Source organism: Bradyrhizobium sp. 26S5 (assembly GCF_036923295.1).
Lineage (GTDB): Bacteria > Pseudomonadota > Alphaproteobacteria > Rhizobiales > Xanthobacteraceae > Bradyrhizobium > Bradyrhizobium septentrionale.
Genome location: NZ_CP145948.1, coordinates 5822631 through 5877785 on the forward strand (window position 1 = coordinate 5822631; position 55155 = coordinate 5877785).

The following is a 55155-nucleotide window of genomic DNA, read 5'->3' on the forward strand; positions in this document are numbered from 1 at the left end:
TCCTGGCCCTTGGCGTCGACGTCGCGATCGACGAACTCGATCACGGCCATCGCCGCGTTATCGCCGTAGCGGAAGCCGGCCTTGATGATGCGGGTGTAGCCGCCCTGGCGGTCCTTGTAGCGGGTCGCCAGCGTGTCGAACAGCTTCCTGACCTGGTCGACGTCGCGCAGCTCCGAGATCGCTTGACGGCGCAGGGCCAGCCCGCCCTTCTTGCCGAGGGTGACGAGCTTCTCGACGATCGGCCGCAGCTCCTTGGCCTTCGGCAGCGTGGTGACGATCTGCTCGTGCTTGATCAGCGCGGCCGCCATGTTGGCGAACATCGCACGCCGGTGCTCGGCGGTGCGGTTGAGCTTCCGATGAACCTTGCCGTGACGCATAGTCTATTCCTTACTTTGTAATCTGCCGCGACGGTTCGTCGGACATGTTGCTCAGGTGGGCTGCCTGCGTTCGCCCGCGAAAACGCCATCAGGCGTTTTCGCCTTCTTGTTCAAGCGTGATGCTCAGTAGTGATCCTCGAAGCGCTTGGCGAGCTCGTCGATGTTCTCCGGCGGCCAGCCCGGCACTTCCATGCCGAGATGCAGACCCATCTGGGCCAGCACTTCCTTGATCTCGTTCAGCGACTTGCGGCCGAAGTTCGGGGTGCGGAGCATTTCCGCTTCCGACTTCTGCACGAGGTCGCCGATGTAGACGATGTTGTCGTTCTTCAGGCAGTTTGCCGAACGCACCGACAGCTCAAGCTCGTCGACCTTCTTGAGGAACGCCGGGTTGAACGCGAGATCGGGGATGATCTCCTGCGTGACTTCCTTGCGCGGCTCTTCGAAGTTGACGAACACGTTGAGCTGATCCTGCAAGATGCGCGCAGCGTAGGCCACCGCGTCATCCGGCGTGATCGCGCCGTTGGTCTCGATCGTCATGGTCAGCTTGTCGTAGTCGAGGATCTGGCCCTCACGGGTGTTCTCGACCTTGTAGGAGACCTTGCGGACCGGCGAGAACAGGCTGTCGACCGGGATCAGGCCGATCGGGGCATCCTCGGGACGGTTGCGTTCGGCGGCGACATAGCCCTTGCCGGTCGCGACCGTGAATTCCATGCGGATCTCGGCGCCGTCGTCCAGCGTGCAGATCTGCAGGTCCGGATTGAGCACCACGACGTCGCCGACGGTCTGGATGTCGCCAGCGGTGACGGCGCCCGGGCCCTGCTTCTTGACGACCATGCGCTTGGGGCCTTCGCCCTGCATCTTGATCGCGATGTCCTTGATGTTGAGCACGATGTCGGTGACGTCTTCACGCACACCGGCGATCGAGGAGAACTCGTGCAGCACGCCGTCGATATGCACCGACTGCACTGCCGCGCCCTGCAGCGAGGACAGCAGGATGCGGCGCAGCGCGTTGCCGAGCGTCTGGCCGAAGCCACGCTCGAGCGGTTCGGCGACGACGGTGGCGAACCGGCTCGCGTCCGAGCCCGGCGTCACCTGCAGCTTGTTCGGTCGAATGAGTTCTTGCCAATTTTTCTGGATCGTCACTTTTTTCACCCTTTGCCAGTCGCAGGGCCAGTCGAATGGCCGAACCTGGCGTTGGAGATCGCGGGACAGTCCGCGCGGTCAATTCCAAAAACCATCGCAGGGCGGCAGACCGCCGCCCGCGACTTACAGATCAAACGCGCCGACGCTTGCGCGGACGGCAGCCATTGTGCGGGATCGTGGTCACGTCGCGGATCGAGGTGACGGTGAAGCCCGCGGCCTGCAGCGCGCGCAGCGCCGACTCACGGCCCGAACCCGGGCCGGCCACTTCAACCTCCAGCGTGCGCATGCCGTGTTCCTGCGCCTTCTTGGAGACGTCTTCGGCCGCGACCTGCGCGGCATAGGGGGTCGACTTGCGCGAGCCCTTGAAGCCCATCGTGCCGGCCGACGACCAGGCGATGGTGTTGCCTTGCGCGTCGGTGATGGTGATGGTCGTGTTGTTGAACGACGAATTCACGTGCGCGATGCCAGAGGCGATGTTCTTGCGTTCGCGGCGGCGTACGCGGGTGGCTTCCTTGCCCATTTCAAACCTTTCCTGTGATCTCAAGCGCCGCCGTAGTGCCAGCGGCTACACCTCAAAACGCAAATGGCGAGTAGCGAACTTCAATTCGCTACTCCCCACCTGCAATTCGCAAAACTTACTTCTTCTTGCCGGCGATCGCCTTGGCCGGCCCCTTGCGCGTACGCGCATTGGTGTGGGTGCGCTGACCGCGCACCGGCAGACCGCGGCGATGACGCAGGCCGCGATAGCAGCCGAGGTCCATCAGCCGCTTGATGTTGATGCCGACTTCGCGCCGGAGGTCGCCCTCGACCAGATAGTCGCGGTCGATGACTTCGCGGATCTGCAGGACCTCCTGGTCGGTCAACTGATTGACGCGACGGTCGACCGGAATCTTGGTCTTCTCCATGATGTCGGCCGCGTTCTTCTGGCCGATGCCATGGATGTACTGAAGCGCGATCAGGACGCGCTTGTTGGTCGGAATGTTGACGCCGGCAATACGGGCCACGGACTTCTCTCCTGTCGCCGATCCATCACGGATACGGGCTGCTCAAGTTCTTGTTCTTCGGGCTCGTGTCCACAAACGCGAACACGACGCCCTCCCCTCGTGTCCTTCGGGGCCCGGCATCGTCATAAAACTATCCAACTTGGATGCGGGGCTTATTAAAGGATTCATGTCGGTTTCGTCAACCGCTCCTAGCGTTTAGCTCGCTTTTTCGTGAGCTTTTTTGCCGCCTTTTTGACGGCTTTTGCCCCCTTCCGGGCATTCGCGGCACGAGAGGCCTGCTTTGCCCCCTTCTTGGCGGGTTTCTTCGCAGCCTTTTTGGCGCCCTTGTTGGTACCTTTGGCTTTGGCGATCGCCTTTGAGGCCCCCTTGGCGGCCTTCCGGGCCGGCTTGGCCGACTTAACTGCCGGCTTGGCCGGCTTCTTTTTGGTCGTCTTCTTGGCCGTCTTGGTGGCCTTCGAAGCGCTCTTGGCCGGCTTCTTGGCCGGCTCGTCGGCCTTCGATTCGAGGGCGCCGATCGCCGCCAGGATCCGGTTGATGTCGCGGGTGACGTGCTCGATGGTCATCATGCCATCGACCGTCAGGAGCTTCCGCCGCTCGGAATAGTAGTGAATCAGCGGTTCCGTCATCGACCGGTACTGCGCCAGGCGCTTGGTCAGCACTTCCGGCGTGTCGTCGAGTCGCACTTCCTCGCCGCGCGCGCGGGTCTCTTCGGCGCGCTTCTCAACACGCGCGAGCAGCGCGCTTTCGTTGACGCGCAGCTCGACAACGGCGTCGAGCTTGAGATGTCTTTTCCTGAGGAGCTCGTCCAGGGCCTCCGCCTGCGGCACGGTGCGCGGGAAGCCATCCAGGATGAAGCCCTTCTTGGCGTCGGGCTCCTCGATCCGGTCGGCGATGATTCCCACCACGACCTCGTCGGGAACCAGGCCGCCATTGGCCATGATCTCCTTGGCCTGCAAGCCGACCGGCGTGCCCGCGGCAGCCGCTGCGCGCAGCATCTCGCCGGTCGAGAGCTGAACGATGCCGTGCTTGTGCACCAGCCGCTGCGCCTGGGTTCCCTTGCCCGAGCCCGGCGGCCCCAAAAGGATCAATCTCATATCTGTTTCGCCCCCCGGCTAGGTGGGCGAAGTCCGCACACCTGAGTTTTGAGTTTGAAGCCGCGCCGTGATCAGCGGCGGCGGCCTCCCCTGAGCTTCGACTTCCTGATCAGCCCCTCATACTGATGAGCGAGCAGATAGCCCTGCACCTGCGACACCGTATCCATCGTCACGCTAACGACGATCAGGAGCGAGGTGCCGCCAAAGTAGAACGGGACCGAGGCGTAGGAAATCAGAATTTCAGGAATCAGGCAGACGATCGCGAGATAGATCGCACCGAGCACTGTGATGCGCGACAGCACGTAGTCGATATATTCGGCGGTGCGCTCGCCGGGACGGATTCCCGGGATGAAGCCGCCATGCTTCTTCAGATTGTCCGCGGTCTCGGTCGGGTTGAACACGATCGCGGTGTAGAAGAACGCGAAGAACACGATCAGCGCGAGATACATGAACAGGAACAGCGGCCGGCCGTGGCTGAGCTGGGTGGTGATCCACTGGAACCACTCCGGGCCCTTGCCGGCGTTGAAGTTCGCAACCGTGGTCGGCAGCAGCAGCAGCGACGAGGCGAAGATCGGCGGGATCACGCCCGAGGTGTTGAGCTTGAGCGGCAGATGCGAGGACTGGCCCTCGAACATCTTGTTGCCGACCTGACGCTTCGGATACTGGATCAGCAGCCGGCGCTGCGCGCGCTCCATGAACACGATGAACGCGATCACGGCGACCGCCATCACGATGACGATCAGGATCAGGCCGGTCGACATCGCGCCCTGGCGGCCGAGTTCCAGCATGTTGGCGAGCGCCGACGGCAGCTCGGCGACAATGCCGGACAGGATGATCAGCGAAATACCGTTGCCGATGCCGCGCGAGGTGATCTGCTCGCCGAGCCACATCAGGAACATGGTGCCGCCGGTCAGCGTGATCGCGGTTGACAGGCGGAAGAACATGCCGGGGTCGCTGACGACATTGCCGGCGCCTTCGAGGCCGATCGCGATACCGTAGGACTGGAACGCGGCCAAGATCACCGTCAAATAGCGGGTGTACTGGTTCAGCGTCTTGCGGCCCGCCTCGCCTTCCTTCTTGAGCGCCTCGAGCTGCGGCGACACGGTGGTCAATAGCTGCACGATGATCGATGCCGAAATGTACGGCATGATGTTCAGCGCGAAGATCGCCATGCGGTGGATGCCGCCGCCGGCGAACATGTTGAACATGCCGAGGATGCCGCCCGACTGGCTGCGGAACACCTGCTCCCAGATGTTGGGATCGATGCCCGGCAGCGGGATGTAGGTGCCCAGCCGATAAACAAGCAGCGCACCCAGGGTGAACCAGATGCGCTTCTTGAGCTCGTCGGCTTTCGCCAGCTGTCCGAAATTGAGGTTGGCGGCAAGTTGTTCGGCTGCTGAGACCATTTTCGGCTTTCTCCCGGAGCCCCCTTCGCCGACGCCCCCTTTGGGGAGTCGGCAGACACCGGACATTATCTGGTGCTCGGCCTCGATAAGTCCATCATTCGAGTTGCGGATTGCCCGCGCCGCGCGCGGGCAATGACGCAGATGTTACGCCGCCTCGCCTTCTTCCTTGGCGGGGGCCAGGATCTTGACCGAGCCGCCGGCCTTTTCGACCGCGGCAATGGCCGACTTGGAGGCGCCGTGCACCTCGATCGTCAGCTTGGTCTTGATCTCACCACGGCCGAGCAGCCGCAGGCCGTCCTTGGCGCGGCGCAGCACGCCGGCCTTCACCAGCGATTCGACGTTCACCGTGGCGGACGCGTCCACCAGCTTGTTGTCGATCGCTTCCTGCAGACGGTCGAGATTGATCTCGGCGAAGTCGAGCCGGAAGATGTTGTTGAAGCCGCGCTTCGGCAGACGGCGATGCATCGGCATCTGGCCGCCTTCGAAACCCTTGATGCGGACGCCCGAACGCGCGGTCTGGCCCTTGCCACCGCGGCCCGAGGTCTTGCCCTTGCCGGAACCGATGCCACGGCCGACACGCATGCGCTTCTTGCGCGAGCCGGCGTTGTCGGCGATATCGCTGAGCTTCATCGCCCTTCTCCTTATCTCTGCTTACTCGCCGACGACGCGGACGAGATGCTGGACTTTGCTGATCATGCCGCGAACTTCAGGGGTATCCTGCAGTTCGGCGGTGCGGCCGATCTTGTTGAGCTTGAGGCCGATCAGCGTCGAACGCTGCGAGTGATGGCGGCGGATTGCGCTGCCGATCTGCTCGACCTTGATGGTCTTGCTGGCCTTGGCCATGACAGTAACTCCAAATAGCGCGCTGGCTGGTCGCGCGGGGTTATTCCGCCACCACTTCGGCGTCGCCGCCGACGCGGCGCGACTGCAGGGTGGAGACCTTGATGTTGCGGCGGGCCGCCACCGAGCGCGGCGAATCCTGATGCTTCAGCGCGTCGAAGGTTGCGCGAACCATGTTGTAGGGGTTCGACGAGCCGATCGACTTCGCCACCACGTCCTGGATGCCGAGCGTCTCGAACACCGCGCGCATCGGGCCGCCGGCGATGATGCCGGTACCGGCCGGAGCGGCACGCAGGTAGACGCGGCCGGCGCCGTGACGGCCGGCGATGTCGTGATGCAGCGTGCGGCCTTCACGAAGCGCGACGCGCGTCAGATTGCGCTTCGCCGATTCGGTCGCCTTGCGGATCGCCTCCGGCACTTCGCGCGCCTTGCCGTGGCCGAACCCGACCCGGCCCTTCTGATCGCCGATCACGACCAGCGCCGCAAAGCCGAAGCGCTTGCCGCCCTTGACGACCTTCGCCACGCGATTGATGTGGACGAGCTTGTCGACGAACTCGCTGTCGCGCTCTTCGCGATCCCTGCTCCGTTCGCGTCCGCCGCGTTCGCGTTCACCTGCCATGGTGTTTTCCAATCTCTAGGAGGCCCAAGCCTCTTTCCTTGTAATCGATCAATTCGCTTAGAAGCTCAATCCGCCTTCGCGCGCCGCATCCGCGAGCGCCTTGACGCGCCCGTGATAGATGTAGGCGCCGCGATCGAACACGACTTCCTTGACACCCTTCTGCGCCGCGCGCTCGGCGAGCAGCTTGCCGACCGCCTTCGCAGCATCGATGTCGGCGCCGGTCTTGCCGGCGTCGCGCAGATTCTTCTCCAGCGACGAGGCGGAAGCGAGCGTCTCGCCCTTCTGGTCGTCGATGACCTGGGCGTAGATGTGCTTGGACGAGCGGAACACCGACAGCCGCGGACGGCCGCCTGCCGAGCGGCGAAGCGCAAGGCGCACGCGCTGCTTGCGCCGGGCATTCGTAACCTTGAGTGACATGACCGGCTCCGTTACTTCTTCTTGCCTTCCTTGCGGAAGATGAATTCGTTGGCGTACTTCACGCCCTTGCCCTTGTAGGGCTCCGGCGGGCGGTAGGCGCGGATCTCGGCGGCGACCTGGCCGACGCGCTGCGGATCGTTGCCGGTGATCGTGATCTCGGTCGGCTTCGGCACCGCGATGGTGATGCCTTCCGGGATCGCGTAGACCACGTCGTGGCTGTAGCCGAGCGCGAGCTGCAGGTTCTTGCCCTGCATCGCGGCGCGGTAGCCGACGCCGGTGATCTCGAGCTTCCTCTCGAAGCCCTTGGTGACGCCCTCGACGAGGTTGGCGACCTGCGCGCGCGCGGTGCCGTACATCGCCTGCGCACGGTTGGTCTTGACGCGCGGAGCGACCTTGACCTGGCCGTTCTCGAACTTCACCTCGACGTCGTCATGCACCACGAACTGAAGCTGGCCCTTCGGCCCCTTCACCTTGACGGTCTGGCCTTCGACGGTCGCCGTCACACCCGACGGGATCGCCACCGGCCTTTTGCCGATACGTGACATCGTAAAATCCTTCCTCAGAACACCGTGAAGAGAACTTCGCCGCCCACGTTGGCGTCGCGCGCCTCGTGGTCAGCCATGATTCCCTTCGGCGTCGACAACACCGAAATGCCGAGACCGTTGTTCACGCGCGGCAGGTTCTTCACCGAGGCGTAAACGCGGCGGCCCGGCTTCGACACCCGCTCGATTTCGCGGATGACGGGCTCGCCGTCGAAATACTTCAGCTCGATCTCGAGCTCGCTGCGGCCCGAGGCATGCTCGACGCTGGCGTAGCCGCGGATGTAACCCTCGGACTTCAGCACTTCGAGCACGTTGGCGCGCATCTTCGAGCCCGGGGTCGAAACCTTGGACTTGGAGCGCATCTGCGCGTTGCGGATGCGGGTGATGAGATCGCTGATCGGATCGTGCGTAGACATGGTTCCGACCCTCCTTACCAGCTCGACTTCACGAGCCCGGGAACCAGGCCCTTGGAGCCGAGTTCACGCAGCGCGATGCGCGAGAGCTTGTTCTTGCGATAGTTCGAGCGCGGACGCCCGGTCAGCTCGCAGCGGTTGCGGATGCGCGTCGGCGACGAGTTGCGCGGCATCTCGGCGAGCTTCAGCGTCGCCGCGAAGCGCTCTTCCATCGGCTTGGTCTTGTCGGCGATGATCGCCTTCAGCTTCTCACGCTGCGGGGCAGCATTCTTCGCCATCCGCTTGCGCCGGTTATTCTTCTCGATCGAACTCTTCTTTGCCATGCTTGGCTCCTGGGTATCCGCGTTTGAGTGGCTTTGGCTCAGCTACTCACTGCCGGAACGGGAAATTGAAAGCGGCCAACAAGGCACGCGCCTCGTCGTCGGTCTTGGCGGTGGTGCACACCGTGATGTCCATGCCACGCGCTTCCGAGACCTTGTCGAAGTCGATCTCGGGGAAAATGATGTGCTCCTTGATGCCGAGCGAATAATTGCCGCGGCCATCGAAGCTCTTCGGGTTCAGGCCGCGGAAGTCGCGGACGCGGGGCAGCGCCACGTTCACCAGGCGGTCGATGAACTCGTACATATGGGTCTTGCGCAGCGTAACCTTGCAGCCGATCGGCTGGTTCTCGCGCAGCTTGAAGGTCGCGATCGCGATCCGCGAATAGGTCACGATCGCCTTCTGGCCGGCGATCAGGCTCAATTCGGCAGCGGCGGTCTCGGCCTTCTTGCGGTCGTTGACGGAATCGCCGACGCCCATGTTGAGCACGACCTTGTCGAGGCGCGGCACCTGCATCACGTTGGCATAGCCGAACTTCTCGGTCATCATGCCGCGGATCTTCTTGTCATACTCCGCGCGCAGGCGCGGCGTGTAAGCTGTATCAGCCATCGATCTCTGCTCCCGAGCTCTTGGCAACACGAACCTTCTTGCCATCGGCCTGAATCTTGAACCCAATGCGGGTCGGCTTGCCGTCCTTGCCGACATACGCAACGTTGGACAGGTGGATCGGCATCTCCTTGGAGATGATGCCGCCTTCCTGGGTCTGGCTCTGCTTCTGGTGACGCTTCACCATGTTGATGCCGCGCACGAGAGCCTTGTTCTCGTCCGGACGCACCTCGAACACCTCGCCGGTGCGACCCTTGTCGCGGCCGGTGAGCACCATGACCTTGTCGCCCTTGCGGATCTTGGCAGCCATCACAGCACCTCCGGCGCGAGCGAAATGATCTTCATGTGGTTCTTGGCGCGCAGCTCGCGCGGCACCGGCCCGAAGATACGGGTGCCGACCGGCTCGGACTGATTGTTGATCAGCACGGCGGCGTTGCGGTCGAAACGGATGACCGAACCGTCGGCGCGGCGGATGTCCTTGCGGACCCGGACCACGACGGCCTTCATCACGTCGCCCTTCTTCACCTTGCCACGCGGAATGGCTTCCTTGATCGACACAACGATAACGTCGCCCACGGTGGCATAGCGGCGCTTGGAACCTCCAAGAACCTTGATGCACATGACACGGCGTGCGCCTGAATTATCGGCCACGTCGAGGTTGGTCTGCATCTGAATCATTGATGCACCTCGTCCTCTTTCTGCGCTTTAGCGCGCCCAAAATTTCCCTGAATTCCTCGGCCAGGCCGAAGTAATCAGGCCGTTTTCTTGTGTTCGCCCCGGACCACGGTCCAGCGCTTCAGCTTCGAGATCGGCTTCGATTCCTCGATCCAGACCATGTCGCCCGGCTTGAACTGGTTGTTCTCGTCGTGCGCGTGGTAGTTCTTGGAACGGCGGATCGTCTTCTTGTAGATCGGGTGGGTGAAGCGGCGATCGACGCGCACCACGATGGTCTTGGCTTGCTTGTCGCTGACGACCACGCCCTGCAGAGTACGTTTCGGCATAGGCTTCCCTTACTTCTTCTTCGCGCGCAGCTGCGCGGCGATGGTCTTGATACGAGCGATATCGCGGCGGGCTTCCCGCATCCGCGAGGTGTTCTCCAGCTGCCCGGTGGCGCGCTGGAAACGCAGGTTGAAGCGTTCCTTCTTCAGGTTAAGGACCGCGTCTTCCCGCTGGTCGTCGCTCATCGCGCGAATGTCTTCAACTTTCATCTCGGCCATGGCGATTACTCCGCAATGCGCGCAACGAAGCGCGTCTTGATCGGCAGCTTGGCGGCGGCGAGCGACAGCGCCTCCTTGGCGGTCTGCACCGGCACGCCGTCGATCTCAAACATCACGCGGCCCGGCTTGATCCGGACCACCCACAATTCCGGCGCACCCTTGCCGGAGCCCATGCGGACTTCGGCGGGCTTCTTCGACACCGGCACGTCCGGGAACACGCGGATCCAGACGCGGCCGGCGCGCTTCATGTGACGGGTCAGCGCGCGGCGAGCGGCTTCGATCTGACGGGCGGTGACGCGCTCAGGCTCCATCGCCTTCAGGCCGAACTGGCCGAACGCCAACGTCGCGCCAGAGGTCGCAACGCCGTGGATACGGCCCTTATGCGCCTTCCGGAACTTCGTTTTCTTAGGTTGCATCATGGCTTTAAGCCCTCAAATTCCTGCTTTGCCTCAAGCGGCGTCGCGGCGCGAACGCGGGGTATTGTCGCCCTCGGCCATCTTCTTGTCCTGGGCCATCGGATCGTGCTCGAGGATCTCGCCCTTGAAGATCCAGACCTTGACGCCGCAGGTGCCGAAGGTCGTGAACGCGGTGGCAACGCCGTAGTCGACGTCGGCGCGCAGCGTGTGCAGCGGCACGCGGCCTTCGCGGTACCACTCCATGCGCGCGATTTCGGCGCCGCCGAGACGGCCCGAGCAGTTGATGCGGATGCCCTCGGCGCCGAGACGCATCGCCGACTGCACGGCGCGCTTCATGGCGCGGCGGAACGCAACGCGGCGCTCGAGCTGCTGGGCGATCGATTCAGCGACCAGGGTCGCGTCGAGCTCCGGCTTGCGGATCTCGACGATGTTGATCACGACATCCGACGAGGTGATGTCGGCGACCTTCTTGCGCAGCTTGTCGATGTCGGCGCCTTTCTTGCCGATCACGACGCCCGGACGGGCCGAGTGGATCGTCACGCGGCACTTCTTGTGCGGACGCTCGATCACGATGCGGGCGACGGCCGCCTGCTTGAGCTCCTTGTGCAGGATCTCGCGGATCTTGACGTCCTCGTGCAGGAGCTTGCCGTATTCCTGCTTGCCGGCGAACCAACGGGAGTCCCAGGTCCGGTTGATGCCGAGACGCAGCCCGATTGGATTGATCTTTTGACCCATCGTCTTCTCCTGCGCCCTTCTTAGGCGCTTGCCTCGGCCTCGACCTGACGAACCACGATGGTCAGGTGCGAGAACGGTTTGAACACACGGCCCGAACGGCCACGGCCGCGCGGAGCAAAACGCTTCATCACGATGCCGTTGCCGACATGCGCCTCGGCAACGACGAGATCGTCGACATCGAGGTCATGATTGTTCTCGGCGTTGGCGATCGCCGATTCCAGGCACTTCTTGACGTCGACCGCGATCCGCTTGCGCGAGAACTGCAGGTCGGCGAGCGCAGCCGAAGCCTTGCGGCCGCGGATCAGCTGCGCCACCAGGTTCAGCTTCTGCGGGCTGACGCGCAGCATGCGGGCGACGGCCTTGGCCTCATTGTCCGCGAGGCTACGTTCGCGCTTTGGTTTGCTCATCGTCTATTCCTCAAGCCTTCTTGGCTTTCTTGTCGCCCGAGTGGCCGTGGAAGGTCCGGGTCGGCGAGAACTCGCCGAACTTGTGACCCACCATTTCCTCGTTGATCGCCACCGGCACATGCTTCTGGCCGTTGTAGACACCGAAGGTCAGGCCGACGAACTGCGGCAGGATGGTGGAGCGGCGGCTCCAGATCTTGATGACGTCGTGACGGCCGGACGCGCGCGCGGCATCTGCCTTCTTGAGCAGAGAACCCTCGACGAACGGGCCTTTCCAGACTGAACGAACCATGTCCGGCGTTCCTTACTTCTTCCGCTTGTGGCGGCTGAGGAGAATGAATTTGTTGGTCGACTTGTTGGTGCGGGTCTTCTTGCCCTTGGTCGGCTTGCCCCACGGAGTAACCGGGTGGCGACCGCCCGAGGTACGACCTTCACCACCGCCGTGCGGATGGTCGATCGGGTTCATGACGACGCCGCGGTTATGCGGACGCCAGCCGAGCCAGCGGGTACGACCGGCCTTGCCGATCGAGATGTTCATGTGATCGGGGTTCGAGACCGCGCCGATCGTGCCGCGGCAACGGCCGTGCACGAGACGCTGCTCACCCGAGTTCAGGCGGACGATCACGTAGTCCTGGTCGCGGCCGACGATCTGGGCGTAGGTGCCGGCGGAGCGCGCCAGCTGGCCGCCCTTGCCGATCTTCAGCTCGATGTTGTGCACGATCGTGCCGACCGGCATGTTGCCGAGCGGCATGACGTTGCCCGGCTTGACGTCGACATAGTTGCCGGCGACGACGGTGTCGCCCGCCGCCAGACGCTGCGGCGCCAGGATGTAGGCCAGCTCACCGTCCTGATACTTGATCAGCGCGATGAACGCGGTGCGGTTCGGATCGTACTCGAGCCGCTCCACGACCGCCGGCATGTCCACCTTGTCGCGGCGGAAGTCGACGGTGCGGTAGGCCTTCTTGTGGCCGCCGCCGCGGAAGCGCACGGTGATGCGGCCGGTGTTGTTGCGGCCGCCATTGCCGAGCTTGCCCTCGGTCAGCGCCTTTACCGGCTTGCCCTTGTAGAGCGCCGAACGATCGACCATCACCAGCTGGCGCTGGCCCGGCGTCGTGGGATTGTAGGTTTTCAATGCCATCGTCGTTGCGCCTTATAGTCCGGTAGTCACGTCGATACGGTGGCCCTCTTCAAGGGTCACGATCGCGCGCTTGGAGTCCGACTGCGAGCCGAGATTGCCGCGGAACACCTTGGTCTTGCCCTTGCGGACGAGGGTGTTGACGCTCTTCACCTTGACGTCGAACAGCTTCTCGACCGCTTCCTTGATCTGCGGCTTGGTCGCCTTGCCGGCGACCTTGAACAGCACCTTGTTGTGCTCGGAGGCGAGCGTCGCCTTTTCCGTCACGACAGGAGAGATGATGACGTCGTAGTGGCGCGGATCGATGTTCTTCATTTGAAGCGCGCCTCCAGCGCATCAACCGCAGCCTTGGTCAGCACCAGCTTGTGGCGGCGGAGAATGTCGTAGACGTTGATGCCCTGGATCGGCAGCACGTCGATGTTCGGGATGTTGCGGGCCGCGATCGCGAAACCGTTGTTCAGCTCCGCGCCGTCGATGATCAGCGCATTGGTCAGGCCGAGACCCGAGAAGTGCCCGATCAGAGCCTTGGTCTTGGCGGCCTCGAGCTGCGCATTGTCGATCACGATCAGCCCGCCGTCCTTGGCCTTGGCCGACAGCGCATGCTTCAGCGCGAGCGCGCGCACCTTCTTCGGCAGGTCGGTCGCATGGGAGCGAACCACCGGACCGAACGCACGGCCACCGCCGCGGAACTGCGGCACGCGGGCCGAGCCGTGACGGGCGCCGCCGGTGCCCTTCTGCTTGTACATCTTCTTGCCGGTGCGCCAGACGTCGGCGCGGCCCTGGGTCTTGTGCGTGCCGGCCTGACGCTTGTTCAGCTGCCACTGCACGCAGCGCTGAATGATGTCCTTGCGCGGCTCGAGACCGAAGATCTCGTCCGACAGCTGAACCGAGCCAGCGTCCTTGCCTTCAAGGGTGGTGACTTTCAGTTCCATCTCACACGCCCTCCTTCTCGGCCACAGCCTCGGCAGCTTCGCCACCGGCAACCTTGAACTTGCCGGGCTTCGGAGCTTCCTTCGGCAGCGGCTTCTTGACGGCGTCGCGCACCGAGATCCAGCCGCCCTTGGAGCCGGGAACGGCGCCTTCGACGAGGATCAGGCCGCGCTCGACGTCGGTCGAAACCACACGCAGGTTGAGCGTGGTGATGCGGTCGACGCCCATGTGACCGGGCATCTTCTTGTTCTTGAAGGTCTTGCCGGGGTCCTGACGGCCACCGGTCGAACCGATCGAGCGGTGCGAGACCGACACACCGTGGGTGGCGCGCAGACCGCCGAAATTCCAGCGCTTCATGCCGCCGGCGAAGCCCTTACCGATCGAGGTACCGGTCACGTCGACGAACTGGCCGACCACGAAATGGTCCGCCTGGATTTCCGCGCCGACCGGGATCAGCGCGTCCTCGGACACGCGGAATTCGGCGACCTTGCGCTTCGGCTCGACCTTGGCGACCGCGAACTGGCCGCGTTCGGCCTTCGGCATGTACACCGTCTTGCGGGCGCCGGAGCCGAGCTGAAGGGCGACATAGCCGTTCTTCTCGGTCGTGCGGTGGCCCAGCACCTGGCAGTTGCCCAACTTCAGCACGGTCACAGGGATATGCTCGCCGGTCTCCGTAAAGACCCGCGTCATCCCGACCTTCTGTGCGATCACTCCGGAGCGCATCGGCGTGCTTCCTGTCTTTCTGTCCGCAAGCGGCGGACGTAAAAATCCAAAACCTTAGAGCTTGATCTCGACGTCGACACCGGCGGCCAGGTCGAGCTTCATCAGCGCATCGACGGTCTGCGGGGTCGGGTCGACAATGTCGAGGAGGCGCTTGTGGGTGCGCATCTCGAATTGCTCGCGGCTCTTCTTGTCAACGTGCGGCGAACGGTTGACGGTGAACTTCTCGATGCGGGTCGGCAGCGGAATCGGTCCGCGAACCTGCGCACCGGTGCGCTTCGCCGTGTTCACGATCTCACGGGTCGACGTATCGAGGATTCGATGGTCGAACGCCTTGAGACGGATGCGAATGTTTTGGCCGTTCATTGCCGTATTCTTTCTTTAGTGAGTGGCGAGTAGCGAATAGCGAATGGATCGATCCACCCGCTACTCGCCATTCCCTATTCGCGTACTTACTCGATGATGGCGGCGACGACGCCGGCGCCGACGGTGCGGCCGCCTTCGCGGATCGCGAAACGCAGCTTCTCTTCCATCGCGATCGGCACGATCAGGTGCACTTCCATCGCGATGTTGTCGCCCGGCATCACCATCTCGGTGCCTTCCGGCAGGTGCACGACACCGGTCACGTCGGTGGTGCGGAAGTAGAACTGCGGACGGTAGTTGGTGAAGAACGGGGTGTGACGACCGCCCTCTTCCTTGGTGAGGATGTAAGCCTCAGCCTTGAACTTGGTGTGCGGCTTGACCGAACCGGGCTTGCACAGCACCTGGCCACGCTCGACTTCCTCGCGCTTGGTGCCGCGGAGCAGCGCACCGATGTTGTCGCCGGCCTGGCCCTGATCGAGCAGCTTGCGGAACATTTCGACGCCGGTGACGATGGTCTTCTGGGTGTCGCGGATACCGACGATCTCGATTTCCTCGCCGACCTTGATGATGCCGCGCTCGACACGGCCGGTGACGACGGTGCCGCGGCCCGAGATCGAGAACACGTCTTCAACCGGCATCAGGAACGGCTGGTCGATCGGACGCTCCGGCTGCGGGATGTACTCGTCGACGTTCTTCATCAGCTCAAGGATGGCGTCGTGGCCGAGCGTCTTGTCCTTGTCTTCGAGGGCGGCGAGCGCCGAGCCCTTGATGATCGGGATCTTGTCGCCCGGGAATTCGTACTTCGAGAGCAGCTCGCGGACCTCGAGCTCGACGAGCTCGAGCAGCTCCGGATCGTCGACCATGTCGCACTTGTTGAGGAACACGACGAGCGCGGGCACGCCGACCTGGCGGGCGAGCAGGATGTGCTCGCGGGTCTGCGGCATCGGGCCGTCAGCAGCCGACACGACCAGGATCGCGCCGTCCATCTGGGCGGCACCGGTGATCATGTTCTTGACGTAGTCGGCGTGGCCGGGGCAGTCGACGTGGGCATAGTGGCGGTTCTTCGTCTCGTACTCGACGTGAGCGGTCGAGATCGTGATGCCGCGCGCCTTCTCTTCCGGCGCCTTGTCGATCTGGTCGTAGGCGGTGAACGTCGCGCCGCCGGTCTCTGCAAGCACCTTGGTGATCGCTGCGGTCAGCGAGGTCTTGCCATGGTCGACGTGACCGATGGTGCCGATGTTGCAGTGGGGCTTGTTACGCTCGAATTTTGCTTTGGCCATTTGACTCTCCGTTCAGTCGTTAGTTGCTAACCAACGACAATCAAGCAAACTTTTTCTGGACTTCAGCCGACACGTTCGCCGGTGCTTCGGCGTAGTGATCGAACTGCATGGTGAAGGTCGCGCGACCCTGGCTCATCGAGCGCAGGTTGTTCACGTAACCGAACATGTTCATGAGCGGCACCATCGCGTTGATGACGTTGGCGTTGCCGCGCATGTCTTGGCCCTGGATCTGGCCGCGCCGGGAATTCAGGTCGCCGATGACCGAACCGGTGTAGTCTTCCGGGGTCACCACCTCGACCTTCATGATCGGCTCGAGCAGGACGGACTTGCCCTTCGTCAGCGCCTCGCGGAACGCGGCACGCGACGCGATTTCGAAGGCCAGCGCCGACGAGTCGACGTCGTGATACTTGCCGTCGACCAGCTGCACCTTGACGTCCACCACCGGGAAGCCGGCAACGACACCGGAGCCCATCACGCTGTTGAGGCCCTTTTCGACGCCGGGGATGTATTCCTTCGGCACCGCGCCGCCGACGATCTTCGATTCGAACTCGTAGCCCTTGCCGGGCTCGTTCGGCTCGACGACGATCGACACTTCGGCGAACTGACCGGTACCGCCGGTCTGCTTCTTGTGCGTGTACTTGACTTCGGCCTTTTTGGTCACGCGCTCACGGAACGCCACCTGCGGCGCGCCGATGTTGGCATCGACCTTGTAGGTGCGCTTGAGAATGTCGACCTTGATGTCGAGATGCAGTTCGCCCATGCCCTTGAGAATGGTCTGGCCGGACTCCTGGTCGGTCGACACGCGGAACGACGGATCCTCCGCGGCGAGCTTGGCCAGCGCGACGCCGAGCTTTTCCTGGTCGGCCTTCGACTTCGGCTCGATCGCGATTTCGATCACCGGCTCCGGGAATTCCATCTTTTCGAGGATCACCGGCTTGTCGGGATCGCACAGCGTGTCGCCGGTGCGCGCTTCCTTCAGGCCCGCCAGCGCGACGATGTCGCCGGCATAGGCTTCCTTGATGTCTTCGCGGTTGTTCGCATGCATCAACAGCATCCGCCCAATCCGCTCCTTCTTGTCGCGGGTCGAGTTCACCACGCCGGTGCCCGACTGCAGGACGCCGGAGTAGATGCGGCAGAAGGTGATGGTGCCGACGAACGGATCGTCCATGATCTTGAACGCGAGCAGCGCCAGCGGCTCCTTGTCGTCCGCCTTGCGCACGACCTCGTTGCCGTCGTCATCGATACCTTTGATCGCGGGCACGTCGATCGGCGACGGCAGATAGTCGACGACAGCGTCGAGCAGCGGCTGCACGCCCTTGTTCTTGAACGCGGAGCCGCACAGCACCGGATAGAATGCACCGGTGAGCACCGCCTTGCGGATCAGGCGCTTCAGGGTCGCCTCGTCCGGCTCCTTGCCGTCGAGGAAAGCGGCCAATGCGTCGTCGTCGAGCTCGACGGCGGCTTCCACCATCTTCTCGCGATATTCCTTGGCCTGCTCGATCATGTCTTCCGGAATGTCGACATAGTCGAACTTCGCGCCGAGCGATTCATCGTTCCAGATGATGCCCTTCATGACGACGAGGTCGACGAGACCCTTGAAGTTGTTCTCGGCACCGATCGGAAGCTGAATCGCGATCGGCTTGGCGCCGAGGCGGTCGACGATGTCGGCCAGGCACTTGAAGAAGTCGGCACCGGTCTTGTCCATCTTGTTGGCGAAGACGATGCGCGGAACCTTGTACTTGTCGCCCTGGCGCCAGACGGTCTCGGTCTGCGGCTCGACGCCCTGGTTGGAGTCGAGCACGCAAACGGCGCCGTCGAGCACGCGCAGCGAACGTTCGACCTCAATGGTGAAGTCGACGTGGCCGGGGGTGTCGATGATGTTCAGGCGCTTGCCGTTCCAGAACGCGGTGGTCGCAGCCGAGGTGATCGTGATGCCACGCTCCTGCTCCTGCTCCATCCAGTCCATCGTCGCGGCACCTTCGTGCACTTCGCCGATCTTGTGGCTCTTGCCGGTGTAATAGAGGATGCGCTCGGTGGTCGTGGTCTTACCGGCGTCGATATGCGCCATGATACCGAAGTTGCGGTAGTTCTCTATGGCATGAACGCGAGGCATAGGCTGTTCCTTAAATTCCGTGTTTCGCCGTTACCAGCGATAGTGCGAGAAGGCGCGGTTGGCTTCCGCCATCCGGTGCACGTCTTCACGCTTCTTGACGGCGTTGCCGCGATTGTTCGACGCGTCGAGCAGTTCAGCCGAGAGGCGCTCCGTCATGGTCTTCTCGTTGCGCTCGCGGGCGGCCGAGATCAGCCAGCGGATGCCGAGCGCCTGGCGGCGCACCGAACGGACTTCGACCGGGACCTGGTAGGTCGCGCCGCCGACGCGGCGGGAACGAACTTCGATGGTCGGCATCACGTTCTCGAGCGCCTGCTCGAACACGCCGAGCGGCGGCTGCTTGGTCTTGGCCTCGATCATGCCGAGCGCACCGTAGACGATGTTTTCGGCAACCGACTTCTTCCCGGCGTACATCACCGAGTTCATGAACTTCGTAATGATGATGTTCCCGAACTTCGGGTCCGGAAGAACTTCACGCTTCTCAGCAGAATGGCGACGCGACATCTGATCGTTTCCCGCTTACTTAGGACGCTTCGCGCCGTACTTCGAACGACGCTGCTTACGGTTCTTGACGCCCTGGGTATCCAGCACGCCGCGGAGGATGTGGTAGCGCACGCCGGGCAAGTCCTTGACGCGACCGCCGCGGATCATGACCACCGAGTGCTCCTGCAGGTTATGGCCTTCACCCGGGATGTAGCCGATCACCTCGAAGCCGTTGGTCAGGCGCACCTTGGCGACCTTACGAAGCGCCGAGTTCGGCTTCTTCGGGGTCGTGGTGTATACGCGCGTGCAAACGCCGCGCTTCTGCGGCGACTGCTGCAGCGCCGGCACCTTCTTGCGCGACTTCTGCACTTCACGTGGTTTTGCGATCAGCTGGTTGATCGTCGGCATGCAGCCTTCACCCTTTAGTTCGCGCGAAAGCCTTGAATGGCTCCGCAAATTTCTTCTCAGGACTAGCCGTCCCGTACGGCCCGCTCGACGCGGAACAAGCAACCGCGCAAAGCGAAATCGCGCCAACCACTCATCGCTGAGCGGAAAGCGCATCGACGCCACAGAGGACCGCGATCCCGGACCGTTCAGCGTTCGCTGTTCGGTCCGCCACCGAGGTCATGCATCCGAATTCACTCTCATGAGGACGTGCTCAAGAGAACTAAAATCGTCCTGGCATTGCCTAGCTATCATCGACAGCGTTTGAGCGGCATTCGTCGAGGTTGGTGCCCGTCCGGCTCCTCAAAAAAGGGCCTTCGGGTGTTCCGTTCCGACGCTGGCGTAGCTCACCGCCTGTCGTTAAGTGGCCGCCTTGTATAATCGAGAGATAGTGAAGTCAAGCAAAACGACAGGCAAAGAAACGCCTCTGGCGCTTGCAGATTTTGCATTTCGCCGCGGCACGGTGCGCGACGGAATATGACGACCTGCGCACCTCCCCTCGCCCTTTGACCGAGTCGCGGGCCACCCGGCAGAATCATATTATACCCGGATAAAACAAGAATAGAAACAACTCTCCCCAACTTAGACCTGAAGGCAAACTTCGAAACTAAGCCTTTATTTGCCATTCGCGGCGCAAAAGTCGGGGTCTACGGCTACGGAACTCACTCATGCGGTACACCGACATCGCGATCATCGGCGGCGGCCTTGCGGGCTCGATCGCGGCCGCCATGCTCGGCCGTGCCGGGACACCGAGCATCCTGATCGACCCACATCAGGTCTATCCGTTCGATTTCCGCGTCGAAAAGATCGCCGGCGACCTCCAGCTCGAGCGATTCGCCAGGACCGGCCTTGCCGAATCTGTGCTCCGTTCGGCGACGCTGGACGGCGAGAACTGGATCGCGCGATTCGGCTATCTGCTCGACCGGCAGCCGAGCCGGCAATACGGCATCATGTACGACGCGCTGATCGCGGCGATCCGGAACGAAATCGCGCGGCCGGCGGAATTCATCTGCGACAAGGTCGCCAATGTCGCGACCAGTTCCGAGCGGCAGAAGGTCGTGCTCTCCAGCGGCGAGGAGATCTCGGCGCGGCTCGTGGTGCTCGCCAACGGCCTCAACGTCGGGCTGCGCCGGATGCTCGGCATCGAGCGGCTAGTCACGAGCCACAGCCACTCGATCTCGCTCGGCTTCGATTGCGTCCCGGTCGGCCGCCCCGCCTTCCCGTTCGCGGCGATGACCTATTTCTCGGAGCGGCCGAGCGACCGCATCCCCTACATCACGCTGTTTCCGGTCGGGAACCGGATGCGCGCCAACCTCTTCACCTACCGTCAGGCCGACGATCCCTGGCTGCGCGCGATGCGGCGCAATCCGGTCGAGACGCTGAACGCCGCGCTGCCGCGGTTGCGCCGGCTCACCGGCGAGTTCGACGTCGCCGGCGACATCAAGATCAGGCCCGCCGACGTCTATGTCAGCACCGGCTATCGGCAGGCCGGCGTCGTGCTGGTCGGCGATGCCTTCGCCAGCACCTGCCCGGTCACCGGCACCGGGACCGACAAGGTGTTCACTGACGTCGCCCAGCTCTGCAACGTCCATATCCCGGCCTGGCTTGCGACCGACGGCATGGGCGAGGAGAAGATCACCGCGTTCTACGACGATCCGGTCAAGACGGAATGCGACGCCTGGTCGAACGGCAAGGCATTCAGCTTCCGCGAGGTCTCGATCGGTACCGGGCCCTACTGGCAAGCCCAGCGCTGGGCGCGCTTCTTCTTCTATCTCGGCCGGAGCTGGCTGCGCCGGCTGCACAGCCCACAGGCGGCATCGTCAGCGGCCCGGCCGGCCAATCGCTTCCGGCAGCGTCCGCACGCAGCCGACAGGGCGTAAGGGCCGGATCGGCGGAAGCTCGCTTCCGGACATCCACCGGCAAGGCGGCGCGGCGCAGGCGTCACGCCTCCTCGTCTTCGCCCTCATCCTCCTCGTCGTCATCGTCATCATCGTCCGCGTCGTCGGCATCCTCGTCGTCTGTGCCGTGATGTCCCTGGTCGTCCCACAGCTTGCGGTAGACGCCGTTCTTGGCCAGCAGCTCCTCGTGCGAGCCGCGCTCGATCGCCCTGCCGCCTGATATCACGATGATCTCGTCCATCTCGACCACGGAAGTGAGGCGGTGCGTCGACCAGATCATGGTGCGGCCCTCAGCGACCTTGAGCAGCGTGCGGTTGATCGCCGCTTCCGTGGTCTGGTCGAGCGCCGAGGTCGCCTCGTCGAGCAGCAGCACGGACGGGTTGCGGATGATCGCGCGCGCGATCGCGATGCGCTGGCGCTGGCCGCCCGACAACGTGTCGCCGCGCTCGCCGACCGGCGTGTCGTAGCGCTGCGGCAGGCTCATGATGTAGCGATGGATCTCGGCCTTCTTCGCGGCATCCTCGACCTCGGCGTCATCAGCGCCTTCCTTGCCGAGCCGGATGTTCTCGCGGATCGACATGTTGAACAGCATGTTCTCCTGGAACACGACCGCCATGCTCGCCCGCAGCGACTCGCGCGTCACCCGGCGGATGTCGACGCCGTCGATGGCGACACGGCCCTCGTCCGGCACGTAGAGCCGCAGGATCAGGTTGATCAGTGTGCTCTTGCCGGAGCCGCTGGGACCCACGATCGCGATGCTCTTGCCGGCATTGAGCTTGAGGCTGAGATTGTCGAGCACCGGCGTCTGCGCCCCCTCATACTGGAAGGTGACGCGGTCGAAGGAGATGTCGTTGGTGATCCGCGGCAGATCCGGCGCGCCGGGACGATCGGCGCCGCGGGTCGGCTCGTCGAGCAGCTCCTGGATGTGCCGCACCGCCGCCGCCGACGAGATCGACACCGGGATGAAGTGCATCAGATGGGCGATGTTGTACGACACCTCCCAGAACGCGCTCTCGAAGGTCACGAAGGTGCCGACCGTGATCTGCCCCTTGGTCGCCAGATAGGCGCCGATCGCCAGCACCACGAGGTGAAGCAGCAGCACCGAGATGGTGACGGTGCGCTCCACCATGGTCGACAGGAACATGGCCGAGGCGGCCTTGGCGCGGACGTCGCGGTTGCGCATCGTGAACCAGCCGAGCGCCCGGCGCTGCAGGTTGAACGCCTTGACCACCGCCTGGGCGGCGACGTTCTCCTGCACCATTCCGAGCAGCGCCGCCTCGTTCTGCTTCTGCTCATAATTGGCCAGCACCGCCTTCGGCGTCAGGATGCGCGGCCCGATCAGCGTGATCGGAAACACCAGCAAGGCGACCGCGGCGAGCTGCCAGTTCAGGAACAGCATCAGGATGATGCCGGCGACCAGTTCGAGGCCCGGCAGCGCGGCGCTGTTGGCAAAGGTCTTGATCGAGCCCTCGAAGGCCGACAGATCGATCGAGAAGCGCGACAGGATCTCGCCGCGCTTGGTGCGCGCGAAATAGGCCGACGGCAGGTTCTGGACGTGGTCGAAGATACGGGTCCGCACATCGGCGATGATGCCGGCGGCAAGCCGCGCATCCCAGCGCTCGTACCAGACCGCGATGATCGAGGTGACGATGCCGGCCACCGCGAGCACGCCGAGAATCTTGTAGAGGGCCTGGAAATCCTCCTCGCCGAGCGCGTCGTCGATCAGGAATTTCAGGCTGAGCGGCATGATGACGTTGAACAACGTCTCGACCAGCACGCCGATGGCGACGCAGGCGAGCGGCTTTCTGTAGTTCGCCAGGATCGGCCTGACGAAGCCGAAGATCGTGGAGAGCGCGCCGGCGGCTTCCTTGGCGGTGAAGACGACGAGGTCCTCGTCGTCATCGAGCTCAAGCTCGTCGTCCTCATCCTCCTCGTCATCATCATCCGGCGCCGCGGCCGCTTTCGCGGAAGCCGCCGCAGGCGGACCGGTCATGATGACGGGCTTCTTCTTCAGCTCGGGATCGCCGGCATCGGCCCGACTGGGATCGTCTGATGCAGGAGGTTTAGGCGCCATGAAACCAACCGATGCTCCACGGCCGGCATGACCGCAAATCGAAACCGCAGCGGCGAACGCTGCGGCGGCAATCCTATGCGATCAGGATGAATTCGGCAAAGCGTTTGCGGCGATCGCTGTGCGTGGGCGCGGCCCGATCGATTCGGATTGGAGCCATGCCGTCATTTGACAGGTGGTTGACGCAAGGCCGATCGCCTTGCGCCAAATGCCATCAGTCGCTGTCGCTAGTCGTCGAGGTCGGCCTCGACCTTGTCGAAGAACGAATAGCGCAGGCTGTCGGAGTCGGCGTACCACTGCCCCGGCCCCTTGTTGGCGGCCAGCGTCAGCGCCCACAGCTGATCGGTGCAGTCGCGGCGGTGCATCGACAGGTCGAAGCCGTTGCCGAAGAACAATTCCGACCACTCCCACCAGGTGCCGAGCTTCTTCACCCCGCGCAGCAGGTCGTAGCGATCGATCACCGCCGGCGCCATGTCCGAGGTCACCGACGCGAACACCAGGCCGGTCTTGACCACGCGGTTCAACTCGCGCACCGCGCGCACCACCTGCTTCTCGCCGAGATGGCACAGCGATGTCTCGAATGCGAAGTCGAACTCGTTGGCCTTGAACGGCAGGTCGGCGATCGAGCCGAGCTTGTTGTACTTCTTCAACGCCTTCGGCGTCTTGCCGTGGATGTAGCGGTTGTTCTCGACACCCCAGGCATCGATGCCGCGCTCGCGCAGCGCGCCGACCAGCTCGCCGCTGGCGGAGCCGGCGATCAGGAGCTTGTAGCCCTTCGCCCTGCCCCACACCGTCTTGATCAGGTCGGTCAGATAGGCCGGGTCAGTGAAGTTGCGCCAGGCTTCGCTGTAGGGACCGGCGCCGCGATAATTGTCGAAATAGCCGCGGTCGATCTTGTCGGAGACCTCGGCGCTTTCCTGGGCACGGGCGCGGCGCAATCGCATCATCTCGGTGACGACGATGTCGGTCGCGGCATCGGAGGAATCGAGCAGCCCGTTCAGCGTCGAATCGAACAGATAGTCGCCGACGACCACGATGCCGGGATGCTCCTTCGGCTCGGGACGGTGGTTGGTCATGACGTCGCGCACCGGCAGGCCGCCCGGCAGCGCGTTGACCGACGACAGCCAGCGATGGATCTTGCCTTCGAGGAAATGCGCGCGGGCATCGCCGAGCGAGGCCGGCAGCGACTTCAGCGCGGCATCGAACAGTTCCTGGTCGCTGAGATTGGCAAAGGCGAGCGCGTCGGAGCCCGCGATCAGCCAGTTCAGCACGCCGTGCTTGCCGACGTCGTGGCGCGCGCCCTCATTGTAGACGCAGCAGCCGCCGAACGCTTCCGACATGAACCAGGCGCCCGGGACCTTCTCGCCCCAGAACGGCTCGTCGAACAGGATCGAGACGCGCAGATAGTGCGCGGGCCGGTCGAAATAGGCGACGTGCTTGACCATCGACTTGCGCAGCTGCTCGCCGTCCCAGCGCATGGTCGCAAGCCAGGAGTGCGGCAGGCAGACCAGCACGAGGTCGAAGTCGCGCGTCTCCGGCCCCTTGCCGTTCATCATGTTGAGCTGGTAGCGGCCGCTTGCGGTCTTGCCGACCTTGAGAACGCGATGGTTGAGCTGGATGTCGGCGTTGACCTCCGAGCGCAGGCAATCGATCAGCTGCTCGTTGCCGTTCTGGATCGAATACAGGCCGATATAGCCGTCGACGTCCATCACGTAGTTCTTCAGCGCGTTGAGGCCATTCGTATTGTGGCTCTCGGTCGCGATGTCGGAGCGCGCCATCACCTTGAAGAAGCGCCTGGCGGTCGCGTCGTCGACCTCCTCGTCGAGGATCTGCTCGGCAGTCTTGTAGGCCCAGGGGTGCTCGTTGTCGTGGGCACCGATCCCCTCGTAATATTCGTGCGGCGACACCATGTCGCTGCAGCGCTTGCGGAACGCCTCGATCGCGGCCGCGGTCTTCGCGCCGTATTTGCGGCGCATGCCCGGCACGTCGGCGAGCAGTTCGCCGTCGAGCTGGACCTGCTCGGCATCCATCGGGATCGTCTGCAGGCCGAAATGCTGGATCAGCTCGCGCAGCGGGTCGGGTCCCGTCATCGAGTAATCGTAAATCTCGGCAACGCCGGCCTCATACATCGCAGGCGCGGAGTCGAATTTGCGCGTGACGATCTTGCCGCCGAGTCGGTTCGACGCCTCGAAGATGGTGACGCGGCAGAGGTCGCCGAGTTTGCGTTTCAAATACCAGGCGCTCATCAGCCCCCCGGGGCCGCCGCCTACGATAGCCAAGTCGAGCATATGGATTCCGTCGTCTCCGGCACGAGCCAAACAGCCGGTCTAAGTCACCTTAGCAAAAGCACTTTTTTGCCTGAAGGAAAGATGAACAAACTGCGTCCCTGCACCGCAGCAAGGAAAGAAAGCAGCAAAAAGGCCGGCAAAACGCCGGCCTTCTCGCCATTACCGTAGTCTTGCGGATGCCTATTCCGCGGGCGGCAGCGCCAGCGGCTCCGCTTCCGGAGCCGTCGGCACGATCGCCGCCTGCTGCTTCTCGCGCTCGTCGAGGATCAGCTTGTCGCGCTTGACCGCGACTTCGCGGATCCGCGCCATCGAGGCGCCGGTGCCGGCCGGGATCAGGCGGCCGACAATGACGTTCTCCTTGAGGCCTTCGAGCGGGTCCACCTTGCCGTTGACGGCAGCTTCGGTGAGCACGCGCGTGGTCTCCTGGAACGACGCCGCCGAGAAGAACGAGCGGGTCTGCAAGCTCGCCTTGGTGATGCCGAGCAGAACCGGCGTACCCGTGGCGGGCTTCTTGCCCTCCTCCTTGGCCTTGGTGTTGAGCGCGTCGAACTCGATCTTGTCGACCTGCTCGCCCGAGATCATGTCGGTGTCGCCCTGGTCGGTGACTTCGACCTTCTGCAGCATCTGACGGACAATCACCTCGATGTGCTTGTCGTTGATGAGCACGCCCTGCAACCGGTAGACCTCCTGGATTTCGTTGACCAGATAGGCAGCGAGTTCCTCGATGCCCTTGATCGCCAGGATGTCGTGCGGCGCCGGATTGCCTTCGACGATGAAATCGCCCTTTTCGACGATGTCGCCGTCCTGAAGGTGGATGTGCTTGCCCTTCGGGATCAGGTACTCGCGCGGCTCCTCGGTCTTGTCCATCGGCTCGATCGAGATACGGCGCTTGTTCTTGTAGTCGCGGCCAAAGCGGATCGTTCCCGCCGTTTCCGCGATGATCGCCGCGTCCTTTGGCTTGCGAGCCTCGAACAGTTCCGCCACCCGCGGCAGACCGCCGGTGATGTCACGCGTCTTGGCGCTCTCGGTCGAGATACGCGCCAGGATGTCGCCGGGCATGATCTTCGCGCCGATGTCGACCGACAGAATGGCGTCGACCGACAGCATGTAGCGGGCATCGCCGCCACGCGCGAGCTTCAGCACCTTGCCGTCCTTGCCCTTGACCACGATGGCCGGGCGCAGGTCCGAACCGCCGCGCGTCGTGCGCCAGTCGATGACCACGCGCTTGGCGATACCGGTGGACTCGTCGAGCGTTTCCGAGATCGACTGGCCTTCGACCAGATCCTCGAAACCGATCGTACCCTCGACTTCACTCAGCACCGGGCGGGTATAGGGATCCCACTCGGCGATGCGCTGGCCGCGCTTGACCGTGTCGCCTTCGTCGACGTGCATCTTCGAACCGTACTGAATACGGTGGGTTGCACGCTCGGTGCCGTCGGCATCAACGATCGCAACGACCATGTTGCGCACCATCGCGACCAGATTGCCTTCGCTGTTGCGGGCGATGGCCTTGTTCCGGATCACGATCTTGCCGTCGAAGTTCGATTCGACGAACGACTGCTCGTTGAGCTGCGCCGCGCCGCCGATGTGGAACGTGCGCATCGTCAGCTGCGTACCGGGCTCACCGATCGACTGCGCCGCGATGACGCCGACGGCCTCACCGTGGTTGACCGGGGTGCCGCGGGCCAGATCGCGGCCGTAGCACTTGGCGCAGATGCCGTTGATCAGCTCGCAGGTCAGCGCCGAGCGGATCTTCACTTCCTGGATGCCGGCCTGCTGGATCGCGTCGACATGGGTCTCCTCCATCAACGTGTCACGCTTGATGACGATTTCGTTGGTGGCGGGATCACGCACGTCATCGCAGGCCGTGCGGCCCAGGATGCGCGAGCCGAGCGAGGCGACCACGGTGCCGGCGTCGACGATGGCGCGCATCTTGATGCCGAGCTTGGTGCCGCAATCGGTCTGCGTGATGATGCAGTCCTGCGCGACGTCGACCAGACGGCGGGTCAAATAGCCCGAGTTCGCGGTCTTCAACGCGGTATCCGCGAGGCCCTTGCGGGCGCCGTGGGTCGAGTTGAAGTATTCGAGCACCGACAGACCTTCCTTGAAGTTGGAAATGATCGGCGTCTCGATGATCTCGCCCGACGGCTTGGCCATCAGGCCGCGCATGCCGGCGAGCTGGCGCATCTGCGCCGGCGAACCACGCGCACCGGAGTGCGCCATCATGTAGATCGAGTTGATGTCGGCATCCGCCCCCGCCGCCGTCTTTTTGGTGGAGGAGATCTCCTTCATCATCGCCTTGGCGACTTCTTCACCGGCCTTCGACCAGGCGTCGACGACTTTGTTGTACTTCTCGCCATGGGTGATCAGGCCGTCATTGTACTGCTGCTCGAAATCCTTCGCCAGCGTACGGGTCTGGTCCACGATCTTCCACTTCGACGCCGGCACGACCATGTCGTCCTTGCCGAACGAGATGCCCGCCTTGAAGGCGTTGTAGAAGCCGAGCGCCATGATGCGGTCGCAGAAGATCACCGTCTCCTTCTGACCGCAGTGACGGTAGACCTGGTCGATCACGCCGGAGATCTCGCGCTTGGTCATCAGCTTGTTGATGATGTCGTACGAGATCTTGGTGCTCTTCGGCAGCAGATTGCCGAGCATGACGCGGCCGGCGGTGGTCTCGATCCAGCGCTTGGACAGCTTGCCCTCCTCGTCGAGGCCTTCCCACCGGTACTTGATCTTGGTGTGGAGGTGGATGACCTTCGAATGCAGGGCGTGCTCGAGCTCGGCCATGTCGCCGAAGATCTTGCCCTCGCCGGGCAGGCCTTCGCGCATGATCGAGACGTAATAGAGGCCGAGCACGATGTCCTGCGACGGCACGATGATCGGCTGGCCGTTCGCCGGATGCAGGATGTTGTTGGTCGACATCATCAGGACGCGCGCTTCCAGCTGCGCTTCGAGCGACAGCGGAACGTGCACGGCCATCTGGTCGCCGTCGAAGTCGGCGTTGAAGGCGGCGCAGACCAGCGGATGCAGCTGGATCGCCTTGCCTTCGATCAGCACCGGTTCGAACGCCTGGATGCCCAGGCGATGCAGCGTCGGCGCGCGGTTGAGCAGCACCGGATGCTCGCGGATCACCTCATCGAGGATATCCCAGACCTCCGGACGCTCCTTCTCGACCAGCTTCTTGGCCTGCTTCACCGTGGTGGACAGGCCCTTGGCGTCGAGCCGCGAATAGATGAACGGCTTGAACAGCTCGAGCGCCATCTTCTTCGGCAGGCCGCACTGATGCAGGCGCAGCTCGGGACCGACCACGATCACCGAACGGCCCGAATAGTCGACGCGCTTGCCGAGCAGGTTCTGGCGGAACCGGCCCTGCTTGCCCTTCAGCATGTCGGCGAGCGACTTCAGCGGGCGCTTGTTGGCACCCGTGATGACGCGGCCGCGGCGGCCGTTGTCGAACAGCGCGTCGACGGCCTCCTGCAGCATGCGCTTTTCGTTGCGGATGATGATGTCAGGCGCACGCAGCTCCATCAGCCGCTTCAAGCGGTTGTTGCGGTTGATGACGCGGCGATACAGGTCGTTGAGGTCGGAGGTCGCGAACCGGCCGCCGTCGAGCGGCACCAGCGGACGCAGGTCCGGCGGAATCACCGGCACGACCGTCATGATCATCCATTCCGGCTTGTTGCCGGAGACGCGGAAGGCCTCGACGATCTTCAGACGCTTGGCGAGCTTCTTGTGCTTGATGTCCGAGTCGGTCTCGGCCATGTCGGCGCGCAGCGTCGCCTCGAGCTTCTCGAGCTCGAGACCCTTGAGCAGCTCGCGGATCGCCTCGGCACCGATCATGGCGGTGAAGCTGTCCTGGCCGTACTCGTCCTGCGCCTTCAGATACTCGTCTTCCGACAGCAGCTGACGGTCCTTCAGCGCGGTCAGGCCGGGCTCGAGAACCACGTAATATTCGAAGTAGAGGATCCGCTCGAGATCCTTCAGCGTCATGTCGAGCAAGAGGCCGATGCGCGACGGCAGCGACTTCAGGAACCAGATGTGGGCGACCGGCGCCGCCAGCTCGATGTGGCCCATGCGCTCGCGCCGGACGCGCGACAGCGTCACCTCGACCGAGCACTTCTCGCAGATGATGCCCTTGTACTTCATCCGCTTGTACTTGCCGCACAGGCACTCGTAGTCCTTGATCGGCCCGAAGATGCGCGCGCAGAACAGGCCGTCACGCTCCGGCTTGAAGGTGCGGTAGTTGATGGTCTCCGGCTTCTTGATCTCGCCGTACGACCAGGACAGAATCTTCTCTGGAGACGCGATCGAAATCCGGATCTGGTCGAAGACCTGAGCCGGCGTCGTCGGATTGAAAAGATTCATAATCTCTTGATTCATGGTCTTCTCCTCGCGTGCCGATCGTCACCGGCAGCAAATTCGAAATTTTATTCAGCGCGCGCCCCGCCCAACGTCCGAGCGGAGTGCGAAGGCCCGGCGCTTCTCGCGCCGGGCATGATCACTGCGTTACTCGGCCGCTTCCGACGTCGACGCCGGTCCCACCTTGGAATTGTGCAGGTCGACGTTGAGGCCGAGCGAGCGCATTTCCTTGACCAGCACGTTGAACGATTCCGGAATACCGGCCTCGAAGGTGTCGTCGCCGCGCACGATCGCCTCGTACACCTTGGTACGGCCGGCGACGTCGTCCGACTTCACGGTCAGCATCTCCTGCAGCGTGTAGGCGGCGCCGTAGGCTTCCAGCGCCCAGACCTCCATTTCGCCGAAGCGCTGGCCGCCGAACTGCGCCTTGCCGCCCAGCGGCTGCTGGGTGACGAGCGAGTACGGACCGATCGAACGCGCGTGGATCTTGTCGTCCACGAGATGGTGCAGCTTGAGCATGTAGATGTAGCCCATCGTCACCTTGCGATCGAACGCATCGCCGGTGCGGCCGTCATAGACGGTCGACTGGCCGGAGGCGTCGAAGCCCGCGAGCTTCAGCATCTCCTCGATGTCGGCTTCCTTGGCGCCGTCGAACACCGGCGTTGCGATCGGCACGCCGTGGCTCAGATTGCGGCCGAGTTCGACCAACTCGTTGTCGTTCAGCGACTTGATGGTTTCATCTTCGCCGTAGATCTTCTTCAGGGTCTCGCGCAGCGGCTTGAGGTCCTGCTTCTGATAGTAGGCGTCAATGGTCTGGCCGATGCGCTTGCCGAGGCCGGCGCAGGCCCAACCGAGATGGGTCTCAAGGATCTGACCGACGTTCATGCGCGAAGGCACGCCGAGCGGATTGAGCACGATGTCGGCATGCGTGCCGTCCTCGAGGAACGGCATGTCCTCGATCGGCACGATCTTCGACACCACGCCCTTGTTGCCGTGACGGCCGGCCATCTTGTCGCCGGGCTGGATCTTGCGCTTCACCGCGACGAAGACCTTGACCATCTTCATCACGCCGGGCGGCAGCTCGTCGCCACGCTGCAGCTTCTCGACCTTGTCGAGGAAGCGCTGCTCGAGGCCCTTCTTCGATTCGTCGTACTGCTTCCGCATGGCCTCGATCTCGGCCATCAGCTTGTCGTTCGGCGAGGCGAACAGCCACCACTGCGACTTCGGATACTCGTCGAGCACCGCACGGGTGATCTTGGTATCCTTCTTGAAGCCCTTCGGACCGGCGATGCCCTGGCGGTTCTCCAGCAGCTCGGCGAGGCGGTTGTAGACGTTGCGGTCCAGAATCGCCTGCTCGTCGTCGCGGTCCTTGGCCAGACGCTCGATCTCTTCCCGCTCGATCGCCAGCGCACGCTCGTCCTTGTCGACGCCGTGGCGGTTGAACACGCGGACTTCCACGATGGTGCCCTGCACGCCCGGAGGCACGCGCAGCGAGGTATCGCGGACGTCGGAGGCCTTCTCGCCGAAGATGGCGCGCAACAGCTTCTCTTCCGGCGTCATCGGGCTCTCGCCCTTCGGCGTGATCTTGCCGACCAGGATGTCGCCGGCGCGGACCTCCGCACCGATGTAGACGATACCGGCTTCGTCGAGGTTCTTCAGCGCTTCTTCCGAGACGTTCGGAATGTCGCGGGTGATTTCCTCAGGCCCGAGCTTGGTGTCGCGGGCCATCACTTCGAATTCTTCGATATGAATCGACGTAAACACGTCGTCCTTCACGATCCGCTCGGAGAGCAGGATCGAGTCTTCGAAGTTGTAGCCGTTCCACGGCATGAACGCGACCAGCACGTTGCGGCCGAGCGCGAGCTCGCCGAGATCGGTCGACGGACCGTCAGCGATGATGTCGCCCTTCTTGACGATGTCGCCGACCTTCACCAGCGGACGCTGGTTGATGCAGGTCGACTGGTTGGAGCGCTGGTACTTCATCAGCCGGTAGATATCGACGCCCGACTTGGTCGGATCGAGATCCTCGGTGGCGCGGATCACGACGCGGGTGGCGTCGATCTGGTCGATCACGCCCGAGCGGCGCGCGGCAATCGCCGCGCCCGAGTCACGGGCGACCACGCCTTCCATGCCGGTGCCGACGAACGGCGCCTCGGCGCGAACCAGCGGCACCGCCTGGCGCTGCATGTTCGAGCCCATCAGCGCGCGGTTGGCGTCGTCGTTCTCGAGGAACGGGATCAGCGCCGCGGCCACCGAAACCAGCTGCTTCGGCGACACGTCCATGTAGTCGACCTTGTCCGGCGTCACCGGCAGCACTTCGCCGGCATGGCGGCAGACCACCAGATCGTCGGTGAAGCGGCCCTTGGCATCGAGCGGCACGTTGGCCTGCGCGACGCGGTAGCGGCCCTCTTCCATCGCCGACAGATAGACCACCTCGTCGGTGACCCGGCCGTCCTTGATCTTGCGATAGGGCGTCTCGACGAAGCCGTACTTGTTGACGCGCGCGAACGTCGCCAGCGAGTTGATCAGGCCGATGTTCGGACCTTCCGGCGTTTCGATCGGGCAGATGCGGCCGTAATGCGTCGGATGCACGTCGCGGACTTCGAAGCCGGCGCGCTCGCGGGTCAGACCGCCCGGACCAAGCGCCGACAGACGCCGCTTGTGGGTGATCTCCGACAGCGGGTTGGTCTGGTCCATGAACTGCGACAGCTGCGAGGAGCCGAAGAACTCGCGCACCGCGGCAGCCGCGGGCTTGGCGTTGATCAGGTCCTGCGGCATCACGGTGTCGATATCGACGCTCGACATGCGCTCCTTGATCGCACGCTCCATGCGGAGCAGGCCGATCCGGTACTGGTTCTCCATGAGCTCGCCGACCGAGCGCACCCGGCGGTTGCCGAGGTGGTCGATGTCGTCGATCTCGCCCTTGCCGTCGCGCAGGTCGACCAGCGTCTTGATCACCGCCAGGATGTCTTCCTTGCGCAGCGTGCGATGGGTATCGGGCGCATCGAGCTCGAGGCGCATGTTCATCTTGACGCGGCCGACCGCGGACAAGTCGTAGCGCTCGGCATCGAAGAACAGCGACTGGAACATCGCCTGCGCGGAATCCAGCGTCGGCGGCTCGCCCGGACGCATCACGCGGTAGATGTCGAACAGCGCGTCCTCACGCGTCATGTTCTTGTCGGCCGAGAGCGTGTTGCGGATGTAGGCGCCGACATTGACGTGGTCGATGTCGAGCAGCGGCAGGTCCTTGTAGCCCTGCTCGTTGAGCACCTTGAGCGACTTCTCGGTGATCTCCTCGCCGGCTTCGGCGTAGATTTCACCGGTCTTCGGGTTGACGAGGTCCTCGGCGAGATAGTTGCCGACGAGCTCCTCGTCCGACATCCGCAGCGCCTTGAGGCCCTTTTCCTGCATCTGGCGCGCGCTGCGCACGGTCAGCTTCTTGCCGGCCTCGAGCACCACCTTGCCGGTGTCGGCGTCGATCAGGTCGTTGATGGTGCTGTAACCGCGGAAGCGGTTGGCGTCGAACGGAACGCGCCAACCTTCCTTGGTCCGCTTGTAGGTGATCTTCTTGTAGAAGGTCGACAGGATCTGCTCGCCGTCGAGACCGAGCGCGTACATCAGCGAGGTCACGGGCAGCTTGCGGCGGCGGTCGATGCGCGCGAACACGATGTCCTTGGCGTCGAACTCGATGTCGAGCCAGGAACCGCGATACGGAATCACGCGCGCGGCAAACAACAGCTTGCCGGACGAATGGGTCTTGCCCTTGTCGTGGTCGAAGAACACGCCGGGCGAACGGTGCATCTGCGAGACGATGACGCGCTCGGTGCCGTTGACCACGAAGGTGCCGTTCATTGTCATGAGCGGGATATCGCCCATGTAGACGTCCTGCTCCTTGATGTCCTTGACCGACTTGGCGCCGGTTTCCTCGTCGATATCGAACACGATGAGGCGCAGCGTCACCTTGAGCGGCGCAGCGAAGGTCATGCCGCGCTGGCGGCACTCGTCGACGTCATATTTCGGCTGTTCGAACTCGTAGCGGACGAATTCGAGCATCGAGGTGCCCGAGAAGTCCGAGATCGGGAACACCGAGCGGAACACCGCCTGCAGGCCCTCGTCGAGGCGACCGCCGGCCGGCTCGTCAACCATCAGGAATTGGTCATAGGACGCCTTCTGAACCTCGATGAGGTTCGGCATCTCGGCGACTTCCTTGATGTGACCGAAAAACTTGCGTACGCGTTTGCGACCGGTAAATGTCTGCTGCGCCATCGTGGCCTCTCATTTTCGTCGCCTTTGTGGGGCGAACCTTCCGGGAGCGACTGCCATCGGCCCCGGGTTGAATTTTCGAATCGTCCCGAAGGAACGAAGCGCAGGGTCAGGAATTAAATCCCCAGCCCCGGCCCCAATTTCCTCCAAAACGCAAAACGACGCGCGGGGCGCATCACTGCACCCGCTCGTCCAAACGCTCCGCTTTACGGACTGAAAAAGCCCGAAATCTGACTGTCTCCCAACGGCTTACGCCGGGTGCCCTGCCGCCCCCGCCGCCTACCGTGTTTTTTCGCTGCCAACCCGATATGGGAAGGCAATAAAGGAGATTCGAGGGTTAAGTCCACGGATCCCCACACTTTTTTGTGTCCAGCGCGCTACGCGACAACCCGTCGCACGCCGTTTGCATGGTCCGGGAGCGCCCTGCGGCGCTCCCGGATCGCGCATTACTTGAGCTCGACCTTGGCGCCAGCCTTCTCGAGCTGGGCCTTGACCTTCTCGGCTTCGTCCTTGTTGACGCCTTCCTTGACGGGCTTCGGAGCGCCTTCGACGAGGTCTTTGGCTTCCTTCAGGCCCAGGCCGGTGATGGCGCGGACTTCCTTGATGACTTCGATCTTCTTGTCGCCGGCAGCAGCCAGCACGACGGTGAACTCGGTCTTCTCTTCAGCCGGTGCAGCGGCAGCACCGCCACCGGCCGGGCCGGCCACCGCGACGGCGGCAGCGGCGGAGACGCCCCACTTTTCTTCGAGGAGCTTGGCGAGTTCGGCGGCTTCGAGCACGGTGAGGCTCGAGAGGTCGTCGACGATTTTCTGCAAGTCAGCCATTGATCTGTTTCCTTAAACGTTTGGTTCGAACCAGGTTTTGAGATTAGCGAAGGGTCAGGCCGCTTCGCTCTTTGAGGCATGAGCCTGAATGACGCGTGCGAGCTTGGCCGCGGGCGCGTTCGACAGCTGAGCGAGCTTGGTCGCCGGCGCCACGAGGAGGCCCACGATCTTGCTGCGCAGTTCGTCAAGCGACGGCAGTGAGGCAAGCGCCTTCACGCTGTCGACATTCAGGACGGTTTTACCCATCGAGCCGCCAAGGATGACGAACTTTTCGTTCGCCTTGGCGAATTCGACGGCAACCTTTGGCGCCGCGACCGGATCGTTTGAAGTAGCGATCACAGTCGGCCCCTTCAGCAGGGAACCGATGGCAGCGACGTCAGTGCCTTCAAGAGCAATTTTGGCGAGACGGTTCTTCGAGACCTTCACCGACGCACCCGCCTGCTTCATCTGCATGCGCAGCTTCTGCATCTGGGCTACGGTGAGGCCGGAATAGTGAGCGACGATCGCAACGCTCGTGGCCTTGAAGGCCTCGTTGAGCTGTCCGACCGCCTCTTTTTTTGCCGCTCGTTCCACAGCAAGCTCTTTCCGGTTGGCGGCCTTATCCGCGAAGGCAGGACCGCCGGGTTGCACCCATCGTCCCACCCAAAACCTGATCCTTAGGGCGCAAGACCCTTCGGACATGCCGGGCAAGACGACATCTAGAAGCCTGCCCTCCCAAAGCCTTGCGGCCATGGGTTGTCGAGGTTCGAACCAAACCAGCCTCCCAGCCGCGAACGACGTGGAGCACAAAATCCGGTCTTCACCCGTCTATGCAGGCCATGCGATTAAGCCGTTGAAAACACGAAGTTCTCGCGGGCGCCTGCAGTCTTGGACAGGATCGGGCTATCGGCCGAGGCCGAACGCCCTGCTCTTATTCCGTTGGAGGCGACGGGTTTCCTTCCTTTCGAGCATCCTTGCGGGCATGCGGAAAGGAATGATCTCCTATCACCTCAGGTTTTCGGAATGCGAGCACGGACCTGCCAGCAAGTGCCAGCACGCCCGGAAGGCGCTATGTAGCCGGTCCTGCCCTGCTTGCCAAGAGCAAAATTCAGACCAGTTCACCGATCCGCCTCGGCCCAGCGAAAATTTCTCCGACGCGACGTCACACGACGGCGGTGTCGCTCGTCTGGGCGCTGGAGGCTCGCATGAAACGATGGATTGCAGGAATTCTCGCCCTCTTCAACCTCGGCAATGGGCTGGTGATGCTGTCAGCCGGTTCCGTCTGATGGTCGCTGGTTCCCGGCGCCGCCGATACCGGCCCCTTCAACCCCCATTTGGTTCAGGACGTCGGCATCGCCTTCATTGCAGCCGGGCTCGGTCTCGCCGCGCGAGCCTGGCGGCCGGCCTGGTGGCCCGCGGCGGTCGCGGGCGCCGCGTTCCTGGTGGGCCATGGCCTGCTGCATCTTGCGATGATCGCCGGCGGCCATGACCGCCATGCCGCGTCCGACCTGATCGCGGTGATCCTGCCCGCGGCCCTCGCACTCTATTCCGCCCTGCCAAGCCCAAGAGAACATCAGGAGAACACCATGCGTAGTTTCATCGCGCGCCGTATGCTGCGCGCTTATTCCAAGCGCTACGGTTACGACACCAGCTATCTTGAGATGATGCTGAAGCAATCGCCGACGTCATTCTTCAAGTTCGCCGGCGCGATGAAGGCCGCCGCCTGCCGCGAGGTTGCGCCGGTCGAAGCCTGCTTCGCCGCCAAGCTCACCGGCGCGCTGGCCGAAGATTGCGGTCCCTGCGCGCAGCTGGTCGCCGACATGGCGATCGAGGCCGGGATGGCGGAGCAGCAGGTCACGGCCGTGCTCAGGCGCGACGTTGACGCGATGTCGGCGGACACCGCGCTCGGCTTCCGCTTCGCGGACGCGATCGTGCGGCGTTCCACGGAGGATGATACCTGCCGCGACGAGGTTCGCGCGCGCTGGGGCGAAAAAGGCGTGATCGACCTCGCGATGGCCCTGCAAATCGGGCGTATCTTCCCCATGATGAAGTTGGCGCTAGGCTATGCCAGGGAGTGTCGCCGCGTGACCGTGGCCGGCCATCAGATCGATGTCATCAAGCAGGCCGCCTGAGCCCGACCCGCTCGGCCCGTATCGGGCGCGGCTGACCGGGCTCGCCTATCGCATGCTCGGCAGCCGCAGCGACGCCGACGACGTGGTGCAGGACGCCTGGCTGCGCTTCGCCGCGGCCGACGGCGTTCACAATCCCGAGGCGTTCCTCGTCACGGTGGTGACCCGGCTCTGCCTCGATCGGCTGAAGAGCGCCCGCGCCCAGCGCGAGGTCTATGTCGGCGCATGGCTGCCCGAGCCTGTGTTCGACGAGAGCCTGTCGGCCGAGGCAGCGACCGAACTTGCCGACGATCTCTCCTTCGCCCTGATGCTGGCGCTCGACACCTTGTCACCGCTCGAGCGCGCCGCGTTCCTGCTGCACGACGTGTTCGACCGGCCGTTTGCGGAAGTCGCGCGCACGCTCGGGCGCAGCGAGGTGGCTTGCCGGCAGCTCGCGGCGCGCGCCCGGCGGACCGTGCGCGACAGCCGCCCTGCCCCGGCAGCACCCCCCGAGGGCCACGCAAGATTGCTGACGGCATTCTGCAAGGCCGCAGCCAGCGGCGACGTCTCCGCTCTGGCCGATCTGCTGCGCGAGGATGCGATCGCGATCACCGATGGCGGCGGCCGCAAGCTGGCGGCGCTGAACCCGATCAAGGGAGCCGAGAAGATCGTCCGCTTCATCATCGGCATCGCCGGCAAGAATGCCGGCAGCGAGGTCCGTGTCGAGCCGATGATGGTCAACGGCAGCGCAGGCGCGCTGGTCCTTCTCGATGGCGAGATCGACCACACGCTCAGCCTGGCGATCGACGCCGCGACCAATCGGATCGCGGCGATCTACGTCGTCCGCAACCCCGACAAGCTGCGCCACGCGCCGCGCCTGACCGCCGGTCAGGACGCCGACGGCACCGGATAGGCGAGCGGCTTGCCGGCGAAGAACGCCTGGAGATTGGCGAGCACGCAGTCCTGCATCGCCACATGCGATTCCAGGGTGTGGCCGCCGATATGCGGGGACAGCACGACGTTCGGCAGCGCCGTCAGTTCGTCGGGCGCGTGCGGCTCCCTGGCAAACACATCGAGCCCGGCGCCCGCGATGGACTGATCGGCAAGGGCCGTAACCAGCGCCTTCTGGTCGACGACGGAGCCGCGCGAGATATTGACGACGATCCCGCTGCTGCCGAGCCGGCGCAGGATGACGGTATTGACGGCATGGACCGTATCAGCACCGGCGCGCACCGCGATCATCAGCACGCTGCACCAGTCGGCGAGCGCCTCGAGGCTCGGAAAATGCTGATACGGCACGTCCTGCCGTGACCGGCTGAAATAGCCGACCTCGGTTTCGAACGCGGCGGCGCGCGCCGCGATCTTGCGGCCGATCTCGCCGAGGCCGTAGACGCCGACCTTGCGGCCGCGCATGCCGGCCTGCGGCCGCATCATCGGCGACGGCTTGGCGCCGATCCAGTCGCCGCTGCGGACGTAGTTGTCGGCGACCGGCAGGCGGCGGGCCGCCGCCAGCATCAGCGTCACCGCGATGTCGGCAACGGAGGCGGCATTGGCGCCGGGGCTGTGGCCGACCGCAATTCCGCGCCTGTCGGCGGCGGCAAGATCGATCCCCTCATATCCGGTGCCGTAGCAGATGATCGCGCCGAGCTTCGGCAGCAGGTCCATCGCCTCACCGCCGAGCGGGGTACCGCCCGCCGTGATCATCGCCCGGATATCGCCAAGCTCCGCCGCCGAAAACACCTCGGTCAGCCGCTTGCCCGCGGCATTCAACAACTCGTAGCGCTCACCGAAGCGCACCAGTTCGTTTCTGGGAAAGCGCGAATAGACCAGGACCTTATCGGGCATTGTTGTTGTTTCCTACGAGAGGCCTCACCCGGAGTCTTTTCCGTTCCGGTTGAATCGGAACGGGCTCTGGATTTTTGTTTTGACGCGTTTTCTTCACGCGAACCGGTACCCACTTCGCTCGAAAACGCTCTGGCAAAACAAAGGGGCGGGACCGGTTGCCCGATCCCGCCCCTCTTTATCTCGTCACGGCCAAAGACCTCAGCCGAGGATCGTGCCCGGCTCGACCTTCACGCCCGGGCCCATGGTGGAGGAGACCGCCACGCGCTGGATGTAGGTGCCCTTGGAACCCGCCGGCTTCGCCTTGGAGACCGCATCCGCGAGCGCCTTGACGTTCTCGACCAGCTTGTCCTCGGAGAACGAGGCCTTGCCGATGCCGGCCTGCACGATGCCGGCCTTCTCGACGCGGAACTCGACCGAGCCGCCCTTGGCGCCCTTCACGGCGTTGGTGACGTCCATGGTCACGGTGCCGATCTTCGGGTTCGGCATCATGCCGCGCGGGCCGAGCACCTTACCGAGGCGGCCGACCAGCGGCATCATGTCGGGGGTGGCGATACAGCGGTCGAAATCGATCGCACCGCCCTGCACCTTCTCGACCAGGTCCTCGGCACCGACGACGTCGGCACCGGCGGCCTTGGCTTCCTCAGCCTTGGCACCGCGCGCGAACACGCCGACGCGCAGCGTGCGGCCGGTACCGTTCGGCAGGTTGACGACGCCGCGGACCATCTGGTCGGCGTGGCGCGGGTCGACGCCGAGATTGATCGCAATCTCGATCGTCTCGTCGAACTTCGACTTGGCGCGCTCCTTGACCATCTTGATGGCATCCGCGAGCGGGTAGAGCTTCTCGCGATCGACGCCCTCGCGGGCCTTCTTCAAACGCTTTCCGATTGCCATGGCCCGTTACCCCGCAACTTCCAGACCCATCGAACGGGCAGAGCCCTCGACCATCTTCATGGCCGATTCGATGGTGTCGCAATTCAAGTCCTTCATCTTCTTCTCGGCGATCTCGCGCACCTGCGCCTTGGTCACCTTGCCGGCCTTGTCACGGCCCGGCGCCTTCGAGCCGGACTGGATCTTGGCAGCCTGCTTGAGGAAGAACGACATCGGGGGCGTCTTCATCTCGAAGGTGAACGAACGATCGGCGTAGATCGTGATCACCACCGGGATTGGGGTATTCTTCTCTTCCTTCTGGGTCTGCGCGTTGAACGCCTTGCAGAACTCCATGATGTTGAGACCGCGCTGACCAAGCGCGGGGCCGATCGGGGGCGAAGGATTCGCCGCACCGGCCGGGACCTGAAGCTTCAGGTATCCGGTCACTTTCTTTGCCATTTATCACTCCTGTTGTGCCGGACGGTGCCGGCGGTTTCAGGTTCCGTGGTTCGGTTGAAGGGGCTGGCGACCGCCTCCTCCCTCCCACGGCCTCTCACTTGACGGGGGGCATATACCCCACGCTGTCCCGTCAGACCACCTTTTCGACCTGACCGAATTCCAGTTCCACGGGGGTCGCGCGGCCGAAGATCGACACCGCGACCTTCACGCGCGAGCGCGCCTCGTCGATCTCTTCCACCACGCCGGAGAACGAGGCGAACGGGCCGTCGGCCACGCGCACATTCTCGCCGATTTCGAACGACACCGACGCCTTCGGACGCTCCACGCCCTCCTGCACCTGATGCAGGATCCGCATCGCCTCGGATTCCGAGATCGGCATCGGCTTGTTTTCCGCGCCGAGGAAGCCCGTCACCTTCGGGGTGTTCTTGATCAGATGGAACGCCTCGTCGGTCAGCTTCATCTTGACCAGCACATAGCCCGGGAAGAACTTGCGCTCGGCGTCGATCTTGCGGCCGCGGCGCACCTCGGTGACCTTCTCGGTCGGCACCAGCACCTGCTCGAACAGCTCTTCCAGCCCGCGCTGCTTGGCCTGCTCGCGGATCGATTCCGCCACCTTCTTCTCGAAGTTCGAATAGGCGTGGACGATGTACCAGCGCTTGTCCATCAATTGAGTTCCCATGCTCATCAGTGGATGCCCAGGATCAGCGTGATGAGATAGCGGATGATCTGGTCCGCGGCGAAAAAGAAGACCGAGGCCAGCGCCACCATCACGAACACCATGATGGTGGTGATGGTCGTCTCGCGGCGCGTCGGCCAGGTGACCTTGGCGGTCTCCGAGCGCACTTCCTGCAGGAATTTGAACGGGCTGAAAGCCATCGTGGGATCCGCGTCCGTGACCGGACGATTGCAACGTTTCAAGGAATCCGAACAGCCGACCTTGCGGACCCAGCCCTCGTTTGAAGGTTGAGCCGATAAACGAGCTCGAATGTTCGGGGAATTAGGCCGCGCCGGATATCCGCCATCAAAGCGGGCCGGCTGCGAGTGCCGGGTATCTACTGCGGGACCGGCCAAACGTCAAGGTCGGTGAGGTCGCGCCCCACGGGGGCCAACCGTGGGCCGAGCGGACATTGATCCCTTCAGTTCAACAGCTTAGCCGGGGCGCCGGGGCACTTGCGGGACTTCCCGCTCGGAGATTAGCGTCAAGAAGGTGCCCCTGTCGCGTGCGGTAACACTCACCACCCCGTCTCGTCTAGGCCAGGACGGACTTCAGTGGCAGCAGCATCGATACCCGCAATCCGACCGGCTCCCGCGGCTTCAGTTCGATGCTGCCACCATGACGTTTGGCAATATCCTGGGCGATCGACAGCCCCAGCCCAAAGCCGCCGCTATCCTGCCGCGCGCTATCAGCCTTGAAGAAGGGTTCGAACACCTTGTCGCGCAGCGCCGGCGGGATGCCGGGCCCGTCGTCAACCACCTCGATCTCAAGGTGGTTCGAGTCGGTGGGACGGAGCGCCACCGTGACCGTGCTGCCGTGCTTGACTGCGTTCTCCACGACATTGGTGACGGCGCGCGACAGCGCGCGGGGCCGACAGGCATAGGGAAGACGCGGAGGCCCGGCATAGGACACAGCGTGGCCCAGATCGGCGAACTCGGAACAGATGGTCTGCAAAAAGCTCGGCAGGTCGATGTGCGACACTGCCTCCGAGCGCGCATCGTCGCGAAGATACTCCAGCGTCTCGTTGATCATGCGCGTGATCTTGGCGATATCGCCCAGCATTGCCGGGCGCAGAGTACCTTCTCCGACACGCTCGGCGCGCAGCCTGAGCCGCGTCAGCGGCGTCCGCAGGTCATGACTGATGGCGGCCAGCATGCGGGTGCGATCGTCGAGCAGCGCGCGGATCCGGGTGCGCATGTCGTTCAGGGCGTCGGCGACCTCGGCGATTTCAAGCGGACCGCGCCGGCGTAGCGCCTCGGGAACCCGCGGCGAGCGGCCGAACGAGGTCGCGGCGCTCGCGACTTCGGCCAGCGGCGCGATCACCCAGCGCACCGCATAGACCGACAGCAGCAGCATGGATATCAGCAGGATGATTGCCCCTCCGGCCGCCGGGCGGAGCAGAATGGACCAAAAGCCGCCATTGACCGCGACGTCGGCCATCAACGCGTGGCCGTTGTCGAGCTTTACGACCACCTGTGACGACGAACCTGCCGGATGGCGCAGCTCCTCCAGCAACTCAATTCCAGACTCGGCCGCCAGTTGCCGAAACGCTCTTATGGAAAACGGCCGCGTCTCTCCGGCCGTTCTCGGCACGAGTTCGCCCAGGGCGACGCGCCTGACATCGAGACCGCCGCGCCTGGCCGCGGCCAGCAGTTCATCCGCGTCGGTCGGCGTCTTCGTGGAACGCAGCAGCTGAGCGACCTCCGAGACCCGCCCCGCAAGAAACTTCTGCGTGTCGTTGATCGAGGGAGAATCGAACAGGAAAATGACGGTCACCGCTGCGAGCGTGATGCCGATCAGTTCCGAGAGCGCGACGAGGCTCATGAGTTGCGCAGCGATGCTGCGCGGCAGCAGACGCGGCGCCCATCCCATCAGATCTGCTCGACCGCAGGCGTGAAGAGGTAACCGCCGAGCCGCACCGTCTTGATCATCGAACGGTCCTTTGGATCCGGCTCGATCTTCTGCCTGATGCGGCTGATATGGACGTCGACGCTGCGCTCGACCGAGGCGATCAGGCCGCCGAAGGCCTGCTCGATCAATTGCTCGCGTGACAGCACCTGCCCCGGATTGCGGCAGAACGCCAGCAACAGGTCGAACTCGGCCCCGGTCAGCGTGATCCGGACGCCGGCCGGGTCATGCAGTTCGCGGGTGGTGGGATTGATGCGCCAACCGGCGAAGGTCAAAGGACGCGGCCGCGAGCGTGACGCAGTGCCGCTCTCGACCCGGCGCAACAGCGCGCGGATGCGGGCCAGCAGCTCGCGCGAATTGAACGGCTTGGTGACGTAGTCGTCGGCGCCGAGTTCGAGGCCGAGGATGCGGTCGATGTCCTCGCTCCGTGCCGTCACCATGATGATGGGAATCGAGGACGACATGCGCAGGCGTCGGCAGATGCTGAGCCCATCCTCGCCCGGCAGCATCACGTCGAGCACGATGAGATCGAAGCTCTCGCGCTTGAGCAGCGCGTCCATCTCGATGGCCGAACCGACCAGCATCGCTCTGAAGCCGTTGTCCTGGAGGACCTCGGCCAGCATGCGCGCGATATCGGCGTCGTCCTCGACACAGAGGATGCGCGCGTTGGTGACGGGGAAAGCCACGAGGTCGTATTCCAGGATTTGCATCACGGTATTTTAGAGGCGTCTGCCGCGGATGCGCAGCGCGCAAATATAGCGTTTTGTTAAGCCTGCACGGCCAAATGTGGCTCAAATAGGTCGCGCAGTTTCACGGCCTACATCTGACTTAATATCTCTTAATCCCGACCCGGGCGGCCCTGTTCTATCGTGACGTGCGATCGTTCGTGGGGTGAGTGGTCGTTCGAGGGGTGACATGAGATTAGAATTTCTGCCGGGCGCTGCGGCTGATGCGCAGAGCACGGGCCGGGCGTCGCGCGATGGCCAGCTCAATCGGTCGTCCTCGCTTACCGGCGCTGCGGTTGCGATGGTGTTGTTGTCGGGCTGCGCCAGCGCACCGATGACCCGAGGCGGATCACTGGCATCCTACGACAATCTCACGCAATCCGACGGGCTGCTGGCGAAGTCGCTGGTTCGCGTCAACAAGGACGACGTCCTTGCCGCAAAGACCATCCATATCGTTCCTGCGACCTTCTCGCAGGGCGCATCACCGACGCTGTCGCAAGAGCAGAGGAAGCTGGTGGCCAATGCCATCGATCGTTCGCTCTGCGTCGGCCTGAGCGAGCGGCTTCAGGTCGTTGCGCTCGATCAGCCTGCGGATCTCACCGCATACGCGCGCGTCACGCAGGCGGCGCCCACTGACGAAGTCGCTGCGGGCGCTTCCAAAGTGGTCGGCATCCTGCCGACCGCGCTCGGCGCAGGCGTCCCCGTGCCGGTGCCGCGGTTGCCGGTCGGGCTCGGCAGCCTGACGGTCGAAGCCGAGGTGCGGGATCCGGCCAGCCGCCAGCAGGCGGCGATGATCTGGGCTCGCGGCGCAAATTCATTCACCAGTTCGCCGATGGTCTCGAGCGCCGGTGACGCCTACGAACTCGCCTCCTCGTTCAGTGACGACTTTAGCAAGCTCGTCGTCACCGGAGCTACGCCGTTCGGAAAGCCACCGGACCTGCCATCGTTCGACAAGATCGGCGCGTCGTTCGGCGGCAAACCGAAATACGCGGCCTGCGAAGCGTTCGGGCGCAATCCCGGCCTGGTCGGGATGGCCGCCGGCAAGCTCGGATTGCCGCCGGAGTGGTCGGACAAGGGAGCGCCGACAGCTGGCCAGTGATTGCGTTTGCCCGGACGCGCGCCGAAGCTTCGGATCATCCCCCTGCCCGTGTCCTATCCGGCAAAGCTCTTCTGGACCGCCTGGTCGAGCGTGGCGCCGCCGAGATAGCGCTGGCGCAGCTCGCGCTTGAGCAGCTTGCCGCTCGGGTTCTTCGGCAGGCTGTCGACGAAGATGACCTGCTTCGGCACCTTGAAGTGGGCCATCGACGCCGCGCAATGCTTGATGACCGCCTCGGCCTCGAGGCTCGCACCTGCCTTGACCACTACGATCGCGGTCACCGCCTCGATCCAGCGCGGATCCGGCAGCCCGACCACCGCCACCTCCGACACCGCAGGCAGCTGGTAGATCATCTCTTCGACCTCGCGGCTCGCGACGTTCTCGCCGCCGCTCTTGATCATGTCCTTCACGCGATCGACCACGGTGATGTAGCCGTCGGCATCGACGGTCGCGAGATCGCCGGAATGAAACCAGCCGCCGGCGAACGCCGCCGCGGTCTTGACCGGATCGTTATAGTAGCCGGACAACAGATGCGGCGATCGGTGCACGATCTCGCCGACCTCCCCGACCCCGACGTCCGTCATGTCGGAATTCACCACCCGCGTCTCGACATTGATCGCGGGCTTGCCGGCTGATCCTGCCTTCGGCAGCTGGTCTTCCGGCGCCAGCACGGTTGCGAGCGGCGCGATCTCGGTCTGGCCGTAGAAGTTCCAGAACTTCACATCGGGCAGCCGGCGCTGCAATTCGAGCAGCACCTCGACCGGCATGATCGAGGCGCCGTAATAGCCCTTGCGCAGGGTCGACAGATCGGTGCCATCGAACGAAGGCGAGCGCAGCATCGCGATCCAGATCGTCGGCGGCGCGAAGAACGCGTTGATCCTGTGGGCTGAGATCAGCGCCAGGACATTGTCTGGCACCGGCTTGCCGGTAATGAGACTGGTGGCGCCGAGATAGATCGCAGGGCCGAGGAAGACGTCGAGCTGCGCGCAGTGATAGAGCGGCAGCGCATGCAGCACGGTGTCGTCGGTCGTCATGCCGCCGTCGATGATGCAGCTGACATACTGCCACATCACAGCTTCATGGGTGAGGATCGCACCCTTCGGCAACGACTCGGTGCCGCTGGTGTAGATGATCTGTGCGGGATCGCGGCTGTCGACCGACGCATCAGGAGCCGACGCATCGCTGTGCAGCAGGCTGTCGAAGGTCGTGATGCCTTCGGGCGCGGTGGCCGGATCCTCGCCCGGCAGCCAGATCAGGATTTCGACCGCCGAGCCCTTGGCGGCCGCGGCGTGCGCGGTCTCCACGAAATCCGGCCCGACCGCGAGCAGTTTTGCGCCGGAATTGGCGAGGATGAAATTGATCTCGTCCGGATTGAGCATGAAGTTGATCGGCACCAGGATCGCGCCGATCCGCGCCACTGCGAAGCGCAGCGCGGCGAAGCCATGCGAGTTGCGCGACAGCACCGCGACCCGGTCGCCCTTTGCGACGCCGAGCGCGAGCAATCCGCGTCCGAGCCGATTGCAGATCGCGTCCATCTCCGCAAATGTCCAGCTCACCTCGCCGCAGATCAGCGCGGTCTTGTTGGGGTAGCGCTTGGCCGACCGGCGCAGCAGATCGCCGATGCTGTGCTCGCGGGCGCGCTGGATGGTTGCTGCGATGTCTCCGCTCATATGTTCCTCCCGAATGTGCTTGTTGTCGTTGTCTTGTCTTCGTCGCGCTGCCGCTACTGCCGGGCGGCGTAGGCGTGCTCCATGTAGGTGTGCTCGACCGAGCGATCGAGCGAGGCGATCTTCTCGAAGCCGCGCCGCCAGTCCTGCAAATGCCGCCGCGTCCACAGCACGCCGGCCTCCTTGTCGTGCCGCCTGATCGCATCGAGGATGTGGCGATGCGCCTCGACGAGGCGCGCGCCGCCTTCGGGCACGCCACCCACGATCATCTCAGTGGTCGGAAAGAACAGCTGCGCGGCGGGCTCGCGGGCGAGCTGCAGCACGCGGTTCTGCGAGGCCTTGGCCATCAGCACGTGGAATTCCGCGTCGAGCTCGGCAAGATCAGCCGGATTGCCGACCACCGCCGCGCTGCGCTCGATATTGCCGGCGAGCTCGGCGATGTTCTCCTCGGTCGCGCGCTCGACCGCCCCCTCGACGCTCGCGACCTCCAGCGTCATCGACGTCTCGAACAATTCGCGGAACGTCACCTCGTGCAGGATCAGCGCGCGTGACAGCCGGGTGGCGAGCTTGTTGTAGCGCGGCAGGCAGGCCTGCAACCGGCGGCTGGAATCGCGGCGGATCAGCCCGCCCTCCTCGAGCACGCGAATGCCTTCGCGCACCGTCGAGCGGTTGACGCCGAACTGCGCGACGAGCTGCTGCTCGGTGCCGATCGGCTCGCCCGGCTTGATCCGGCCGTTGATGATCTCGCGTTCGATCGCGTCCGCGACCTTCTGATAGGCCGGCGCGACATCAATGCGCCGGAACAGCGGCGTGGCGGGCATCCTTGGCTCCCTCGGGCTCCCGATTGTTGTTTGTCGGACAAAGGATAGGCGAAGGCATTTGGAGCGTCAAATAGGCATCTACGGCCTGAATGTCGCACCCGGCCGGCAAGAATTGACAGCGGAACCGGGCAAATCTAGCTTTGTCGGACAAACTGATAAGAACACCAAGCCGATAAGAAAATCTGGGAGGTCCATCATCATGAAATCCATCGTCACGAGTCTGTCTGCCGCCGGCCTGATCACCGCGGTGCTGGCGGGTCCGGCGCTCGCGCAACAGGCGCCGCTCAAGATCGGCGTCCTCACGGATTTCCAGTCGGTCTATTCGGACATCGGCGGCGCCGGGAATGTCGAGGCCACCAAGATGGCGATCGAGGAGTTCGGCGGCTCGATGTTCGGCAAGCCGATCGAGCTCGTCACCGCCGACGCCCTCAACAAGGCCGACGTCGCCGCCACCATCACCCGCAAATGGTACGAGGCCGAGAATGTCGACATGATCATCGACATGCCGACCTCGGCGACCGCGCTCGCCGGCATGGAGATGTCGAAGCAGTTCGAGAAGATCATGATCGTGACGGACGCGGCGAGCTCCGATATCACCGGTAAGTCCTGCTCGCCCTACACGCTGCACTGGACCTACGACACCTACGCCAACGCCCACACCGTCGGCAGCGCGATCGTGAAGAACGGCGGCGACAGCTGGTTCTTCATCACCGCCGACTACGTCTTCGGCCATTCGATCGAGCGCGACACCGGCGACGTGGTCCGCGCCGCCGGCGGCAAGGTGATCGGCAGCGCGCGGCATCCGCTCAACACGCCGGATTTCTCGTCGTTCCTGCTGCAGGCGCAGTCGTCGAAGGCCAAGATCGTCGGCCTCGCCAATGGCGGCGGCGATACCATCAATGCGATCAAGCAGGCCGCCGAATTCGGCATCGTCGCCGGCGGGCAGAACCTCGCTGGTATCGTGATGTTCATTTCCGACATCCACAGCCTCGGGCTGAAGCTCGCGCAGGGCCTGATCATCACCGAGGCCTACTATTGGGATCTCAACGACCGCACCCGCGCCTTCGGCAAGCGCTTCTTCGAGCGCATGAAGCGGATGCCGACCATGAACCAGGCCGCGACCTACAGCGCCACCCTGCACTACCTCAACGCCGTGAAGGCCGCCGGCAGCAAGGAGACCAAGCCGGTGCTCGCCAAGATGCGCGCGACCCCGGTGCGCGACGCCTTCACCGACAACGGCGTGGTGCGCGAGGACGGCCGCATGGTGCACTCGATGTTCCTGTTCGAGGTCAAGAAACCGGAGGAATCGAAGGCGCCGTGGGATTACTACAAGGTGCTCGCCGACCAGGCGTTCCGGCCGCTGAAGGACGGCGGCTGCCCGCTCATCAAGTGAGTGAAGACAATCATGGCCGGGGTCCAGGACCTCGGCCAACACCTTCAAATTATTAGGGAAAAACTGGCAGGAGTGGCAGGGCTCGAACCTGCGACCCCCGGTTTTGGAGACCGGTGCTCTACCAATTGAGCTACACTCCTGCAGGGAACCCGCGTCGCCGCCGGTTCGCGCCGTTTCAAGCACAGGGCATGGCCGGTTTGCAAGGGCGAAGCGGTGAAGCTTCTGTTCATTGCAAAACTTCTGCGCCAGACTTCGGCCATCACTCCACGTCGGCGCTCCGCCGCAAGAATCAAGAACCAGGGAGAGACCATGAACGTCCAGACCGCCACCAAGCATGCCGCCAGCCAAACCACCCCATCCCTCCCCCTCGCCAAGCCCGAATCGATCGGGCTGTCGAGCGTGCGGCTGCAGGCGCTGTCCGACACCTTCAAGCGCGAGGTCGACAAGGGAACCGCGCCCGGCGTGACGGTGCTGGTGGCGCGGCGCGGCCAGATCGGCTGGTTCGACGCGATCGGCCGGCAGAGCCCGGCGGCCTCGGCGCCGATGACGCATGACACGATCTTCCGCATCTTCTCGATGACCAAGCCGATCGTCTCCGTTGGCATCATGATGCTGCTGGAGGACGGCCACTTCCTGCTCAACGACCCCGTCGCGAAATTCATCCCCGAATTCGCCGAGACCAAGGTCGGCGTCGAGCGTGACGGCAAGCTCGAGCTGGCGCCCGTGCAGCGGCAGATGACGATCCAGGACCTGCTGCGCCACACCTCGGGCCTGACCTATGACCACACCGGCAACGGGCCGGTACAGCAGCTCTACCAGCAGTCGCGGCTGCGCAGCCGCAAGATCACCAATGCCGAGCACGCCACCATGCTCGCCGGCATGCCGCTGGTCTGCCAGCCCGGCGTCGAGTGGAACTACAGCCGCTCCACCGACATCCTCGGCCACATCATCGAGGTCGTCAGCGGCAAGACGCTCGGCGGGTTCCTGACCGAACGCATCCTCTCTCCCCTGCAGATGACCGAGACCGCCTTCCACACCCCCGAAGCGAATGCCGGCCGGCTCGCCGAGGCGTTTGCCAACGATCCCTGGACCAACGAGAAGGTGCAGCTGTTCAATATGCTCGAGAAGCCCGCGATGGAATCCGGCGGCGGCGGGCTGGTGTCGACCACGATGGACTATGCGCGCTTCGCGCAGATGCTGCTCAATGGCGGCGCGCTCGACGGCACAAGGATCATCGGCCGCAAGACGCTCGAATTCATGGCGTCCGATCACCTCGGCGCCGGCGTCAAGATCCAGGGCACGCTGGTGTCGCCCGGCCACAGTTTTGGCCTCGGCTTCGCCGTGCGGATGCAGCAGGGCATCGCGCCGTTCTCGGGCTCGGTCGGCCAGTACTTCTGGAGCGGCATGGCCGGCACGTTCTTCTGGATCGATCCGCGCGAAGACCTGATCGCGGTCTTCATGATGCAGGGCCCGGGCCAGCGCGAATACACCCGCTCGCTGGTGCGCAACGGCGTGTATGCCGCTGTGGAGTAAGTCTCGTGCCCCGGACGCAACGCAGCGCGCGAGCGTTGCGTTGCTGAGCCGGGGCCACCCTCGATCCAATCGTGCAGGTCCTCCTGGGTCCCGGCGCTGCGGAGCGGCGCTCTGCGCCGCACCGCGTCCGGGACACGAGAACATCCTCAGCTGATCGTCGCGCCGCCGTCGATCACGATGGTCTGGCCGGTCATGAAGTCGCCGGCGCGCGAGCCCATCATCACGGCGGCGCCCGCGATCTCGTCGGGCACACCGATGCGGAGCAGCGGCGAGCGCGCGGTCGAGGCCTTCAGATTGTCCGGATTGTCCCACAGCGCCTTGGCGAAGTCGGTCTTGATCAGGCCCGGCGCGATACAGTTCACGCGGATATTGTGCTTGCCGTATTCGCAGGCAAGGTTGCGCGCGAGCTGCATGTCGGCGGCCTTGGAGATTGCGTAGGCGCCGAGGATGGTCGAGCCCTTCAACCCGCCGATCGAGGACACGATGATGATGGAGCCGTCCTTGCGCTCGATCATCTGCGGCACCACCATCGAGATCAGCCAATTATTGGCGACGATGTTGTTGTCGAGGATTTTTCGGAACTGATCGTCGGAAATGCCGGCGAGCGGACCGTAATACGGGTTCGACGCCGCGTTGCAGACGAGCACGTCGATCTTGCCGAAGGCCTGGTTGCTCTCGTCGACCAGGTTCTGCAGATTTTCCTTCGATGAGATGTTGGCCGCGACCGCAACCGCGGTGCCCTTGCCGTAAGCGTCGTTGATCTCCTTCGCCACCTGCTCGCAGACATCGGCCTTGCGCGAGGAGATCACCACCTTGGCGCCGTGCTCGGCCATGCGCTCGGCGATCGCGCGCCCGATGCCGCGCGTCGAGCCGGTGATGACGGCGACTTTTCCCTTCATGTCGAACAAGGTCATGTTTCTCTCCCTGATGTAAGGTGTTTGAATTCTGCGTTGAGCTTAAGCAGCGTTGTCGTGTTGCGATAGCGGCATCATGCAAGCTTGCTCGCCGGCCGAACTTCGGGCCCGGACGGCTGATGCATCGCGGCGTGGCGCGGATCGGCGATCCAGGGCTGCTGGTTCACCATCGGCAACCGCCAGGTCGACAGGCCGGTGCCTGCGATGTGATCAAGCCGCGTCACCGAGACATTGTCGATGTCGAACGACAGGCCCCTGTCCGGCTGGCCGCCGAGTGCGAGACCGACCGCAGCCCGGATCACGCCGCCATGGCCGACCGCGATGATGTTCTTGCCCGGCTCCGCAGCCGTGATCCGCACGATCGTGCGGCAAACCCGCGTATAGAGATCCATGAAGCTCTCGCCGCAGGGTGCGGGCTCGTTGACGTCGGCAAACCAACTTCTGCCGGGGGGCTGGCTCGCGAGCAGCGCGGCGCGGTTCATGCCCTGCCACCGGCCGAGATGCTGCTCGGCAAAGTCGCGTTCCTGCGTCATGTTGGCCGGCTTCGGAAAACCTGCGGCCCAGATCGCTTCCGCGGTCTTGTGCGTGCGCTTGAGATTGCTCGAATACCAGACAGCATCGCGCGGCAGCATCTTGGCGACCGCCTCGAACACTTCGACATCGCCGGTGTCGCAGTCGATGTCTTCTTGCCCGTAGATGTTGCCGCCATCGCTGCGCACCGGCGCATGACGAACCCACCACCACCGCGTCACCGTCACGTTAGGCTTCTCTGGATTGGACATCGGATGAGCCCTTCAATACTGTCCCCCGTCGCTGTACGTCACGTCGCACATCGTCTCAAGTGCTTCGAACGTTTGAAATTTTGTTTGAATTCCGTCGCGCGGCAGACGCGCCACGGACCACGTGAACAGGGAGAAAAACCATGGGCCGCCTCGAAGGCAAATCCGTCATCATCACCGGCGCTGGAAGCGGTATCGGCCGTGCGGCCTCGCTGCTGTTCACCAGGGAAGGCGCCAAGCTGATCGCGGTCGATCGCACCGATGGCGTCGACGAGACCGCCAAGCTGGTGCGCGACGCCGGCGGCACCGTCGAAGCCGTCACCGCCGATGCCGGCTCGGAGAGCGACGTGAAGGCCTTCATCGACAAGGCCGTCGCGAAATACGGCAAGCTCGATGCGATCTGGGCCAATGCCGGCGTCAGCGGCGGCCTCGTCCCGCTCGCCGACCAGACTGTCGAACACTGGCAGGAAGTGCTGCGGATCAATCTGATCGGCCCGTTCCTCGCGATCAAGCATTCGATTCCATACATGACCAAGCAGGGTTCCGGTTCGATCGTCTGCACCGCCTCCGTCGCGGGCCTGAAGTCCGGCGCCAGCGGACATCCCTACGGCGCCAGCAAGGCCGGCGTCATCAGCCTGGTGCAGACCACCGCCTACTCGCTCTCCGGCACCGGCGTGCGCATCAACGCGATCTGCCCGGGCCTGATCGAAACCGGCATGACCAAGCCGGTGTTCGATCGCGCCAAGGAGCGCGGCACCCAGGACAAGATCGGCCAGCTCAATCCGCTGAAGCGTCCCGGCCAGCCGCACGAGCTCGCCGCGATGGGATTGTTTTTGGCGAGCGATGAAGCGTCCTACGTCAACGGCCAGGCGATCCCGGTCGACGGCGGCCTCACCGCGTCGATGCCGTATACGGGCAAGCCGATTTAACAACGCCACTCTCCGTTCGCGGTGCAAGTGAATTCCCGCGATAGTTCCACACTCACAACTGTCGTCCCTGCGAAGGCCGGGACGACACCTTGGAGGGTCTCGCGCGGTGTCATCACCCGCGCATGCGGGTGATCCAGTATTCCAGAGACGCCAGTGCTTGAGCCGAGAGGCCGCGGCGTACTGGATCGCCCGGTCGAACCGGGCGATGACAGCTGTGAATGAGAATGCAGCTTCGCGTTCGTCGCACGACCTTCTCCGCACACTCCAGCCTAGCGCGCAATTGCGCACGGGGGCCGGGACCCATACGCCGCGGCGGATGTTGTGCAGGGACTCGTCATTCCAGCGTCGTGCAACAATTCGCATTTGTGGCAATGGGTCCCGGCCTTCGCCCGGGACGACACTGAATTTGTTGTAGGGCCGGTGAGTCAAACACCGGCATTCTCGCGACGTGATCCGTCCGAGCTTTGCTCTTCGTTCCGCCCTCTCTCGAACAGAGGGCGCAGGGAAAGCCGGGTGCCGATCGCACCCATGGGCCCCGAGCAAAAGGTAGAAAGCTCGGGGGTAGGACCACAGGTGTAACCGGAGCAATCCGGCTTTCCCTGCGCGATGGGTTACGGCTTATACGTGCTCTCCCCGGCGAGACTGGGCTTGCTTGTCACCGCCTTCGCAACACGCGTTTGCGTCTTGCGCGAGGACACCTGCCACTAGGGCGTCAGGACCACACGACTTCGCCGTCCGCTTCACGTGCTCTCGTCAGTCACACGCTCAGCGTCCACCGCATCTCGACCCACGTTCGTGACGACCGCGAAGCGCCCCTCGATCGAGCGAGACGGGCAAACCATACACTGAGTTGTACTTCAGATAAACCGAAATATTTTTGCACAAGGTGGTTGACAGCTTTTGCTGAGTTGCCCGTCGTGCCGAATGGGCAACACCGGTCCGCGCAACCGTGCGCCGCATCCTGCGCGCTGTTCTCCCCGTCGCATGGGGCGACATGCGTGGACCGCAATACCGTCACGCATCGGCCCGAATATTGCTTTGCTTGGGCAGGCAAACCAGCTGTTATGCTGGGGCCAACCAGATCACCGGCGCCCTCTCAATCCTCACAAACGAACAGGCAATGCAAAATCAACGTCCCGACCGTATCCGCAAGCTATTGGCCGACCTCGTCGCGTTCGACACCGTGAGCGACCGTTCCAACCTGCCGCTGATCGATTACATCGAAAAATATCTCGCCTCGCACGGCCTCAGTGGACAGCGCATTGTCGACGACACCGGACAGAAGGCCTCGTTGTGGGTCACGATCGGCCCCGAGGACAAGGCCGGGCTGGTCTTGTCGGGGCATACCGACGTCGTGCCTGTCGCCGGACAGGAATGGACCCAGAACCCGTTCGAGCTGGTCGAGCGCGACGGCCGGCTCTACGGCCGCGGCACCACCGACATGAAGGGCTTTGTCGCGGTCTGCCTCGCGATGGTTCCCGAGATGGTTGCGGCCGATCTGAAGACACCGATCCATCTGGCGATCTCCTATGACGAGGAGATCGGTTGCGTCGGCGTGCGGCCGATGCTGCGCGAGGTCGCACGCAAGGTGGTGAAGCCGCTCGGCTGCTTTGTCGGCGAGCCGACCCAGATGCAGGTGATCATCGGGCACAAGGGCAAGCATGGCGTGCGCGCCACCTTCCGCGGGCTCGCCCGCCACTCCTCGATCGCGCCTGACGGCGTCAACGCCATCGAATACGCCGCCGACCTGATCACCGAGATCCGCCGCCGCGCCGCGCTGCTGACGGCCGACGCCGAACAGGGCAGCCTCTACGACGTCCCGCACTCGACCCTGCTCACCAGCATCGTCCATGGCGGCGCCGCGCTGAACATCGTGCCCGACCATTGCACGGTGGAATTCGAATGTCGCGGCATCGGGATCACCGAGTCCAGGGAGGTGACGGATTCAATCGTCGCCTGGGCCAGGGCCGAGATCGAGCCGGCGATGCGCAAGCGGCATCCGGACTGCGGCATCGACTTCGAAGAGATCCTCGACTATCCCGCGCTCGACACCCAGGCGGACGCCGCCATCGTCACGCTCGCCAAGCAGCTGGCCGGCCGCAACGACCACGCCAAGGTCGCGTTCGGCACCGAGGCCAGCCTGTTCGTCAGCATGGCGGATGTGCCGTCGGTCGTGGTCGGCCCCGGCGGAATCGCGCAGGCGCATACGCCTGACGAGTTCGTCGAGATGTCGCAGCTCGCGGCTTGCGGAGATTTCGTCGCGCGGCTGATCACGCATTGCGCGAAGTGACGCTGCAGCATGTAGGGCGGATTAGCCGAAGGCGTAATCCGCCGTCCCGCGGACAGACGGCGGATTACGCTTCGCTAATCCGCCCTACAGAGCTTCGCAAACAAGGAGCCCCGCTAAATGTGGCGGGTCTCACCTTTTGACGAGGGAAGGTACGCGAACTGCCTTTGTGCTACTGTCCTGGCGAACATTGGAGAAAGACCATGGCGTGGTGGATTTTCGTGATCGTTTCGATTGGGTCGATCCCCCTCGCATCCGCCATGGCGCGCGAACGCAACAGATCATCCCGACGATGGACTTGGACAGCCGTGGTCGTGGGACCATTGGCGCCGTTGGCACTGTTGATCCTCGGCGATACGAGGCGTCCGGCCTAACCCAACTAGAGGGCGGCAATCCGCCGATCCGGCC

56 protein-coding genes and 1 tRNA gene (1 of these 57 cut by a window edge) are annotated in these 55155 nt (G+C 63.8%); 8 read left to right on the plus strand and 49 right to left on the minus strand.

The features are described 5' to 3' along the window. From rplQ to rpsL, 31 genes are all read right to left on the minus strand, one after another. Positions 1-377: the 5' portion of a 50S ribosomal protein L17 gene (gene rplQ / locus V5279_RS27320; protein WP_028335465.1), read on the minus strand. The gene continues 40 nt to the left of window position 1, outside the view; 377 of the gene's 417 nt are visible here — the first part of the coding sequence; the start codon lies at positions 375-377; its stop codon lies beyond the left edge, outside the window. Positions 378-500: 123 nt separating this feature from the next. Next, positions 501-1520, minus strand: coding sequence for a DNA-directed RNA polymerase subunit alpha (locus V5279_RS27325; RefSeq protein WP_029081753.1), 1020 nt, complete (start codon positions 1518-1520; stop codon positions 501-503). 130 nt (positions 1521-1650) lie between these two features. Beyond that, a complete protein-coding gene (rpsK, locus tag V5279_RS27330; RefSeq protein ID WP_006021048.1) occupies positions 1651-2040 on the minus strand; it encodes a 30S ribosomal protein S11 in 390 nt (129 codons plus the stop codon). A gap of 115 nt (positions 2041-2155) precedes the next feature. Further along, positions 2156-2524 (minus strand): 30S ribosomal protein S13, encoded by a 369-nt coding sequence (rpsM, locus tag V5279_RS27335; protein WP_029081754.1) that lies wholly within the window; start codon positions 2522-2524, stop codon positions 2156-2158. A 188-nt stretch (positions 2525-2712) separates the two neighbouring features. Next, a complete protein-coding gene (locus tag V5279_RS27340) occupies positions 2713-3618 on the minus strand; it encodes an adenylate kinase (RefSeq protein WP_338689817.1) in 906 nt (301 codons plus the stop codon). Between the two features lie 71 nt (positions 3619-3689). Continuing rightward, a complete protein-coding gene (secY, locus tag V5279_RS27345) occupies positions 3690-5024 on the minus strand; it encodes a preprotein translocase subunit SecY (RefSeq protein WP_029081756.1) in 1335 nt (444 codons plus the stop codon). Between the two features lie 144 nt (positions 5025-5168). Then, positions 5169-5654 carry a 50S ribosomal protein L15 gene (gene rplO / locus V5279_RS27350; RefSeq protein WP_028339310.1) on the minus strand — a complete coding sequence of 162 codons (486 nt, stop codon included), beginning with the start codon at positions 5652-5654 and terminating at the stop codon, positions 5169-5171. 21 nt (positions 5655-5675) lie between these two features. Next, entirely contained in the window at positions 5676-5867 is a 192-nt protein-coding gene (gene rpmD, locus V5279_RS27355) for a 50S ribosomal protein L30 (RefSeq protein WP_166297353.1), read from the minus strand. A 40-nt stretch (positions 5868-5907) separates the two neighbouring features. Next, positions 5908-6483 carry a 30S ribosomal protein S5 gene (rpsE, locus tag V5279_RS27360; protein ID WP_028349043.1) on the minus strand — a complete coding sequence of 192 codons (576 nt, stop codon included), beginning with the start codon at positions 6481-6483 and terminating at the stop codon, positions 5908-5910. Positions 6484-6540: 57 nt separating this feature from the next. Continuing rightward, entirely contained in the window at positions 6541-6900 is a 360-nt protein-coding gene (rplR, locus tag V5279_RS27365; protein WP_029081760.1) for a 50S ribosomal protein L18, read from the minus strand. A gap of 11 nt (positions 6901-6911) precedes the next feature. Further along, on the minus strand, positions 6912-7445 hold the full coding sequence (rplF, locus tag V5279_RS27370) for a 50S ribosomal protein L6 (RefSeq protein ID WP_016843759.1): 534 nt from the start codon (positions 7443-7445) through the stop codon (positions 6912-6914). Positions 7446-7459: 14 nt separating this feature from the next. Beyond that, on the minus strand, positions 7460-7858 hold the full coding sequence (rpsH, locus tag V5279_RS27375) for a 30S ribosomal protein S8 (protein ID WP_029081761.1): 399 nt from the start codon (positions 7856-7858) through the stop codon (positions 7460-7462). A 14-nt stretch (positions 7859-7872) separates the two neighbouring features. Then, the gene (gene rpsN, locus V5279_RS27380) at positions 7873-8178 is read right to left on the minus strand and encodes a 30S ribosomal protein S14 (protein ID WP_029081762.1); all 306 of its coding nucleotides are present in this window, start codon (positions 8176-8178) and stop codon (positions 7873-7875) included. 46 nt (positions 8179-8224) lie between these two features. Continuing rightward, positions 8225-8782 carry a 50S ribosomal protein L5 gene (gene rplE, locus V5279_RS27385; protein WP_166205917.1) on the minus strand — a complete coding sequence of 186 codons (558 nt, stop codon included), beginning with the start codon at positions 8780-8782 and terminating at the stop codon, positions 8225-8227. After that, positions 8775-9089, minus strand: coding sequence for a 50S ribosomal protein L24 (gene rplX / locus V5279_RS27390; protein ID WP_029081764.1), 315 nt, complete (start codon positions 9087-9089; stop codon positions 8775-8777). Before rplX ends, rplE begins: the two co-directional genes overlap by 8 nt. Then, positions 9089-9457, minus strand: coding sequence for a 50S ribosomal protein L14 (gene rplN / locus V5279_RS27395; protein ID WP_011473865.1), 369 nt, complete (start codon positions 9455-9457; stop codon positions 9089-9091). Before rplN ends, rplX begins: the two co-directional genes overlap by 1 nt. 74 nt (positions 9458-9531) lie before the next feature. Beyond that, positions 9532-9780: a 30S ribosomal protein S17 gene (gene rpsQ, locus V5279_RS27400; RefSeq protein WP_016843754.1), complete on the minus strand. Its 249-nt coding sequence runs from the start codon at positions 9778-9780 to the stop codon at positions 9532-9534. Between the two features lie 9 nt (positions 9781-9789). Further along, positions 9790-9996 carry a 50S ribosomal protein L29 gene (gene rpmC / locus V5279_RS27405; protein ID WP_021081654.1) on the minus strand — a complete coding sequence of 69 codons (207 nt, stop codon included), beginning with the start codon at positions 9994-9996 and terminating at the stop codon, positions 9790-9792. Between the two features lie 5 nt (positions 9997-10001). Next, on the minus strand, positions 10002-10415 hold the full coding sequence (gene rplP, locus V5279_RS27410) for a 50S ribosomal protein L16 (protein WP_016843752.1): 414 nt from the start codon (positions 10413-10415) through the stop codon (positions 10002-10004). 30 nt (positions 10416-10445) lie between these two features. Continuing rightward, on the minus strand, positions 10446-11147 hold the full coding sequence (rpsC, locus tag V5279_RS27415) for a 30S ribosomal protein S3 (protein WP_018272135.1): 702 nt from the start codon (positions 11145-11147) through the stop codon (positions 10446-10448). Positions 11148-11167: 20 nt separating this feature from the next. Further along, positions 11168-11554, minus strand: coding sequence for a 50S ribosomal protein L22 (gene rplV, locus V5279_RS27420; protein WP_018272136.1), 387 nt, complete (start codon positions 11552-11554; stop codon positions 11168-11170). A gap of 10 nt (positions 11555-11564) precedes the next feature. Next, positions 11565-11843 carry a 30S ribosomal protein S19 gene (rpsS, locus tag V5279_RS27425; protein WP_018272137.1) on the minus strand — a complete coding sequence of 93 codons (279 nt, stop codon included), beginning with the start codon at positions 11841-11843 and terminating at the stop codon, positions 11565-11567. A gap of 12 nt (positions 11844-11855) precedes the next feature. After that, on the minus strand, positions 11856-12689 hold the full coding sequence (gene rplB / locus V5279_RS27430) for a 50S ribosomal protein L2 (protein ID WP_029081769.1): 834 nt from the start codon (positions 12687-12689) through the stop codon (positions 11856-11858). 12 nt (positions 12690-12701) lie between these two features. Next, positions 12702-13001 (minus strand): 50S ribosomal protein L23, encoded by a 300-nt coding sequence (locus V5279_RS27435; protein ID WP_029081770.1) that lies wholly within the window; start codon positions 12999-13001, stop codon positions 12702-12704. Continuing rightward, positions 12998-13618 carry a 50S ribosomal protein L4 gene (rplD, locus tag V5279_RS27440; RefSeq protein ID WP_166205923.1) on the minus strand — a complete coding sequence of 207 codons (621 nt, stop codon included), beginning with the start codon at positions 13616-13618 and terminating at the stop codon, positions 12998-13000. Before rplD ends, V5279_RS27435 begins: the two co-directional genes overlap by 4 nt. A gap of 1 nt (position 13619) precedes the next feature. Then, the gene (gene rplC / locus V5279_RS27445; RefSeq protein WP_029081772.1) at positions 13620-14339 is read right to left on the minus strand and encodes a 50S ribosomal protein L3; all 720 of its coding nucleotides are present in this window, start codon (positions 14337-14339) and stop codon (positions 13620-13622) included. A gap of 54 nt (positions 14340-14393) precedes the next feature. Continuing rightward, positions 14394-14702, minus strand: a complete 309-nt coding sequence (gene rpsJ, locus V5279_RS27450; RefSeq protein WP_002712302.1) for a 30S ribosomal protein S10 — start codon at positions 14700-14702, stop codon at positions 14394-14396. 86 nt (positions 14703-14788) lie between these two features. Further along, positions 14789-15979, minus strand: coding sequence for an elongation factor Tu (tuf, locus tag V5279_RS27455; protein ID WP_166205926.1), 1191 nt, complete (start codon positions 15977-15979; stop codon positions 14789-14791). Between the two features lie 40 nt (positions 15980-16019). After that, entirely contained in the window at positions 16020-18092 is a 2073-nt protein-coding gene (fusA, locus tag V5279_RS27460) for an elongation factor G (RefSeq protein ID WP_166205929.1), read from the minus strand. 30 nt (positions 18093-18122) lie between these two features. Then, positions 18123-18593, minus strand: a complete 471-nt coding sequence (gene rpsG, locus V5279_RS27465) for a 30S ribosomal protein S7 (RefSeq protein WP_021081660.1) — start codon at positions 18591-18593, stop codon at positions 18123-18125. Between the two features lie 15 nt (positions 18594-18608). Next, complete coding sequence (rpsL, locus tag V5279_RS27470) at positions 18609-18980, minus strand: 30S ribosomal protein S12 (protein ID WP_028168167.1); 372 nt, start codon at positions 18978-18980, stop codon at positions 18609-18611. 704 nt (positions 18981-19684) lie between these two features. On the opposite strand from rpsL, the gene V5279_RS27475 reads away from it, so the two are divergent. Then, complete coding sequence (locus tag V5279_RS27475) at positions 19685-20896, plus strand: NAD(P)/FAD-dependent oxidoreductase (protein WP_338689862.1); 1212 nt, start codon at positions 19685-19687, stop codon at positions 20894-20896. Between the two features lie 61 nt (positions 20897-20957). On the opposite strand, the gene V5279_RS27480 is transcribed toward V5279_RS27475, so the two are convergent. From V5279_RS27480 to rplJ, 6 genes are all read right to left on the minus strand, one after another. Then, positions 20958-22988, minus strand: a complete 2031-nt coding sequence (locus V5279_RS27480) for an ABC transporter ATP-binding protein (RefSeq protein ID WP_414645841.1) — start codon at positions 22986-22988, stop codon at positions 20958-20960. A gap of 224 nt (positions 22989-23212) precedes the next feature. Next, on the minus strand, positions 23213-25273 hold the full coding sequence (locus tag V5279_RS27485; RefSeq protein WP_338689864.1) for an FAD-dependent oxidoreductase: 2061 nt from the start codon (positions 25271-25273) through the stop codon (positions 23213-23215). A gap of 180 nt (positions 25274-25453) precedes the next feature. Further along, positions 25454-29656 (minus strand): DNA-directed RNA polymerase subunit beta', encoded by a 4203-nt coding sequence (rpoC, locus tag V5279_RS27490; protein ID WP_029081777.1) that lies wholly within the window; start codon positions 29654-29656, stop codon positions 25454-25456. A gap of 126 nt (positions 29657-29782) precedes the next feature. Then, positions 29783-33901: a DNA-directed RNA polymerase subunit beta gene (rpoB, locus tag V5279_RS27495; protein ID WP_338689868.1), complete on the minus strand. Its 4119-nt coding sequence runs from the start codon at positions 33899-33901 to the stop codon at positions 29783-29785. A 443-nt stretch (positions 33902-34344) separates the two neighbouring features. Continuing rightward, complete coding sequence (gene rplL / locus V5279_RS27500) at positions 34345-34722, minus strand: 50S ribosomal protein L7/L12 (RefSeq protein ID WP_029081779.1); 378 nt, start codon at positions 34720-34722, stop codon at positions 34345-34347. A gap of 54 nt (positions 34723-34776) precedes the next feature. Next, positions 34777-35295: a 50S ribosomal protein L10 gene (rplJ, locus tag V5279_RS27505; protein ID WP_029081780.1), complete on the minus strand. Its 519-nt coding sequence runs from the start codon at positions 35293-35295 to the stop codon at positions 34777-34779. 740 nt (positions 35296-36035) lie between these two features. Between rplJ and V5279_RS27510 the strand changes: the two genes are divergently transcribed. Beyond that, positions 36036-36833, plus strand: a complete 798-nt coding sequence (locus V5279_RS27510; protein WP_338689870.1) for a hypothetical protein — start codon at positions 36036-36038, stop codon at positions 36831-36833. Continuing rightward, complete coding sequence (gene sigJ / locus V5279_RS27515) at positions 36811-37722, plus strand: RNA polymerase sigma factor SigJ (protein ID WP_338689872.1); 912 nt, start codon at positions 36811-36813, stop codon at positions 37720-37722. Before V5279_RS27510 ends, sigJ begins: the two co-directional genes overlap by 23 nt. Here the strand turns inward: sigJ and V5279_RS27520 are convergent. The 7 genes from V5279_RS27520 to V5279_RS27550 form a co-directional block, all read right to left on the minus strand. Further along, positions 37698-38654 carry a 2-hydroxyacid dehydrogenase gene (locus V5279_RS27520; RefSeq protein ID WP_338689874.1) on the minus strand — a complete coding sequence of 319 codons (957 nt, stop codon included), beginning with the start codon at positions 38652-38654 and terminating at the stop codon, positions 37698-37700. The genes sigJ and V5279_RS27520 overlap by 25 nt on opposite strands. Positions 38655-38852: 198 nt before the next feature. Beyond that, positions 38853-39545 (minus strand): 50S ribosomal protein L1, encoded by a 693-nt coding sequence (gene rplA / locus V5279_RS27525; RefSeq protein WP_029081784.1) that lies wholly within the window; start codon positions 39543-39545, stop codon positions 38853-38855. Between the two features lie 6 nt (positions 39546-39551). Next, positions 39552-39980, minus strand: a complete 429-nt coding sequence (gene rplK / locus V5279_RS27530; protein ID WP_008136439.1) for a 50S ribosomal protein L11 — start codon at positions 39978-39980, stop codon at positions 39552-39554. A gap of 130 nt (positions 39981-40110) precedes the next feature. Continuing rightward, positions 40111-40644, minus strand: coding sequence for a transcription termination/antitermination protein NusG (nusG, locus tag V5279_RS27535; protein WP_044538613.1), 534 nt, complete (start codon positions 40642-40644; stop codon positions 40111-40113). Positions 40645-40664: 20 nt separating this feature from the next. Beyond that, positions 40665-40856: a preprotein translocase subunit SecE gene (gene secE / locus V5279_RS27540; protein WP_028335448.1), complete on the minus strand. Its 192-nt coding sequence runs from the start codon at positions 40854-40856 to the stop codon at positions 40665-40667. Between the two features lie 373 nt (positions 40857-41229). Further along, positions 41230-42567: an ATP-binding protein gene (locus tag V5279_RS27545; protein WP_338689890.1), complete on the minus strand. Its 1338-nt coding sequence runs from the start codon at positions 42565-42567 to the stop codon at positions 41230-41232. Then, positions 42567-43313 carry a response regulator transcription factor gene (locus tag V5279_RS27550; protein ID WP_338689892.1) on the minus strand — a complete coding sequence of 249 codons (747 nt, stop codon included), beginning with the start codon at positions 43311-43313 and terminating at the stop codon, positions 42567-42569. Before V5279_RS27550 ends, V5279_RS27545 begins: the two co-directional genes overlap by 1 nt. Before the next feature lie 205 nt (positions 43314-43518). Here V5279_RS27550 and V5279_RS27555 point away from each other — a divergent pair, with 205 nt between their 5' ends. Further along, on the plus strand, positions 43519-44427 hold the full coding sequence (locus tag V5279_RS27555) for a DUF3313 domain-containing protein (protein WP_338689894.1): 909 nt from the start codon (positions 43519-43521) through the stop codon (positions 44425-44427). Positions 44428-44480: 53 nt separating this feature from the next. On the opposite strand, the gene V5279_RS27560 is transcribed toward V5279_RS27555, so the two are convergent. Then, the gene (locus tag V5279_RS27560; RefSeq protein ID WP_338689897.1) at positions 44481-46094 is read right to left on the minus strand and encodes an acyl-CoA synthetase; all 1614 of its coding nucleotides are present in this window, start codon (positions 46092-46094) and stop codon (positions 44481-44483) included. A gap of 53 nt (positions 46095-46147) precedes the next feature. Continuing rightward, positions 46148-46912 (minus strand): FadR/GntR family transcriptional regulator, encoded by a 765-nt coding sequence (locus V5279_RS27565; RefSeq protein ID WP_166297385.1) that lies wholly within the window; start codon positions 46910-46912, stop codon positions 46148-46150. A 199-nt stretch (positions 46913-47111) separates the two neighbouring features. Here V5279_RS27565 and V5279_RS27570 point away from each other — a divergent pair, with 199 nt between their 5' ends. After that, positions 47112-48305, plus strand: coding sequence for an ABC transporter substrate-binding protein (locus V5279_RS27570; RefSeq protein WP_338689900.1), 1194 nt, complete (start codon positions 47112-47114; stop codon positions 48303-48305). A 64-nt stretch (positions 48306-48369) separates the two neighbouring features. Here V5279_RS27570 and V5279_RS27575 read toward each other — a convergent pair. Further along, positions 48370-48445, minus strand: a tRNA-Trp gene (locus V5279_RS27575). Between the two features lie 169 nt (positions 48446-48614). On the opposite strand from V5279_RS27575, the gene V5279_RS27580 reads away from it, so the two are divergent. After that, positions 48615-49838 carry a serine hydrolase domain-containing protein gene (locus tag V5279_RS27580; RefSeq protein ID WP_338689902.1) on the plus strand — a complete coding sequence of 408 codons (1224 nt, stop codon included), beginning with the start codon at positions 48615-48617 and terminating at the stop codon, positions 49836-49838. 146 nt (positions 49839-49984) lie between these two features. On the opposite strand, the gene V5279_RS27585 is transcribed toward V5279_RS27580, so the two are convergent. Together V5279_RS27585 and V5279_RS27590 are read right to left on the minus strand one after the other, a co-directional pair. Next, positions 49985-50752, minus strand: coding sequence for an SDR family oxidoreductase (locus V5279_RS27585; protein ID WP_338689904.1), 768 nt, complete (start codon positions 50750-50752; stop codon positions 49985-49987). Positions 50753-50826: 74 nt separating this feature from the next. After that, positions 50827-51534 carry a histidine phosphatase family protein gene (locus tag V5279_RS27590; RefSeq protein WP_338689906.1) on the minus strand — a complete coding sequence of 236 codons (708 nt, stop codon included), beginning with the start codon at positions 51532-51534 and terminating at the stop codon, positions 50827-50829. Between the two features lie 140 nt (positions 51535-51674). Between V5279_RS27590 and V5279_RS27595 the strand changes: the two genes are divergently transcribed. Together V5279_RS27595 and argE are read left to right on the plus strand one after the other, a co-directional pair. Continuing rightward, a complete protein-coding gene (locus V5279_RS27595; RefSeq protein ID WP_338689908.1) occupies positions 51675-52460 on the plus strand; it encodes an SDR family oxidoreductase in 786 nt (261 codons plus the stop codon). A gap of 1120 nt (positions 52461-53580) precedes the next feature. Then, positions 53581-54750: an acetylornithine deacetylase gene (argE, locus tag V5279_RS27600; RefSeq protein WP_338689910.1), complete on the plus strand. Its 1170-nt coding sequence runs from the start codon at positions 53581-53583 to the stop codon at positions 54748-54750. Positions 54751-55155 lie beyond the last annotated feature (405 nt).

What these genes read in the sequence shown, in the direction of transcription:
- V5279_RS27595 (WP_338689908.1), top strand. Translation starts at nt 51,675, where the DNA reads ATGGGCCGCCTCGAAGGCAAATCCGTCATCATCACCGGCGCTGGAAGC.
- V5279_RS27340 (WP_338689817.1), bottom strand. Translation starts at nt 3,618, where the DNA reads ATGAGATTGATCCTTTTGGGGCCGCCGGGCTCGGGCAAGGGAACCCAG.
- rpsH (WP_029081761.1), bottom strand. Translation starts at nt 7,858, where the DNA reads ATGTCTACGCACGATCCGATCAGCGATCTCATCACCCGCATCCGCAAC.
- V5279_RS27435 (WP_029081770.1), bottom strand. Translation starts at nt 13,001, where the DNA reads ATGAAGAACATCGATCCGCGCCACTACGACGTCATCATCTCTCCTGTC.
- rplC (WP_029081772.1), bottom strand. Translation starts at nt 14,339, where the DNA reads ATGCGCTCCGGAGTGATCGCACAGAAGGTCGGGATGACGCGGGTCTTT.
- rplO (WP_028339310.1), bottom strand. Translation starts at nt 5,654, where the DNA reads ATGAAGCTCAGCGATATCGCCGACAACGCCGGCTCGCGCAAGAAGCGC.
- rplR (WP_029081760.1), bottom strand. Translation starts at nt 6,900, where the DNA reads ATGTCACTCAAGGTTACGAATGCCCGGCGCAAGCAGCGCGTGCGCCTT.
- fusA (WP_166205929.1), bottom strand. Translation starts at nt 18,092, where the DNA reads ATGCCTCGCGTTCATGCCATAGAGAACTACCGCAACTTCGGTATCATG.
- rpsQ (WP_016843754.1), bottom strand. Translation starts at nt 9,780, where the DNA reads ATGCCGAAACGTACTCTGCAGGGCGTGGTCGTCAGCGACAAGCAAGCC.
- nusG (WP_044538613.1), bottom strand. Translation starts at nt 40,644, where the DNA reads ATGGACAAGCGCTGGTACATCGTCCACGCCTATTCGAACTTCGAGAAG.
- rpsC (WP_018272135.1), bottom strand. Translation starts at nt 11,147, where the DNA reads ATGGGTCAAAAGATCAATCCAATCGGGCTGCGTCTCGGCATCAACCGG.
- secY (WP_029081756.1), bottom strand. Translation starts at nt 5,024, where the DNA reads ATGGTCTCAGCAGCCGAACAACTTGCCGCCAACCTCAATTTCGGACAG.
- V5279_RS27560 (WP_338689897.1), bottom strand. Translation starts at nt 46,094, where the DNA reads ATGAGCGGAGACATCGCAGCAACCATCCAGCGCGCCCGCGAGCACAGC.
- rpmD (WP_166297353.1), bottom strand. Translation starts at nt 5,867, where the DNA reads ATGGCCAAGGCCAGCAAGACCATCAAGGTCGAGCAGATCGGCAGCGCA.
- V5279_RS27480 (WP_414645841.1), bottom strand. Translation starts at nt 22,988, where the DNA reads ATGGCGCCTAAACCTCCTGCATCAGACGATCCCAGTCGGGCCGATGCC.
- V5279_RS27555 (WP_338689894.1), top strand. Translation starts at nt 43,519, where the DNA reads ATGAGATTAGAATTTCTGCCGGGCGCTGCGGCTGATGCGCAGAGCACG.
- rplX (WP_029081764.1), bottom strand. Translation starts at nt 9,089, where the DNA reads ATGGCTGCCAAGATCCGCAAGGGCGACAAGGTCATGGTGCTCACCGGC.
- rplF (WP_016843759.1), bottom strand. Translation starts at nt 7,445, where the DNA reads ATGTCACGTATCGGCAAAAGGCCGGTGGCGATCCCGTCGGGTGTGACG.
- rpsN (WP_029081762.1), bottom strand. Translation starts at nt 8,178, where the DNA reads ATGGCAAAGAAGAGTTCGATCGAGAAGAATAACCGGCGCAAGCGGATG.
- V5279_RS27585 (WP_338689904.1), bottom strand. Translation starts at nt 50,752, where the DNA reads ATGACCTTGTTCGACATGAAGGGAAAAGTCGCCGTCATCACCGGCTCG.
- rpsJ (WP_002712302.1), bottom strand. Translation starts at nt 14,702, where the DNA reads ATGAACGGCCAAAACATTCGCATCCGTCTCAAGGCGTTCGACCATCGA.
- rpoC (WP_029081777.1), bottom strand. Translation starts at nt 29,656, where the DNA reads ATGAATCAAGAGATTATGAATCTTTTCAATCCGACGACGCCGGCTCAG.
- V5279_RS27520 (WP_338689874.1), bottom strand. Translation starts at nt 38,654, where the DNA reads ATGCCCGATAAGGTCCTGGTCTATTCGCGCTTTCCCAGAAACGAACTG.
- rpoB (WP_338689868.1), bottom strand. Translation starts at nt 33,901, where the DNA reads ATGGCGCAGCAGACATTTACCGGTCGCAAACGCGTACGCAAGTTTTTC.
- sigJ (WP_338689872.1), top strand. Translation starts at nt 36,811, where the DNA reads ATGTCATCAAGCAGGCCGCCTGAGCCCGACCCGCTCGGCCCGTATCGG.
- argE (WP_338689910.1), top strand. Translation starts at nt 53,581, where the DNA reads ATGCAAAATCAACGTCCCGACCGTATCCGCAAGCTATTGGCCGACCTC.
- V5279_RS27580 (WP_338689902.1), top strand. Translation starts at nt 48,615, where the DNA reads ATGAACGTCCAGACCGCCACCAAGCATGCCGCCAGCCAAACCACCCCA.
- rpsL (WP_028168167.1), bottom strand. Translation starts at nt 18,980, where the DNA reads ATGCCGACGATCAACCAGCTGATCGCAAAACCACGTGAAGTGCAGAAG.
- rplP (WP_016843752.1), bottom strand. Translation starts at nt 10,415, where the DNA reads ATGATGCAACCTAAGAAAACGAAGTTCCGGAAGGCGCATAAGGGCCGT.
- V5279_RS27545 (WP_338689890.1), bottom strand. Translation starts at nt 42,567, where the DNA reads ATGGGATGGGCGCCGCGTCTGCTGCCGCGCAGCATCGCTGCGCAACTC.
- secE (WP_028335448.1), bottom strand. Translation starts at nt 40,856, where the DNA reads ATGGCTTTCAGCCCGTTCAAATTCCTGCAGGAAGTGCGCTCGGAGACC.
- rplN (WP_011473865.1), bottom strand. Translation starts at nt 9,457, where the DNA reads ATGATTCAGATGCAGACCAACCTCGACGTGGCCGATAATTCAGGCGCA.
- rpmC (WP_021081654.1), bottom strand. Translation starts at nt 9,996, where the DNA reads ATGGCCGAGATGAAAGTTGAAGACATTCGCGCGATGAGCGACGACCAG.
- rplD (WP_166205923.1), bottom strand. Translation starts at nt 13,618, where the DNA reads ATGGAACTGAAAGTCACCACCCTTGAAGGCAAGGACGCTGGCTCGGTT.
- rpsK (WP_006021048.1), bottom strand. Translation starts at nt 2,040, where the DNA reads ATGGGCAAGGAAGCCACCCGCGTACGCCGCCGCGAACGCAAGAACATC.
- V5279_RS27475 (WP_338689862.1), top strand. Translation starts at nt 19,685, where the DNA reads ATGCGGTACACCGACATCGCGATCATCGGCGGCGGCCTTGCGGGCTCG.
- tuf (WP_166205926.1), bottom strand. Translation starts at nt 15,979, where the DNA reads ATGGCCAAAGCAAAATTCGAGCGTAACAAGCCCCACTGCAACATCGGC.
- V5279_RS27485 (WP_338689864.1), bottom strand. Translation starts at nt 25,273, where the DNA reads ATGCTCGACTTGGCTATCGTAGGCGGCGGCCCCGGGGGGCTGATGAGC.
- rplV (WP_018272136.1), bottom strand. Translation starts at nt 11,554, where the DNA reads ATGAGCAAACCAAAGCGCGAACGTAGCCTCGCGGACAATGAGGCCAAG.
- rpsS (WP_018272137.1), bottom strand. Translation starts at nt 11,843, where the DNA reads ATGGTTCGTTCAGTCTGGAAAGGCCCGTTCGTCGAGGGTTCTCTGCTC.
- V5279_RS27550 (WP_338689892.1), bottom strand. Translation starts at nt 43,313, where the DNA reads ATGCAAATCCTGGAATACGACCTCGTGGCTTTCCCCGTCACCAACGCG.
- rpsE (WP_028349043.1), bottom strand. Translation starts at nt 6,483, where the DNA reads ATGGCAGGTGAACGCGAACGCGGCGGACGCGAACGGAGCAGGGATCGC.
- rplK (WP_008136439.1), bottom strand. Translation starts at nt 39,980, where the DNA reads ATGGCAAAGAAAGTGACCGGATACCTGAAGCTTCAGGTCCCGGCCGGT.
- rplL (WP_029081779.1), bottom strand. Translation starts at nt 34,722, where the DNA reads ATGGCTGACTTGCAGAAAATCGTCGACGACCTCTCGAGCCTCACCGTG.
- V5279_RS27565 (WP_166297385.1), bottom strand. Translation starts at nt 46,912, where the DNA reads ATGCCCGCCACGCCGCTGTTCCGGCGCATTGATGTCGCGCCGGCCTAT.
- V5279_RS27570 (WP_338689900.1), top strand. Translation starts at nt 47,112, where the DNA reads ATGAAATCCATCGTCACGAGTCTGTCTGCCGCCGGCCTGATCACCGCG.
- V5279_RS27590 (WP_338689906.1), bottom strand. Translation starts at nt 51,534, where the DNA reads ATGTCCAATCCAGAGAAGCCTAACGTGACGGTGACGCGGTGGTGGTGG.
- rplE (WP_166205917.1), bottom strand. Translation starts at nt 8,782, where the DNA reads ATGGCTGATACAGCTTACACGCCGCGCCTGCGCGCGGAGTATGACAAG.
- rplA (WP_029081784.1), bottom strand. Translation starts at nt 39,545, where the DNA reads ATGGCAATCGGAAAGCGTTTGAAGAAGGCCCGCGAGGGCGTCGATCGC.
- rplB (WP_029081769.1), bottom strand. Translation starts at nt 12,689, where the DNA reads ATGGCATTGAAAACCTACAATCCCACGACGCCGGGCCAGCGCCAGCTG.
- rpsG (WP_021081660.1), bottom strand. Translation starts at nt 18,593, where the DNA reads ATGTCGCGTCGCCATTCTGCTGAGAAGCGTGAAGTTCTTCCGGACCCG.